Here is a 57,671-nt window from a genome sequence, read left to right as displayed (position 1 = left end):
CGTGAATGGCTGAAGCGTCGACACCGATGGCAGAGTTGAACACGAACCTGCGTTCTATGCTCTTACGCCAATCGAGCATCCTCTTTGTCATGGCCTCACCGAAGCCTGGAACCTGCCTGACGGCACTGCTGGAAACATCGTAGGCGTTCTCAATGCCGAAGGATCTCAAAGTCGCCTTCCGCCCATCTCCAATGCCGGGAATTTTCGCCCTCACGATGAGATGGCCTTCAAGGAAGCGGCGAAGCTGAACCTGCTGGCGGTTCCGGTTCAATTCGTCCAACCTGACCTGTTCCTGGGCCGGGAGCGTTTCGTATTCTGCTGCTAATTGAAGCAGTCGAGCATGCATCTGCTCAAACCTATGGGGGCCGACTTCCCACTGCCACTCCTTGACAGCTTGGTCCCACTCCCTACGGGCGTTTGCCTTCGCACCCTTCAATGCCTCAACCGAAGCTGGCGTGTTGCGTAATAAGAAGGCAGCTATGAAGACACCAAGGAATGCCAAGACGAACCCGACAAGACCGAACCCGACAGCCAAGCAGCCTACCAAAGCACCGATGATCCGGCGCATATCGTGCTCCACCGATGCGGCCATGGCCGCTTGGGACTTTTGAAGACCAGTGGGAATGGTAAACCTGTGCTCTGGATCTGGAGCGGGTCCAGGACCGGCAACGGCCTTGATCGCATTTATGGCCGCTGTCAGGTCGAATGATTTTCCGGTAGTCGCGGCGTTGGAAACGGAACTGCTCGGCACGAACAGGATCGCGCCCGTACCGTTCTCCATCCGACACCATGGGCAGGAGGTGGCGCTGCTAGAATGGTGGTGGGAGCGGCTATGCCTGCATGTGACTAGGCTCGCCTCGAACTTTCCAAGAACATCGATCCATTCCGCCGCCGTTGGACGGCTGCGGTATTGCGACGGGTTGGCGGCAAACGCGCGCTCGAAGGCGGAGGCGAGTTCCGGCGTCACGTCGCCGAGGCCCGAAGCGAACGGCGGCGGCACCATGCTCGTCTCAGATTTCCGCGCGATGCTGTAGGCGAACCTGCCTTCTTTGATCGCCTTCTCGATCGGCATTTCCTCCTGGCCGGAATACCGCCCGGCGTAGGGGTGGCGTCCCATGAACAGCAGTTGGAAAAGGATGACCCCAAGCCCGAACGCATCATGCGACGGGTCGCGGTCAACGGTCTCGAGCAGTTTCCCGGCAAGCTCAGGAGGGGTGTACTCCGCGACCCCGACACGGCATCTGTAAACAATGCTACCGGATTGCACCTGGAATGAATCGGCGTCGATCAGCGTGATGGTTGCCTGGTCGCTGACAAGTATCCCTGAATGGTTGATGTCGCCAACGACACAGCCAGCTTGGTGTACGCTGGCGATGGCCTTCGAAACATTGGTAGCAGCCCGCGCCAGGAACCGGAAATCGGCCTTGGGAAACTCGATCCTGCGGCTACCGGGAGAATACAGCTCATGGATCGGCCTCACCCCGCCAACCTTCTTCATCGTGAACCCGACGAAGTCCCCTGTGTCGTTGGCATGCAGGGTGTCGATGGGGAACGCGGCCAAGCTGGATCGGGAATGCAATGCATTCGCCACCATGGTGGAAACCTTGTCCCGACGGTCCAGGTGCTTGCCGTCGGTATATATCTTCGCGGCGATGCTGGCGTCGCCATCCACATGGAAGACGGTCCCCTCCCCGCCTTTGCCGAGCACGGCGGCCGTCCGTACCATTCCTCCCCTTCCGGTCCGATACGCTTTCAAGACCGGACGCCCAAGACCAGGGACTTGTCATCGTCCGTGCGCTCACAGACAGTTTTGCCATCGAGATATTTGCGCAGGGAATGGGACAAAGTCCTGGCATGACCAAGTGAGGAATCGGAAGCGACGGCGCCAGTCATTCTGTCGAAGAACGGGCCATGGGCCGCACGCTTCGCATGGTCCAGCACCATGCGCTCAATACCGTCGGAAAAGACGGCGAACCTGTCCAGTCGGGCCGGGATATGGACAACGGACAGGTGGGGTTGTGGATCGTCAGTCACGAAGGTGGTGGTCGAAGCGTATTCCCCATGGAAAGGCCAGGATGGAACGGTCCAGTCAGCGCCCCCCTCCTCCCGCACGACAGCCGCCCCGTCGCCCACGTGGATGGCCACCGCATCATCCGCACCTATGAGGAGGCCCACCATGGTCGCGGCACAGTCGCGCGGCCTAATCCCGTTCCGCTCTGAGAATGAGTTCACCCGATCCCGAATAGAGTCGATCCATGACCACGCGACCTCGCCCGGTACATCCTCCAAACGACCGCCCGCACGAATATAAGCGGCGCTTTCCCTAAGGAAGCCCCCGCAGACCATCCTCGCTCCCGCTTCCGCCTTGGATGCACTGCCGGCTCCGTCGGAGACAATGACGGCGAGCACATTTTCTGAGGGGGACTCGATCTCGATGCAGGCGACGAAGTCCTGACAAGGCAAACCTGACTTGATGTGCGAGGTGCCGATGGAACTCGCGCCTGCCCACCGCCACTGCCGCGGCATTATACGGACGCCCATCCGTCAGGTGTAACCGGGTTCGCAAGGGGAACTGTATCGCCCGGGTTCGACTGGGAGACGGAACTAAGAGAACTAGATAGCCAGGCGAAAAGATCCCTGAAGCGCAGCTCCTTCAGGGACAGCGGAGTGCGCGTGGCAATCTGCGCCAGGATATCCATGTTTGCTCCCTGCACCCCGATGGCAAAGAAGCTGAATGCCTTCTCCGCTTCGCCCTGGTGGACCTGGCTGGCCGCATTTTTCCAATGATCGGTCGGGCCCCCGTCCGTGATTAGGAATACCCAAGGCCTGTAGTAGGAGATGCCATTCGCTCGATAGAGGTTCTTACGGTCGCGCAGGAGAGCAAGCCCCTGTTCGATCGCGGCCCCCATTGGCGTGTCGCCCTGGCTGGTGAGGGTTGGCGTCGTCCAGCTCTGGACCCCGGTGAAGTCGTTCACTACCTGGACGGGGCCGAAGGTCACAATACCGACCTCCACACGTTTCGCTGCAAGGGAGTCCGCGTAGAGTTCATCCCGGAAGAGTGCCAAGCCTTCGTTCAACTCGCGGACAGGGTGGCCGCGCATGGAACCGGACACGTCGAGCAACAGGAGGCAGGGACAGCGGGGTTCAGGATTATCCACGAACTCTGCACCGGCAAAGGGCTCTTGTTCGAATGGATTGGACATCATCAGCTCCCAACGGTGGTTCAGTGAACGTGCTCATCAAAAGATCAAAAGCAAAATCTATAACTTTAACATGCCTTGGGTTCTGCAGGCTGCACAAGAGCCAGAATCTGAACTGATGGTGTGGAACGTTCCACACATGTCACCACAGGACGGCTGAGAGACACAATCCCCCCTCACCCCACCCGGTCCAACTTGGCCAGATGCACCATCACCGGCCCCAGCGGGCTGTCCATTTCCAGCCGCACCGGCACCGCTGGGCCGCCGGGCGTGGCGGGGGCGATCCACAGTGTCACCTCCCGCCCCGCACGTCGCGCCCCTTCCCCGTCGCGGTCACGCCGGTCGGGGCGGTTTTCCTTCCACTTGCCGGCCAGCGGCTTGTAGGTCGCGGCGCAGCGCAGCGCCGGACCGCTGAACACCGACAGGTCGCTGGCCGCCACCTGATCCTGCCCCCGGTCGCTGAAAGCCAGGTCATAGCGCTGGCGCCCGTCATAGACCGGCACGGTCAGGTCACACGTACCACCCCGCCCCACCCGGTCCAGCACCGCCACAATGGCCGATACCGGGTCCAGTGTGCCCTGGCGCAGTTCGTCGGGCACCGGCTCCCGGTCCTTTTCCGGTGCCGGGTCGGCCAGGGACAGCAGGGGCGCCCCGCCCACCGGATAATCCAGCGTCGTCAGGCGCGGTTCATCCCGCCAGGCCCCATGGGCGGTGAAACGCGCCGGCTGCGGCATCCCCGTCCCATCCAACCGGCCATGGGCCCGCACATCAGTCTTCCAATTGGCAATCCGGCCTAAAAACCCATCGGTCTGCAATGCCAGACCCACACGGTAACTGTCTGCCAGCGGGCCGATATGGGCGCCGGCATCAATCACATGCACCCCGCCGACATAGATGGCATAGGTCAGCCCCAGATCGCCCGGCTGGGCGCTGGTGGCCGGTGCCGTCGGCGGCGGCAGGGCCGGAACCGCGGGGTTGCCGGCACTGCCCCCGGCAAAGGCCAGCAGGCCGACGCCAAGGCAAAGCGGGGCGAGCAGGCGGGAACGTGTCGCACGCATCGGGCAGGTTTCCTGTTCGTCCATGGCGGCCATTGCTGACAAGGATGGCAACGTTGCCCACCGGGTCAACCGCCCCGGTGCCAAAAAAAATCGCAACACCCTGTTTTTTCCCTTTGACACCCCCGCCAACCCTCTTTATAAGCCCGCTCCACCGACGGCGACGAACGAACGAAACAGTTCGAACGAAGCGTCAGACGGACGGATGGGCGCGTAGCTCAGCGGGAGAGCATCGCCTTCACACGGCGGGGGTCGCAGGTTCAATCCCTGCCGCGCCCACCATCCGATCCAAGATTTGCACGATATGTGCCGAACCCCACCTGGGAAACCGGGTGGGGTTTTTGCTTTGTCCCCCAACATCATTTCTCCAACATACTGATCTTCCTTGCGCGTGACCGAACAAGGAAGATTTCGTGTTCCCTCAGCGCCGGGCGCTGCCATCCGGCAGCTTGGCTCACGGCGCACGAGCGCCGGGCTGGCGGTCGCCAGCCTCCACTCTGCCGAGGGTAAACCCTCCGCAGAGTGGCCGCAGAACTATCGAGTCGACCTGACGGCCCGCCTGCGGCAGCCTGTCGCACGACCTAGGTCGCATTTCCTCTGCCGCCGCACCCTGCCATGCCTGATCCGATTATATCCGTGAAAACAGGCGTTTGGCGTCGGGGCTGCTGTGGGGTGGCTGTCCGGTGCCGCTTCTGCCGCTGGTAATGACCGGTGTGTTTCTGGCCTTTCCCCGCCGTTCAGCGTTTCATGGTGAACGGGAGGAAAGGGGGAGAAACACCCCCGGCACCTGGGAGAGACTGAATGCCCAAATCCATCCAAAACCTGATCTGGATCGCCATCGGGGTTTTTGGGGCCGCCTGTCTGGGCGGCATCGCCATCCATCGGGGTGAAACCATCAATGCCTTCTGGTTCATCGCGGCCGCCTTCGGCATCTATGCGGTGGCCTATCGTCTTTATGCCGGCTGGATCTGCACCAAGGTGCTGATCACCGATCCCAGCCGCGCCACCCCGGCGCTGCGCATCAATGATGGGCGCGATTATGTGCCCACCCATCGCTGGATCACCTTTGGCCACCATTTCGCCGCCATCGCCGGTGCCGGCCCGCTGGTGGGGCCAACGCTGGCGGCCCAGTTCGGCTATCTGCCGGGCACGCTCTGGCTGCTGACCGGTGCCGTCATCGGCGGCTGCGTGCAGGATATGGTGGTGCTGTGGGCCTCCACCCGCCGCGATGGCCGCACGCTGGGCCAGATGGCGCGGGATGAACTGGGGCCGGTGGCCGGCGGTGCCGCCCTGGTTGGCACGCTGATGATCATGGTGCTGATCGTGGCGGTGCTGGGGCTGGTGGTGGTGAACGCCATGAAGCACAGCCCCTGGGGCACCTTCACCGTGGCCATGACCATTCCCATCGCCATCCTGGTTGGCATCTATATGCGCAATATCCGGCCGGGCCGGGTGCTGGAAGGCTCCCTGATCGGTCTGTTCCTGCTGCTGGCCGCCACGGCGGGCGGCGGCTGGGTGGCGCATCACCCGGTGCTGGGGCCGATGTTCAATTACGAGGGCACGACGCTGGCCCTGCTGGTCATCGGCTATGGCTTCTTCGCCGCCATCATGCCGGTCTGGCTGCTGCTGGCCCCGCGTGACTATATTTCCACCTTCATCAAGATCGGCGCCATCCTGCTGCTGGCCTTCGCGGTCATCATCCTGCGGCCGGAACTGCATATGCCGGCGCTGACCCAGTTCACCGATGGCACCGGGCCGGTGGTGGCGGGCGGGCTGTACCCGTTCCTGTTCATCACCATCGCCTGCGGTGCCGTGTCCGGCTTCCACGCGCTGATCAGCGCCGGCACCACGCCCAAGCTGATCATGTCGGAACGGGATCTGCGGCTGGTCGGCTATGGCTCCATGGCGATGGAAAGCTTTGTCGGCGTCATGGCCCTGATCGCCGCCTGCGTGCTGGACCCCGGCGTCTATTTCGCCATCAACAGCTCGGCCGGCATTGTCGGTTCCACCCTGGAACAGGCCACGGCGACCATCTCTTCCTGGGGCTTCCCGGTGGAAGCCCAGCATATGATGGATCTGGCCAAGGAGATGGGGGAAACCACGCTGCTGGCCCGTACCGGCGGTGCGCCCTCGCTGGCGGTCGGCATGGCGCAGATTTTCGCCGGCGCCTTCGGGCAGAGCCTGCTGGCGCTCTGGTACCATTTCGCCATCATGTTCGAGGCTTTGTTCATCCTGACGGCGGTGGATGCCGGTACCCGCGTGGGCCGCTTCATGTTGCAGGATCTGCTGGGCAATATCTGGAAGCCGCTGGGCAATACGGCAGCGCGCGGGCCTGCCATCATCTGTTCGGCCGTCTTTGTCGCCAGTTGGGGTTATTTCCTCTATATCGGCGTCATTGATCCTTATGGCGGCATCAATATCCTGTGGCCGCTGTTCGGCATTTCCAACCAGATGCTGGCGGCCATCGCGCTGGCCATCGTCACCACCATCCTGGTGAAGAAGGGCCAGGCGCGTTATGCCTGGGTGACCGGCCTGCCCATGGTCTTCCTGGCCGTCACCACCAGCTATGCCGCCTGGCTGAAGCTGTTCGATCCCGATCCGCGCGTCGGCTTCCTGGCCGGGGCCAACACGCTGGAGGCCAAGCTGCAGGCCGGCACACTGACCGGCAAGGCGTTGGAATCCGCCCCACACCTGATCTTCAATCAGCGGCTGGATGCCGGGCTGACGGTGTTCTTCATCATCGTGCTGTGGGTGGTGATCATCGAAATGGCGCGGATTTCCATCCGTCACCTGCAGGGCAAGCCAGTGCCGGCCCTGTCGGAAGTGCCCTATGTGAACGAGGCGACCCTGCCGCACCCGACCGGCGTGGGGGGCCACTGATCATGATGGCGGGGCCTGCCAGCTTCCTGAAAACGGCCTGGACCGTGCTGCGGGAAGTGTCCGGCGATGCGGCTTACGAGAATTATCTCACCCGCCACCAGGAACGCCACCCGGACCAGCCGGCGCTGGACCGGGAAGCGTTCTACCTGTCGGAACTGGACCGACGCTGGAGCGGGGTCAACCGCTGCTGTTAAACGTCGGCATTGAAAGCAAAAAAAAGGCGCCGGGGGAGCGATCCCCCGGCGTCCATTGAGTTGGAAGCCCTGACAAAACCATGATATAGCTCAACACCAAGAAAATTTATGTACGAAGATAGAATTCGTGAGACAATTTAAAGCTCGTTAGATATACTAAAAATTGATTTTCAACTTCGCAAATCAATGAAAATGACCAAACATCGCCGTCTATTTTGCTTCTCTGCATTAGTATTGCTGATGGCCATCGCCCTGTGGAGCCAATTTTTCAGCAACCCCACAAGGGAGGCGATAGAAAAAACAAATAACAAAAAAATAACATATCAGAATAAATCTGTTAGTGAAATTCAAAAAGTCGAAGATTTCCATAATCCACTGATGGAAAAACCATGTGATGAAAATCAAGAAAATCGTTGGTCAGATCTTTGCGCTCAATGGAAGGCAGCTGATGCGGCCAAAGTCTCTGCATCCTGGACAGCCTTTGGGTTTGTTTTTTCTTTCATTGGATTAATATTGACAATTATCAATATTCGCTACACAAAAAATGCGGCTATCTCCGCTGAAAAGTCTGCTGACACCGCTAAAGATAGCATAGAATTAATGAGAAAATCTGCCATCGAGATGGATAGAGCTTGGATTAAAATATTCATAAAGAGCGAAGAAATTCTCACCACCGAAGAGAATATAAAAATAAAAGTGGAGTTTTGTCTAGAAAATGTTGGTAAAAATGTGGTCATTAGTCATTCTTTCTCAGCAAAAATATATCCAATGTCAGAATTATTAATCAACGAATTTGAGAATCTTCCGAAAGACATATCATATATCCTTAAAGGAACCTATCTAAGGCCAATTTTTCCCAACGAAATTGTTACCCGATCTGAAGAATTCATCTTATCTCGGAGGCAAGTTATGGATGCCATTCATCGTTATAATTCTTCAGTAGATCCAATTGATCAAATAGGGCCTGTCAACCCATGTATTGTGGCTTGGGCTCCATATCTCCTGCCTGGTGATCATACGACAAGGCACACAATAATATCATTTTGCTTATATGATCAGAACGATCACCTCATTAATTACTATCCAGAAAATTTCCCTCAAAATAGTACAGGAAAAGCAAATTTAAAGAATTTTTCAATGTTCAATAAACTGACATGATAAAATAACCAGCCATCATAGAGATTTTTAATCAAAATATAATGATTGATATTTTGGCATGATAATTTGAATCCGAGCAATTTCCTCTTCCTACCGGCTGTCCAGCTTCAGCTCAATCCGCTGGTTGCTGCCCAGCGCGTCGGCGCTGTTGCCCGGCTCCAGCGGCTGATATTCACCAAAGCCGGTGGCCGCCAGCCGTTCCGGCGGCACGCCCCGGCTGATCAGGAAATTCACCACCGAAATGGCACGCTCGGTGGACAGCTCCCTATTGCGGGCAAACTGCGGGAAGTCTCCGGCGATGCGGCTTGAAAGTAAAAAAGGCGCCGGGTGGTCGCTCCCCGGCGCCTTTTCTGTACCCCAACGCTGGCTTACCAGCTCTTGCGCAAGCCTGCCTGCACCACGCGGGTGGCGCCATACCAGCACCAGGAGGCGGAGTAGCAGGACGAGACATGCTCCTTGTCGAACAGGTTGTTGATGCTGGCATCAAACCGCCAGCCCTCGAACCGGTCCGACAGGTTGGCCAGATCATAGCGCAGCGCCACATCCACCAGCGTATAGGAGGGCACGCGGAAGCTGTTCTCTGGGTCGCCCCAGCTTTTGCCGACATAGCGCACACCACCGCCCAGGCCCAGCCCGCGTAAAGCACCTTCCTCAAACCGGTTATAAAGCCAGAGGCTGGCCGTATCATCGGCCACACCCACGGGGGTCTTGCCCTTCAGGCCACTATTATCCCGTGTATATTCCATATCCAGATGGGTGTAGGCGGCATTCACCTCCAGCGTTTCCGTCAGGCCCAGCCTGCCTTCCAGCTCCACCCCGCGCGACCGCGCCTCGCCGGTCTGGATGGAAAAGCCGGGATGGGCCGGATCGTTGGTCTTGATCTTGTCGCGGGTCAGTTCGAACGCCGACAGCGTCACCAGGGTGCGCTGGTCGCGGCTTTCATATTTCACGCCCCCTTCCAACTGGTCCCCATTGGTGGGGCTGAAGGCTTTGCCGCTGAAATCGACGCCGCTTTCCGGCTCGAACGACTGGCTGTAGCTGATATAGGGCGCAAAACCGCTGTCGAAACGGTGCAGCAGGCCGACACGGTAGGTGGTCTTGCCCTGATCCACCTTCTCTTTCGCCGGGGCCGGCAAGGTATAGTTGGTGGTCAGCTTGTACCAGTCATGGCGCAGACCGGCCAGCAACACCCAATTATCCAGCTTTACCTGATCTTGCAGGTAAAGCCCGGTCTGCTTCTGGTCCATCTTCATGACGGTGCTGGTGTCCGGCCGGGTGAAGCTGGTGCGATAGACCGGTTTGAACACGTCAATGCTGCCGGCCGTGCCATAGCCGATTTCCATGTCGGCATCGGTCTTCTGGTAATCCAGTCCGGCCAGGGCGCTGTGGCTGATGGGGCCGGTATTGAACTTGGCCTTCAGCACCGTATCGACCGCCACCCCCGACGTATCCTCGATGGAATAGATCGACCCGCGGGAGAGGGTGCGGTTATCGGTCCCCAAATCACCGGAATAGACCTGCTGATAATTGGCATCGACCTGTTGCCAGCGCAGATTCTGCTCAACGCTGAAAATGTCGCTGAACCGGTGTTCCACCTGATAACCGGCCATCACCTGGGTGCGGTTATAGCGATCAAATACCGGTTCGCCGTCATAGAAGCGGACGGAGATCTTGCCCAGCGGGTTCTTCAACACCGACCCCACGGCCGGCACGCCGCCATAGCCGTCGGATTTCGGGTCGCGCTGATAAAGCCCCAGCAGCGTGACGCTGGTATCATCATCCAGCTTCACGCTCAGCGAGGGGGCGGCCGCGAACCGTTCATTTTCCGTATGCAGGGCCTGCCCATTGCCTTCCCGCCCGGTGGCGACAAGGCGATAGAGCACCTGGCCCTGCTGATCCAGCGCACCGCCCAGATCGGCGGAAAGCTGGTGATAGGCACGGGTGCCGATGGACAGTTCCACCGAATTGACCGGATCGGCCACCGGCTTTTTGCCCACCAGATTGATCAGGCCGCCCGGCCCGCTGGTGCCGTACAGCACCGAGGCCGGGCCCTTCAGCACCTCGATCCGCTCCAGGGTGGAGACATCGGGCTGCATCATGGCGTACCAGCCGGCATACATGCCGGACAGGCCATTATAAAAGGCATTGTTCACCGCGAAACCGCGCAAGGTGAACTGGTCATAGCGGGTGACAACACCACCGCGCGTTTCCGGCGTGATGCCGGCCGTATAGCGCAGCGCCTGATTGACCGTGACCTGCCCCAGCAGGTTCATGCGTTCGCCATCAATGACACTGATGGAGACGGGTGTTTCCACCAGCGGCGCATCGCTCTTGGTGCCTGTGCTGGCCTGTTCCTTGTGGCCGATCACCACAACTTCGTCCGTTGCGGTCGCCATCTCCGCCCAGGCTGGCCCGGCGGCTGCGACCATGGTCGCCAGTGCGGCACCCGACATCAGCCTTCCATGCCGAACCCGCTTGCTCATCTGTATCATCTGTTCTCAGCCTTCCACGAAATCCCCACCGTTCGCACGGAAACAAGCAAATGCGAATCAGTATCATTATTTGTGCAAAGCTATAGAGGGCAGACCCGCACCTGTAAAGCCGCAGGCTTCTCCTTTTGAAAACAGATCAGCAATACGCAAACAGGGCGGCAGGCCCCGGGCTTCCGGCACCCGCGCGGGTGCCCTTTCCCGCCTAACGGCTGTCCAGTTTCAGCTCAATCCGGCGATTACGGGCCAGCGCGTCGGCGCTGTTGCCCGGCTCCAACGGCTGATATTCACCAAAGCCGGTGGCCGCCAGCCGTTCCGGCGGCACGCCCTGGCTGATCAGGAAATTCACCACCGAAATGGCGCGCGCGGTGGACAGTTCCCAGTTGCTGGCAAAGCGGGGGGAGCGGATGGGCACCACGTCGGTATGCCCGTCCACCCGCAAGATCCAATTCAAATCCTTGGGCAATTTGCCGGCAATATCCAGCAGCGTGCGGGCCAGATTGCCAAGCTGCACCTGCCCCGCCTCCCCCAGATCGGCACTGCCGCTGTCGAACAGCACTTCGGACTGGAAGACAAACCGGTCGCCGACAATGCGCACATCATCGCGGTTGCCCAGCACCTCCCGCAGGCGGCCAAAGAACTCCGAGCGGAACTTGGCCAGTTCCGCCACCTTGCCGGCCAGCGCCGCGTTCAGCCGTTTACCCAGATCGGCGATCTGCACATCCTGCGCCTTGGCCTTGGTTTCAGAGGCCTCCAGGGCGGCCGCCAGATCGGCCAGTTGCTGGCGCAGGGCGGCAATCTGCTGGTTCAGCAGCGCCACCTGATCCTGTGCTGCCGCCAGCGCTGCCTTGTCGCTCTGCGTGCTGTTCATCTGGGCGGCCAACTGGTCGCGTTCCCCGCCCAGCGCGTTCAACTGGCCTTGCAGCTGTTCCTTTTCCGACAAGGTGGCGCGCAGCCGCTCGGTCAGGGCCGCCATGTCGCCCTGCATTTTGGCGGCATTATCCTTTTCCAGCGCCAGCGCCTCGGCCAGGGCGGCGATGCGGCTGTTCAGGTCGGCCAGTTGCCGGTCACGCCCGGCCAGCGCGTTGGACAGGTAGAACTGGCCCAGCACAAAGACCATCAGCAGGAAGACCACCACCATGATCAGGCTGGACAGCGCGTCCACCCAGCCGGGCCAGATATCCACCCCCACCCTGTCGCGCGAACGGCTGAACCGGGCCATGATCAGCGATCCGTCTCAGCCTGACGGGCGGCGATGGTGCGGGCCAATATCTTGATCTCGTTGCGCAATTCCTGGGTTGTCTGCTGGCGGCCCTGCACCGTCTCTTCCAGGATGCGGGCGGTATAGATTTCCAGGTTGCGGATATGGGTGCGGGTGGCATCGTCAATGCCCAGGCTGCCGCCGCCGGAAAGCCCGTCCGCCAGTTTCTCCAGGATGGGGCGCATTTGCAGGTTGCTTTCCGCCAGCCGCACCATCAGCGACTGTTCGGTGCGCATCTGGTCGGTCAGGGTGGCCAGCCGTTCGGTCAACTGCATCAGATGCTGGTTCTGCGTCTTGCGGCCATCCTCCGCCCCGGCCATGGTATATTGCAGCCGTTCGATATTCTCCGCCGTCTGTTCCAGCAGGGCCTGGAGATAGGCTGGCACCGGGGCGCCACCCTCCCCCGTTTCCGCCAGCGCGCCGCTGGACAGCCTTGTCAGCCCGGCCAGCCAATCCTCCAGCTCCGTATAAAACCGGTTCTGTGCCTGGCTCGCCTGCAATTCCAGGAAACCCAGCACCAGCGATCCCGCCAGCCCGAACAGGGAGGACGAAAACGCCATGCCCATGCCGCCCAGCGGCGCGGACAGGCCCTGCTGCAATTTGGCGAACATCTCCGCCGCGTCGCCGGCCCCATCCATGCTGAGCCCGCTGATCACCCCGCCGATGGAGGAGATCGTATGCAGCAGGCCCCAGAAGGTGCCGAGCAAGCCCAAGAAGATCAGCAGCCCGATCAGATATTTGGAGGTCTCCCGCCCTTCATCCAGGCGGCTGCCCACCCCATCCAGCAGCGACCGGCTGGCCACCGCTGACAAGGTGAAGCGGCCGGCGTGCCGTTCGCCCAACATGCGGGCCATCGGGGCCAGCAGGCGCGGCGTGGGGGCGGGCCGGCCGGCCTGGAAGGCATCCAGCCAGGCCACTTCCGGGCGCAGCACCAGCACCTGGCGGAAAATGAACCAGATGCCCAGCAGCAAGGTGAACAGGATCAGCGCATTCAGCGCCGGATTGGCCAGAAAGGCACTCAGCAGGGCCGGCGACAGTACCGCCGCCACCACCGCCACCATCAAGGTGAAGCCCCCCATCCGGGTCAGGAAGCGCTGCGGCGGGGTGGCCGGCGGCAGGGCCGGGGCCGGCTGCGGTGGGGGACGGCGGTGGTCGGCGGACAGGTTCGTCATGGGCGAAACACCAGATCGACTCGGTCAGGGGGCGGGGCCTTGGGGTCGGGCACCGGCAGCGGCTGGCCGGGGGCCGGTGTGGATACCAACGTCCCGTCGGCGAAGATGTTCAGGCGCAGCGGATCGATCCCGCCGGAAACCAGCCGGTCCCGCACCGCCCGCGCCCGCAGCAGGGCGGTACGGCGGGCATCGCTGGCCCGGTCGGCCGGGCCCGTGGCATGGGCGTGCACATCCAGCCGCTCACCGGGCCGGGCCTTCAACCTTGCAGCCACATCGCCCAAGACGGGGATCATGCCATCATCCAGGGTCTCCGCCCCGGCGCGGAACAGCAGGGTCAGGCTCCCCTGCGCCACCCGTGCGGGCAGCCCCCCCGCCTCCGCCACGGCGGCACTGACGGGCAGGCGCGGCGGCGGCAGCGTATAGGGGGCGGCGGCCGGTATCTCCCCCTGATCAGCCGGTGCCGGCAGGGGGGCGACATTCAGGTCCGGGGGCTTTGGTACCGGCAGCGGCGCGCGCTGGGCCGCCGGTTTGGTGGCAGCGGGAACCGCCTGTGCCAGGGCCGGTGCGGTAACCCCCAGGGCCACGGCCATCGCCAGCAACGCCACCAGGGGGCGCGCAGCGGCAACAGAACGGGTGGCTTGGGGCGGGGTGGTGGGGTGCGGGCGTGTCATCACGGCCGACATGGAACCTCACAATTATGGCCCGGAAATGTCATGGCGTGCCAAAGGTACGCCGAGACCGACCTTAAAGCAGGGGCAGCGGCGGCTCAACCCTGCTGCCTTCCCTTCCCCTCAATGGCATTGGCCGATGGAGCCCGGGCCGCAAACCTTGATCCCGTCGGCCCAGGTGGCACCGCTCAGGTCGGCATTGCGCAGGTCGGCCCCACCGATCAGCGCCCCGTTCAGGTTGGCGCCCACCAGCTTCACCCCCACCAGCTTGGCATTACGCAGGTCGGCCCCGGCCAGTGTCGCCCCCGTCAGGTCGGCATTGGTGAAATCCGCCTCGATCAGCCGGGCCCGGTCCAGGTGCGTCTGCGTCAGTTTGGCGCTGAAGAATTTGGCGCGATAGGCATCGCTGCCGGTCAGGTCGGCGCCGGACAGATCGCTGCGCATAAAGGTGGCCTCTCGCAGCATGGCATCCGTCAGTACCGCCCCTTTCAGGTCGCGCCCATCCAGATAGCAGCGGCGCCAGTTCACCGCCGCTGCTGCCGGGTCGATGCAGGCGGCCAGGGCCGGACCGGCCAGAGAGGACAGCAGCAGAAGGGCCAGGACGATGAAAGGGAACCTATTTTTGAATTTGTGCATGAAACTGAAGATAAGCAGCCGCCCCCGTTCTGCCAATAGCAGGCGCGTCCCTTTCCGCTGCGTCGTCCCTGCCCGCCGCCCCAAGCAAAGATGGAAAGAATAGCGGGTCATTGAACGCATCATTTGCGTCTGCCGCGCCGCTGACGCACATTCCAGTATTAATGGGGCGGGATGGGGCGTGCAGGATCATGCGGGCATGGGGCCAAACGGGCCGTGCGGGTTTGATGCGATGGGCGGGGCTGCCCCTTATCGGCTTGCTGCTATTCTCGCTGCTCTGGTCGGGCATCAGCGCTGCCCTGGAAAGCCGGCCGCTGGCACGGGACGGTGTGCTGGATCTGCGCGGCTGGGATTTTGGCCGGCAGGGGCAATTATCCCTGCAAGGTGACTGGGATTTCTGGCCCGACCGGCTGGTTGGGCCGCAGGAGATTGAAGATGGCAGCGCCCCGCCGCCGGCCCGGCTGGCCGTGCCGGGCCGCTGGACCAGCCAGACCGTCAATGGCCATCCGCTGGCTGCGGAAGGCATCGGCACCTACCGGTTGCGTGTGCTGCTGCCGGCGGGGGCGCCGGCCCTGGCCATGCGGCATAATCAACGTTTCGTTGCCTGGAACATCCTGATCAACGGCGCGCCCGTGCTGCGCGCCGGCCATGTCGGCCCCGATGCCGACAGCACCGACAGCGTCGGCCAGCGGGCCATCGCCGCCATCACCCCCGGTAAGGGGGAACTGGATATCATTGTGCAGGTGGCGGCCTTTGGCGGCTATGGCGGCATCCCCCGCGCCCTGCTGCTGGGCGATGCTGACAGCGTCTATGGTGACTGGCAGGTGGAACTGGCGCTGCGGGCCGCCTTTCTCAGCCTCTGCCTGTCCATCGGTATTCTGTATCTGATTTTGTTCCTGCTGCGCCCGCGGGACCGGATTTGTCTGGTCTTTGCCGTGATGTCCGGGGCCATCGCCCTGGTACAGGTGACCTCCAACACCCCGCTCAGCAGTGAATTGCTGGGCGACCAGTCGGGCAAACTGTTGGGGCTGCTGAACAACATCATGTTCCCCGCCGTCTGGCTGTCCTGTCTGGCGGGGGCGGCCCTGCTGTTTCCCGGCTGCCTGCGCCGGGCCATGGTCTGGCCCACGGTGGCTGCCATCTGTGCCGTGCCTGTGGTCAGCCTGTTCACCCTGCAGGTGCCCTGGCTGCTGACGGCGGCGGCGACACTGGGCCTGCTGCTGTCCATGGCCACATTGCTGACGGCCGCCTTTATCGCGCTCCGGCGGCAGATCGCCCTGGCCATGCCGATGGCCCTGGCCTGGACCGTGCTGGGGCTGGCCAATCTGGCGCTGACCCATCGGGTCGGCTTCAATGGCGTGATGGAGGCTGGCTATTGCTTCATGCTGCTGATGCAAGCCTCCATGCTGATCGACCATCTGCGCCATCTGCTGGATCAGGCGCAGCAATCGAACGCCCGGCTGGCGGCGATGAATGGCGATCTGGAAGATCAGGTGCAGGACCGCACCCGCCACCTGACCGATACGGTGGACCGGCTGCGGCTGGCCCAGGAACGGCTGGTCCAGTCGGAAAAGCTGGCCAGCCTGGGCCGGCTGGTGGCCGGCGTGGCGCATGAGGTGAATACGCCGGTCGGCACGGCCCTGACCACCGCCACCCACCTGTCCACCCAGGTGCGCGATGCCGAGCAGTCCATGCGCGCGGGCACCCTGACCCGCCGCCAACTGGCGGATTTCCTGGCCGAAACCCGCGAGGCTGCCAGCCTGTTGACCGCGACGGTCGAACGCACCGCCGCCATCGTGCAAAGCTTCAAGCAGGCCATGGCCGACCGTACCGATGACCGGCCCCGCCGCTTCGATCTGGCCGATCTGGCCCGCGACCTGCAGCCCACCCTGGACACGCGACTAACCAACCGGCCGATCACGGCAAAGGTGGAGGTGCCGCCGGGCCTGTTGCTGGAAACCTATCCCGGCGCCCTGGCCCAGGTACTGGGCCAGTTGGTTTCCAATGCGCTGGACCATGCCTTTCCCGGCAACCGTTCGGGCCATATCCATATAACGGCCCGCGCCACCGCCGATGATTGGGTGGAAATCATGCTGGAGGATGATGGGGTGGGCATTGCCGACGCCATCAAGCCACGCCTGTTCGAACCCTTTGCCACCACCGGCCGGGCCGCCGGCCGCACCGGCCTGGGCCTGCACATGGCCTATACGCTGGTCACCGGCCTGCTGGGGGGCAGCATCACGATTGGCGACCGGCCCGGCGGCGGCACCAGCGTTCTGATCCGCCTGCCCGCCGCCGACCAGGAAGCCCCCCTGCAGGGCGCAACGGCCATGCCCACCTGAGGATATTTCTCCGCACTACTCTGGACGGGGAGCGAAATCATAGCCATTTCAGCATGTATTGGCTGCCGGGTCCTATCGGGATCCAGCGGGATCAGGCTACGAAAACAACGCCTGCGCTGGTCGAATGACATTATCTGCGCCTGCCGCTATGGTGCGGACGCCCCTTTTCCCAGCAACCGTCTTGTCACAAGTAGATAAGGAGATAACTATGATCACTGCATTTTTTTTGGCCACATCTATTAATGCTTCATCCGTATGCGTAACGAAGATTTTTGACAATAACCATGTTTGGCTATCAGGGATTCATGAAATCTTCCCTGTTTCCAAGCCTTTTCAAGACAGCGCAATAAGTGAACTAGGAAATAATTCATTTATTGCTTTGGATTATCCAAAAGCAAGATCGTTTTTAATGAAAGAGGATTTTCCAGATGGCTTTTATTATTATCTTGCCAAGGTTGGATATCGCGGCGACGGACTTGGCCCAGGTAATTATCCATCGTCAATCAAATTAGGAATTGAGGTTGATGAAAATAACATTGCATATTTACATAGTTTTGTTTTAACAAAGCAAAATGGAGATGGATATTTTTCTGCAGTAATAAAGAGCGAAATACCAATAAAAGATGTTTTTTCTCTTTGTGGATCGGCGGAATAAATAGGCCACATTAATGGTATTGCTTCGCGGCGACTGCTCCTGCCCCACCTGCAAATCCACGACCACCCCACCCGCGCAGCGTTGGCCCGTGGCTAGGCGGCGCGGGTGGGGCGGTTAGATCGGGCGTTGCAGGCTAGGCCTTTGCCTTGGCAATCGGTCTGTTGGGTGACAGCATCCAGATTGATGACCGGCCCGGCGGCGGCACAAGCGCCCTGATCCGCCTGCCCGCCGCCGACCAGGAAGCCCCCCTGCCCCTCGCCCAAGGCGCAACCGCCATGCCTACATAAAGATATCTTTATGTTTACATGCGTTATCTGTTGGGCGTAAAAACGAAAAGCATGGCCGCCTGTGCTGGCGGCCGGTTCCGGCAGGGTGGGAGGCTTTTGGATCATGACACGGGAAGAACGGCTGCGGCGGTTGGATGATATTGCCCGCACGCGCATCCTGGTGATTGACGGGGCCATGGGCACCATGATCCAGCGCCACAAGCTGGAAGAGGAAGATTATCGCGGTGAACGGTTCAAGGACTGGTCGCGCGATGTGAAGGGCAATAACGACCTGCTCTCCATCACCCAGCCGGCGATCATCCAGGGCATCCACCAGCAATATCTGGATGCCGGGGCCGATATCATTGAAACCAACACCTTTAACTCCACCAGCATTTCCATGGCCGATTATGGCATGGAAGATCTGGCCTATGAGCTGAATTTCGCAGGGGCCAAGTTGGCCCGCCAGGCCGCCGACGCAGCGGAGGCGGCCGACCCGTCCCGCCCGCGCTATGTTGCCGGCGCGCTCGGCCCCACCAACCGCACGGCCAGCATCAGCCCGGTGGTCACCGACCCCGGCTTCCGCAATGTCGATTTTGATGAGCTGCGGCTGGCCTATAAGGAACAGACCGCCGGCCTGATCGATGGCGGGGCCGACCTGCTGATGGTGGAAACCATCTTCGACACGCTGAACGCCAAGGCGGCCCTGTTCGCGATTGAGGAAGTGCTGGAGGAAAAGGGGCTGGTGCTGCCGGTGCTGATTTCCGGCACCATCACCGACCGTTCCGGCCGCACCCTGTCCGGCCAGACGACGGAGGCTTTCTGGAACAGCCTGCGCCATGTCCGGCCCTTCTCCATCGGGCTGAACTGTGCCTTGGGTGCCGACCTGATGCGCCCCTATATCCAGGAACTGGCCCGCATCGCGGATGTCTATGTCTCCGCCTATCCCAATGCCGGCCTGCCGAATGAGTTCGGCCAGTATGATGAGAAGCCCGAGCACATGGCCAGCGACCTGCAAGGCTGGGCCAAGGATGGGCTGGTGAATATTGTCGGCGGCTGCTGCGGCTCCACGCCCGACCATATCCGCGCGATTGCCGAAAGCGTGAAGGGTGTCCCCCCCCGCGCCCCTGCCCAGCCGGAAAAGCTGATGCGCCTGTCGGGGCTGGAGCCGTTCACCATGCCGGCTTTCTGACGCGCTCATATCGCCGCCCCGTTTCCTGACGCCACCGCCCCCAACCCCCGAGCCGCCGCCATGACCAACGCCCCCCGCACCGCCAGTTTCGTCAATATTGGCGAGCGCACCAACGTCACCGGCTCGGCCAAGTTCAAGAAACTGGTGCTGGAGGGACAGTATGAGGCCGCGCTGGATGTCGCGCGGGAGCAGGTGGCCAACGGCGCCCAGGTGATCGACATCAACATGGACGAGGCGATGCTGGACAGCGAAGCGGCGATGGTCCGCTTCCTGCGCCTGATCGCCTCGGAACCGGACATTGCCCGCGTGCCGGTGATGATCGACAGCTCCAAATGGAGCGTCATCGAGGCCGGGTTGAAGAATGTCCAGGGCAAGGCCATCGTCAATTCCATCAGCCTGAAGGAAGGCGAAGATCTGTTCGTCGCCCAGGCCAAGAAAATCCGCCGCTACGGTGCCGCCGTCGTCGTCATGGCGTTTGACGAGAAGGGCCAGGCCGACACCCGCACCCGCAAGCTGGAAATCTGCAAGCGTTCCTATGATGTGCTGGTGAACAAGGTTGGCTTCCCGCCGGAAGATATCATCTTCGATCCCAACATCTTCGCCGTCGCCACCGGCATTGAGGAACATAATAACTACGCCGTCGACTTTATCGAGGCGACGCGCGATATCCGCCGCGACTGCCCCGGTGCTCATATTTCCGGCGGTCTCTCCAACGTCTCCTTCAGCTTCCGCGGCAACAACACCGTGCGCGCGGCGATGCATTCGGTCTTCCTCTATCACGCCATCCCGGCGGGGATGGATATGGGCATCGTCAATGCCGGCGAACTGCCGGTGTACGACGACATCCCCGAAGAACTGCGCGAGCGGGTGGAGGATGTCATCCTCAACCGCCGCGACGACGCCACCGACCGGCTGCTGGAGGTGGCGGACAAGTACAAGGGTGGGGAGAAGAAGAAGGCCGCCGACCTGTCCTGGCGCAGCCTGCCGGTGAATGAACGGCTGGCCCACGCCCTGGTGCATGGCATTGACGAATTCATCAACGAGGATGTGGAGCAGGCGCGGCTGGCCGCCACCCGGCCCCTGCATGTCATCGAAGGCCCGTTGATGGATGGCATGAATGTGGTGGGCGACCTGTTCGGGGCGGGCAAGATGTTCCTGCCCCAGGTGGTGAAATCCGCCCGCGTGATGAAGAAGGCCGTCGCCTGGCTGCTGCCCTATATTGAGGCGGAGAAGGAAGGCGGCAAGTCCGAACCGGCCGGCCGCGTGCTGATGGCCACGGTGAAGGGCGACGTGCATGATATCGGCAAGAACATTGTCGGCGTCGTGCTGCAATGCAATAATTTTGAGGTGGTGGACCTGGGCGTCATGGTCCCCGCCGCGAAAATCCTGGATGAGGCCAAGGCGCATCGCTGCAACATTATCGGCCTGTCCGGCCTGATCACCCCGTCGCTGGATGAAATGGTGTTCGTGGCCCGCGAAATGCAGCGCCTGGGCCTGAAAATGCCGCTGCTGATCGGCGGGGCCACCACCTCCAAGGTGCATACCGCCGTCAAGATCGACCCCAACTATGACGGCCCGGTGGTGCATGTGCTGGATGCCAGCCGCGCCGTGGGCGTGGCGCAGAACCTGCTGCACGCCGATAACGGCCCCGGCTATATCGCCGGCATCAAGGCCGATTACGCGGCGATGCGGGAGGCGCACGCCCGCAACCAGTTGACCCGCGCCCGCCTGCCCCTGGCCCAGGCCCGCGCCAACGCGCTGAAGCTGGATTGGGCGGGCTACCAGCCGCCCCAGCCGCTGAAGCCCGGCCTGACGGTGCTGGAGGATTACGATCTGGCCGAGCTGGTGGCCCGGATTGACTGGAAGCCCTTCTTCCAGGCCTGGGAACTGCACGGCAATTTCCCCGCCATCCTGGACGATGCGAAGGTGGGCGAAAGTGCGCGCGCGCTCTGGGCCGATGCCCAGGCCATGTTGCAGCGGATTGTGGGGGAGAAATGGTTGACGGCGCGCGGCGTTGTCGGCTTCTGGCCCGCCAATGCCGTGGGCGATGATATTGAGCTGTATACGGATGAAGGCCGGGGCACGGTGCTGGAACGGCTGCATATGCTGCGCCAGCAGATGGCCCGCGATCCCGGCCGCGACCGCGCCCATCTCTGCCTGTCCGATTATGTGGCCCCGAAATCCAGCGGTCTGGCCGATTGGGTGGGTGGCTTTGCCGTCACGGCGGGCCATGGGCTGGAAGAACGCGCCAAGGCGTTTGAGGCCGCCCATGATGATTACAGCGCCATCCTGCTGAAGGCCCTGGGCGACCGTTTGGCCGAAGCCTTCGCCGAGCGCCTGCATGAACGGGTGCGGACGGAGCTGTGGGGTTACGCGGCGGGCGAGAGCCTGACCAACGAGCAGTTGATTGCCGAGTCCTATCGCGGCATCCGCCCGGCACCCGGATATCCCGCCTGCCCCGACCATACGGAAAAATCCACCCTGTTCCGCCTGCTGGGGGCGACGGAGCAGGCCGGCATCACCCTGACGGAAAGCTTCGCCATGGTGCCCACCGCTGCCGTCTCCGGCTGGTACTTCGCCCACCCGGACGCCAAATATTTCGGTGTGGCCAAGGTGGAACGCGATCAGGTGGCCGACTATGCCCAGCGCAAGGGCATGAGCTTGCCCGACATGGAACGCTGGCTGGCCCCCAACCTGAATTACGAACCGGGGACGGAGGATCGGGCGGGGGTTGCGGCGGCGTAAGGGGGGGGGCTTAGCGCCTCCCCACCTGCTATCACGCCGCCCGCCTGCGCTTCAGCTCAATCCCGTCTTTTCCCGTCATCCCGGCGAAAGCCGGGCCCCAGGGTCACAAGCCCGATGCCGCGTCCCTTGCGTCCTTCGCCCCCCCGGCCCGACTATCATCCCCACCGCCCCACCCTCTCTACGTGCCTCCCCCGCGAACGCGGGGGTCCAGGGGCCACATGCACCCGGCCCTCATCTCTCCCAATCCCACCGCGACCGCTCCGCCTATCGCGCCCCCTTCCGGTCATCCCGGCACTGGCCGTGATCCCGCGCGCGCGTCTGCGTGCTGCAAGGTTCACCCCACGCCCACGCCCGCCCCACCTTCGATTCTAGCCAGAAGTAATTGCCCGGCTGGGCCGGGTGGGACGGGCACGGATGCGTTGCACCCGGCCCCGCAACAGCCTGAAACATCACCACTAGCGGCATGAACCCTTGACGCAGGAAGAAGGCGAACGCGACTGCCGCCCGCCAACTGGCTCTAACCCGCATACCACCCGGTGACAGAAGACCGGGCGGTGTGACAGCCCCGTAATTCATCAGACAAGATGCAATCATTACACCGCTTGATAGCATTGCCTCGCAGCATACATATGAATGCAACCTAAAAACTCTTTACATGAAAAAAATACCCCTATAAAATGCAGCGGACTTATCAATTCAAAGAAAATATCATGAAACCAGAGGAAATTGTCGAGTTCATTAAAAATAAAAAACTTCAACATAGGTGTTTTTATCATTTCACTGACCACAGAAATGTAGAATCCATCAAAAATCATGGGCTATATGCAAAAAAATTTCATGAAAAAATCGGATTGTCTAATGTTATAACTGGCGGAAATGAATGGAGCCTGGGAGCTGATGCAAGATCAGGCATGGATAGCTTTGTTCATCTTTGTTTTTTAAATCAACACCCAATGTGTTATCAGGCAGTAAAAGATAAAAGGATTGAAAATCCGGTATTTCTTAGAATAGACCCAGAGGTAATTCTGATATCCGGTTCTCAATTTACAAATGCCGTAGCGAATAAATCTGGCGTCACGGGAGTTCCTATTTCTGAAGCCCCAGATGGATATATCGATTTTGAGGTTATTTACACAAAAACTGACTGGAAAAATCCAGAAATACAGGAGCGTTTGAAAGCAGCTAAGAAATGTGAGATACTGATACCAAGCCATATCCCAGCAAAATATATCAGCGTGCCCAATGGCTAAAAGACCAGTTTTTATCCCCGAGGCAAAGGTTAACTGCCTTTTCTCGGAAAAACAAATCGAATTTAAGTGGCACAGTGGGATGTCCATTGTCCAGAAGAAGAAGAATATCCACGAACTACATGACGCTGCCGCAAAATCTGGTTACTCACCTCTACTCGAAATCTCTACGAAATCGGAAGCGACTGTTGGCGTTAGGCTCAGCGCATTTAGCTTGAAATATAAATTCCGAGGCAGCGAAGTACCGCTAGAGGCCATCTTCCAAGGAAGCAAGGTTTTTGAGAATGGAGGCCCCTTTCACGACATTTATGAAAAGACAGCAATTGAAGCAAAAAAGGACATACGCATTCGAAATCATGGGAAAATTGTTTATTTTAATTTATATGGAGATATTTTTCCAAATACCCCCTTAACTTCTTTTTACGATTGGGTCTATGCAAAATGCTTATATCCTCATGCTGACTGGCTTAGGAAGCTGCATGATTTTGCTGGATTTACAGACATTGAATTCAATCCAGAAAAGTCACTGAACTGCCAAGCAAGATCATTTGCTATTTTTATAGCTCTACAGAAACTCAATCTTCTTGAAGAGGCAATGGGCTCGTTTGAGAGATTTGTTTCGATAGTCTACCAAGGAGATCCGACTACGATACATAGAAATAAAGAATTGCACTTAATCTCAAAAAGCGTATAAATACTCTGCAAGCACCAAAAAATCTAACAGTTTAAAAAGGTCTCCAACAAAATAACTGCAACTCTAAGCACTCCAATCTATCCCCGAAAGTCAAAGAAAACGTCAAAATTATTTCCCAACGCCCTCCCCCACCTCCACATCCGCCGCTTTGATCCCCCGCGCCGGGTTGGCCTTCATCGCATCAAATGTCGGGGCCACCTCGTCGCGCAGCCATTGTTCAACCGTGTCTTCGCGGTCGCGCAGGGCCTGAAGGCCGGCGCGGATAACATCCGCCGCGTCGGCATAATCCCCGCGCGCCACCAGATCGTCCACGAAGCTGCCCATATCCTCGGGCACCGGCACGGACCGCGTTGCTGACAGAGCCATCGCAATTTCCTCCGCAGAGTGACGGGCAATAAGATAGCATAGGGCCATCCCGCTTCCCAATCCCCGGCACGCTGCCCCCATCATGCCAGAACACCCTCCTGACAACGCCACCCCCAACCCACCCCAGCCCGCCGGACCAGCGGTGCAGGGTGGCAGGGCGGCCATCGTCAAGGACTGCACGCCCATCGCGCCATTGGCCTCCAAACCCCATAACGGGTTCAAGATCGGCATCCTGCAAGGGGAACTGGGCGACGCTCCCAACTTTCTGGAACCCCTGGAAGCAGAAGAGCTTGCCCTTTGGGAGGGGCGTCTCTGAACCCCCGCGTGCCCCCCCCCAACTGTGGCAGGCACGCCTTGCCAAACCAACCGCCCCAATATAGGATTTAATTCCCTAAAACCACCCGCCGGCCACCGCCATGCCGCTGCCCAGCCGCCCCCAGCACAGAGCCCGCAGCGGCATTCATTCGGAGCAGGTGCACACCCCTACTCCGGCCAAAAACCCGCAACCCCTTGAAAAAACACCCCTCCCCCACACCCGCCCTACGCAACACAAAGCGTTTTTCTGTTGCGTACTGTTGCGCAGGGCCAGCAAGCCCAGCCACCGCCAGCACAGAGCCCGCAGCGTCATTCATTCGGAGCAGGTGCGCACCCCCACTCCGGCCAAAAACCCGCAACCCCTTGAAAAAACACCCCTCCCCCACACGCTCCCCACGCAACACGAAGTGTTTTTCTGTTGCGTAGTGTTGCGTAGGGCCGGACATCCCGGCCCGCGCTGCCGCTCAGGGCTGCAAGCCGCGGGCGCCGTCCAGCATCATGCCGGTGGTGTCGGCGCCGTCCAGCACCACGCCGGTCAGGTCGGCGCCGCTGAAATTCACCCCCGCCAGCTTGGCCTGGCGGAAGATGGCGGCGGCCAGCCGGGCGCGGACCAGGGAGGTGCGCACCTCGTGCCCGCGCGCGGTTTTCAACATGGACAGGTCGGCCCGTTCCAGATTGGCGTCGATCAGGTTGGCGCGGTCCATCACGGCACCCCGCAGATCGGCAAAACGCAGATCGCTGGAGCGCAAATCCACGCCCGACATCTGCACCGCCTGCATCTGGGCGCCCCGCAGGTCCGCCCCGCGCAGGCGGGTATTATTGGCCTTCATCAGGGTCAGCACCCGGCCGGACAGGTCCATGCCAGAAAGATCCTGGCCGCTGATATCCAATTGCTGTCCGGTGCGGCCGGCGCTGCCCACCCATTGCGCATGGGCGGCCAGCATCGCCTCCAGCTGTTCCGGGCCGGGGCGGGTGATGGCGGGGGCCGGGGGTTCCGGCTCATAGGCCGCCTCTTCCACCGGTTCCGTCGGGGCCTCCCGGCGGCGCGCATCGGCGTCGGTGCGGATGGAGGCGGCCAGCGCCTCCGCCCGCACCTTGGCCCCGGCCAGATTGGCGCCGCGCAGATCGGCATCGGCCAGATCGGCCCCATCCAGATTGGCCCGCACCAGCTTGGCATCGCGCAGGTCCAGCCGGGTCAGTTGCGCGCCGGTCATCACGGCACCGGAAAAATCGGTCGCCCGCGCGGTGGAGCCGGTCAGGCGCGCCCGGGTCAGATCGGCATCCACCATCACGGCGGCGCTGATATCGGCCGGCCCGATCTCCATCCCCAGAATGCGAAAATCGGTGCGGGTGGCGCTGGCCATGGCGCCATCCCGCAGATCGCATTCCACCATGCGCGCGCCGGTCAACACGGCCCCGCGCAGCGTCGCCGCCCGCAAATCCGTCCGGTGCAGCTGGGCACGGCTGAGGTCCGCCTCGCTGAGGTCACAGCCGAACAGGTCGGCATAATCCAGCTTGGCCCCGATAAAGCTGGTGCGGCGCAGGATGGCGCCCGACAGGTTGGCATTGGTCAGGTTGCGCCCATTGAAGGACATGCCCGACAGGTCAAAGAAAGGCAGGCTGAGCTTGGCGCCCCCCGCCATGCCGGATAGGTAGGCCAGATGCCGTTCGCACGCACGATCCAGTTGCGCCTGGGTCAGGCGCACGCGGGGGGCGACATGATTGGCATCTGTTCCCATGGGCTTTGCTTATCCGAACAAGGCGTCGATATCAGCTTGTGAAACCGTTCCCCCCGAAGAAGGCGGCGGGGGTGGCGGCGGAGGTGGAGGTGGAGGTGGTGGAGGCGGCGGCGGAGGGGGTGGCGGCGGTGGCGGTGGCGGAGGAGGCGGAGGTGGGGGCGGCGGCGGCGCCATCTCCTCTTCCGTCAGGCCCCAATCATCCATGGAGGTCATGTCCCCGCCACCGGCTGCCGGCGGGCCGGAATCCAGGCTGTCGAACAGGGCATCGATATTGGCCTGGCTCACCGCCTCCAGCGCCGGGCCGTGCAGCAGATGCTTGTCCGGCCGGTCATCATCGGGGCGCAGCGCGATCAACCCGTCGGCACCCAGCTTCTTGGTGCCGGCGTCGGTATCCTCCACGCCCCAGATCTCGATCATCGTGTTCACCCGCTGCTCGATATAGCGCAGGGTGTTGACGACCTTGGTGGTGCGCTGACCGGTAATGTCCTGGAAGGAGCAGGCGGTCATGATCTCGATGGTCTGGGCATCGATATCGTTGGTAATGTCGCTGGATGGCAGGCGGGCGACCAGCGCCTGTATCCGCTCCGTCGCGTTGAGAATGTCGGAGGTGGCGCGTTCGGTGGCGGTGACGATGGCATCCAGCTCGTTGGTGGCGGCCATGATGCGGTTGGCACCGGCATCCATGGGGCGAAGCTGGGCAATTTCCTGGCGCGTCTGTTCGATATAATTGGAAAGCTGCTTCAACTCCTCCCGCATGATGTGCAGATGCGGGCTCTGTGTATCGACCGCCACCGCCGGGGTGCCCGCCTGGGAAAGCCGGCCCACCTGCTCCGTCATCTGGCCCAGCAGGGCGCGCCAGTCATCCTGGGCAACAATGCGGGTCTGGCGGTCACGCATACGCAGGAAGGCGCGCCCCCGGGCGGAAGCCAGCAGCGCTTCCTCCAGCGCCGTGTATTCCTTCTCGGAAAGCTCCAACGGATCCATTACGCCTCCAAGCCCGATCATGGGCCCACCCCTTGCCGCCATTCCGGTGTAACGTTGATCATACATGACACTCCCTTGCAACGTCACCGGGGGCACACGCAAAGACCAGCGAAACCGGTATATCCTAAAGCATATGATCGATACCGGGATAAATCCTTTCACCCCGCCGCGCCACCAACAAGTGTTGGCGGACCTCACAGAGGTGATTTGATCCGTCGCAAGGCCGGTGTACGCTGCAAGCGTTAAAGAAATCGTCACCAGCCGCAGGCTGGGCAAAGGATTTACTGAGGAACGAGGCGATGGAAATATTGATCGGCTTTCCGGAAGGGGAAATGCTGGCGACCCGGCTGGCCGAGGCGCTGGCCCTGCCGCTGCATCAGGCGGCCCTGCATCGTTTCCCCGATGGCGAAAGCCTGGTGCGGCTGGAGGCAGCCCCGACGCGGGCCATCATCGTCCGTTCGCTCAATCAACCCAATGACAAGCTGGTGGAGCTGCAATTGCTGGCCGGCGCCCTGCGGGAGCGCGGCTGCACGGAGCTGACGCTGGTGGCCCCCTATCTGGCCTATATGCGCCAGGATATCGAATTCAACCCCGGTGAGGTGGTCAGCCAGCGCATCATGGGGCGCTGGCTGGGGGGGCTGTTCGACTGCATCGTCACCGTCGATCCGCATCTGCACCGCACCCATGATCTGGGGGAGGTTTTCCCCGGCAGCCGCTGCGCCGCCCTGACGGCCGGTCCCCTGCTGGGCGACTGGGCCCGCAGCCAGGGGGCCGACGCCAGCTGGGTGATTCTGGGCCCGGATGAGGAATCGGCGCATCTGGTGCAGGGGGCCGCCCAGGCTGCCGGCGCTCAGCCGCTGGTGGGGCTGAAGGTGCGGCGCGGCGATCATGATGTCTCCGTTGGTCTGCCTGATGGCACCGACCTGACCGGCCGCACCGTGCTGTTCGTCGATGATATTGTCAGTTCCGGCAGCACCCTGATCGATGCGGCCAAGGTGGCCTATGCCCATGGCGCCGCCCGCGTGCTGGCCGCCACCGTCCATGCCGTGTTCCCGATGGAACGGATGGCGGCCTTTCAGGCGGCAGGCATTGACACGGTGGTATCCGCCGACGGCATCCCCCACCCCACCAACGCCATCGGCCTGTCTGAGCTGATCGCAGAAAGCCTCGTAACGGTATAAGTTACCCCCACGGCCCCGGCCGGCGGCTGCCACCGCCGGCACTGGGCACGCTGCCACCGGACCGGCGGGGGCTGAAGGGGCTGCTGCCCGTCACCATGGCCCGCAAACGGCCCACCCGCTCGGCCGTGCTGGGATGGGTGGAAAACAGGCTGTCCACCCCGCGCCCGTGCAACGGGTTGATGATGAACATATGGGCGGTGGCGGGGTTATTTTCCGCCGCCACGTTGGGCACCAGCCGCGCCCCGTCATGGATGCCCTCCAGCGCGTCGGCCAGCCAGTCGGGCCGACCGCAGATTTCGGCGCCGATGCGGTCGGCCTCATATTCGCGCGACCGGCTGATGGCCATCTGCACCAGCATGGCGCCCAACGGCGCCAGAATGGCCACCAGGATGGACCCGACAATGCCCAACGGGTTGTTGCGGTTATCATGCCCGCCAAAGAACAGGCCGAAATTGGCCAGCATGGACAGGGCACCCGCCAGCGTGGCGGTGATGGTCATGATCAGCGTGTCACGGTTCTTGATATGCGCCAGCTCATGCGCCATCACGCCGGCCACCTCCTCCGGGCTCAACCGCTCCAGCAGGCCGGTGGTGGCAGCCACGGCGGCATTTTCCGGATTGCGGCCGGTGGCAAAGGCGTTGGGCTGGTCATTGTCGATAACGAAGACGCGCGGCATGGGCAGCCCGGCGCGCTGCGCCAGCCGCTGCACCATGCCGAAAAATTGCGGGGCGCTGGCGGCATCCACCTCGCGCGCACCATACATGCCCAGCACCATCCTATCGGCGTTCCAATAGGCGAACAGGTTGGTGGCCAGCGCCAGACCCAGGGCGATTATCATGCCGCCCTGGCCGCCCAGCATAAATCCGACCGCCAGGAACAGGCCGGTCAGACCCGCCAACAACATTGCGGTACGGAAATAGCCGCTCATTTCTCTCCTCCGGCTCTGCGCCGTCATTCAAGGGGCGGATCACCGCCCCGTCGCTTGAGATATGGGAATGCCGCCCCCGTTCCATCAAGGCTTGGCAGAATTGCGGGGCCGCGCCATATCAACAGCAGACCAGACTGAAAGGCCCGGACCATGACGGAAAAGAATCAGGAAAAGACCACCGGTGCGGCCACGCCAACGGCAGAAAACACGCCGCCGCCCGCCCGGCCCGCCGCCATCCAGCAGCCACCCGGCGAAATTGGCGGGCGCGAGGGACCGGAGCCGACCCGCTATGGCGATTGGGAAGTGAACGGCCGGTGCAGCGACTTCTAACCTTCCCGGTTGTATCTGTACCTACTTGTATGCACGAAGGGGATGATCGTCCCCTCTTGTATGCACTTTAGGATAATGATCTCAAAATCGCTTCTGTGGCGGCGCATAATGCGGTAGGCTCGGACTATTCGATCCCTCCGCAACCAAGGCCGCATCCCCCGTGTTCCCCCGCTGGTTTTCCACCACCCTGTTTGCCCTGGCGCTGGCTTTGCCCGGCGCCAGTTTGGCTGCGCCGCGCCTGAACGGGCCGGTGGAAGCGCGGGTGGTAGAGGTGGTGGATGGCGATACGCTGGCCGTGCGCGCCACCGTCTGGCTGGACCAGGAGGTGGTGACGCGGGTGCGGCTGGAAGGGATCGACACGCCGGAAAGCCGCTCCACCTGCGCCACCGAAAAGGCGATGGCCCGCGCCGCCAAGGACAAGCTGGCCGGGCTGGTGCGTGACGCCATGGTGGATCAGGGCAAGGGCACCATCACGCTGTATAATGTCGTCTATGACAAATATGGCGGTCGGGTGCGGGCGCAGGTGCGGCTGGCCGATGGCACCGACGTGTCAGAGGCGCTGATCCGCGCCGGGGCTGCCCGCGCCTATAATGGCGGCAAGCGCCAACCCTGGTGCGGGGTGGCCGATGCTGGCGGCCGCGCTGCACAGGATGAGGAAGGCTGATACCAAGTTGCGATGAGCAGAACGCATCGCAACTTGGTACGGCGGCGACCGCCGCCGCGCGGCGCGTGCCGCGTGAAGCCAAGCCAACGGATGTTGGCGCCGGCGATTGAGGGCCTTGATCAGAACCTATAGGTTCTGATCAAGGCAACGGAGCATGAATCCACAGGGAACGATTCCGGGCGATGGCGCGTTCTTGACGCGGATAACCATCCCTGGTGCGAACCCGTGGAGGCCTTTCGCCTTGTCCAGAATTCTGCTGACCGCCCTCATCGCCGTGTCTTTGACAGGCCCCGCCCTGGCGCAAACCGCCAACCAGCCGCCTGATCCCGGCTTCTCGCTGGAGGTGCGGGGCGGCCCGACGGACATCCCGCCTGAACAGTTCCGCCGCAACGTGCTGGCCGCGCTGCCGCCCGATCTGCTGGACCCGGCGCGCAATTTCACCCGCGCCGATGGCTACCAGCGCGATGGGCGCTATCGGATGGTGCTGCTGTTCCATCGTGGCGCGGAAGAGGCGGCGACGGGCAATCTCTGCGCCGCCGCCCAGGCCCAGACATTGCCGGCCCCGCCGGCCAACCTGAAGGATCTGCGCAGCACCACCCATCTGGTGGCGGCCCTCTGCGAAAATGACAAGCCCCGCGCCACCGCACGGGACCAGACGGTGGGGGAAACCGGCCCGCAACAGGCCAGTTTCCGCTTTCTGGTGGCCGATGTGGCCAAACAGCTGTTCCCCAGCGGTTTTAACGTGCTGCCGGGCGTGGGGGCGGCCGCACCGGTGGCAGCCCCCTGATCGGGGTCAGCCCGGATGCACCATCTGGGCCGGCACGACCCATTGCTGGAACTGTTCCTCTGTCAGCAGGCCCAGCGCCAGCCCGGCCTCCAGCAGCGTTGTGCCCTCATGATGCGCCTTCTTGGCGATCTTGGCGGCATTGTCGTAGCCAATATGCGGGTTCAAGGCCGTCACCAGCATCAGGCTCTCGCTCATCAGCTTGGCGATGCGGTCGGTATTGGCGGTGATGCCCACCACACAATTCTCGGCGAAGCTGCGGCTGGCATCGGCGATCAGCCGGACTGACTGCAACAGGTTGTAGATCAGCACCGGCTTAAAGACATTCAGCTCAAGATGGCCGGTGGCGCCGGCATGGGTGATGGTGACATGGTTGCCCATCACCTGGGCGCAGACCATGGTCATGGCTTCCGACTGGGTGGGGTTCACCTTGCCCGGCATGATGGAACTGCCGGGCTCATTCTCCGGCAGGCTGATCTCCCCGATGCCGCTACGCGGGCCGCTGCCCAGCAGGCGGATATCATTGGCGATCTTCATCAGGGAGACGGCCAGCGTGTTCAGCACGCCCGACGCTTCCACGATACTGTCATGGGCGGCCAGCGCCTCAAACTTGTTGGGGGCGGTGACGAAGGGCAGGCCGGTGATATCGGCCACTTCCGTCGCAAAGGCCACATCAAAGCCCACGGCGGCATTCAGGCCGGTACCCACCGCCGTGCCGCCCTGGGCCAGCCGCAGCAGGGCCGGCAGGGCCGCCCTGGCCCGTTCCACCCCATAGGCCAGCTGCTGGGCATAGCCGGAAAATTCCTGGCCCAGCGTCATCGGCGTGGCATCCTGAAGATGCGTGCGGCCGATCTTAACGATGGCGCTGAATTCCGCCGCCTTGGCCGCCAAGGCGGCCTGTAACTGCTCCAGCGCCGGGATCAGGGCATGGTGGAACTGCTCCGCCGCCGCGATATGCATGGCGCTGGGGAAAGTGTCATTGGAGCTTTGGCCGCGATTGACATGATCATTGGGATGGATCGGCTTCTTCGACCCCATCTCACCGCCCAGCATCTCAATGGCGCGGTTGGAGATCACCTCATTGGCATTCATGTTGGTCTGGGTGCCAGACCCGGTCTGCCAGACGACCAGGGGGAAATGATCATCCAGGCTGCCATCGATCACCTCTTCCGCCGCAGCGGCGATGGCCTGGCCTAGCTTCGGCTCCAGCGTGCCGAGCGCGACATTGGCGCGGGCGGCCGCCTTCTTGGCAATGCCCAGCGCGCGGATCAGCGGCTTGGGCATCCGCTCCCCGCCGATCTTGAAATTCTGCAGCGACCGCTGGGTCTGCGCCCCCCAGTACCGGTCTGCCGGCACCTCAATCGGGCCAAAACTGTCGGTTTCGATGCGGATAGTGGCGGCCATGGGGCCTGCTCCTCGAAAATTATGCAGCGATGGGCGTCGGGCGGGAACCGGGGGCATTGCCGCCGCGTCATTCATATGGGAATCTGATGGTGCGATGGGAGGGGCAATTCCGATGCGCGGCCAGGTGGGAAACAAACATTACCGGTGGGTGGTCATGTGCTGTGCCGGCTGGCTGGGCGCCGCTCCGGTCACCGCCCTGGCCGACACGCAGCCACAAAGCGGGCTGACCCAGTTCCACCTGAAGAAGGGCCAGAGCAAAACCAGCATCCTGGCCGGGCAGGTGAAGGAAAAGCCGGCAAAGGCCGTGACACCCCGTCGCAAGCATCAGCCCCCGGCTGTCACCCCGCCCCCTGCCCCCGCCGTAACCCTGCCAGAGCCGGAATTGCGCCCCCAACAGGCAGCGGACAACCCATTCGGTCCGCCACAGCCGCCGAAGGTGCCCGGCGAACTCTCCAGCCGCATCCGCGTCGCCGGCAAGGGCCTGAAGCTGGGCGTACGGATGCCGCTGTGAGGCAGGCTGGCACCTCACCAATATTGCCGGTGCCATTCCTTATACAGCCGTGCCGCCTCTTCTGATCCGGCAACGATTTCCACCAGACGCAGGCTGTTGAACATATGGCGGGCGCCTTCTGGTGACAGGGTGCCATCCCGGTTGCGGGGCATCTTGCGCAAGGCGGCGTTGGTCTGCTGTTCCAGCCGCCGCCTGATATCGGTGATGCGGTTGGAGACTTCCTTCTGAATGCCCAGCGCCCCCGCCATCCGCGCGGCGCGGCGCAGGGCCAACATCTGCTGTTCAGCCTTCTTGATGGTGTCGATGTCGGCGGCCTTGCCATCTGTGGGGAAAACGGCGTCAATCGCCGCTGTACTGACCTTGTCACAGACATTCTTCAGCACGAATTGCGCCACTTCCCCCCGTGCTGTCTGCATCTTGGCGGACAATTCCTTGTCCCGCATCCCCTGCACCATATCGTGGATGGAGCCCAGCCCATCGGCCAGCCGTTCGGCCACAATGGCCAGCCCATCCAATTCCACCTGCCGCGGGATCAGGCTGTCAGAAGCCAGACCGCTGGTCTGGCGCAGCAGATTGCTGACGATATAGCCAGACATCTCCCGCGTCATCACCTCCTTCTCCTGCGGGGGCCCACCCAGCCGCAGGTCACCCAGCAGGCGCAGTAGATCGCCCGGCCGCTGCATCCGTGATGACAGCACACGCACCAGCGGCATGGTCTGGCGCACATCCTCCCGGCCCATGTCCAGCAGCACCTTGCGCAGGATTTCCAGATGGCTTTCCGATAGGGTGGCAATGGGACGGGGCGGCAGGGTGGATTTCAGCTTTTCCACCGGGGCCGCGATGCTGACGATTTCCTTGATCACCTCCAGCTGGCGGATCACATCATCGTCACGGCCGAACAGGGCCACTTTTTGTTTCAGGTTGGCGTCGCATTCCGCCAGCACCCAGCCCAGGATTTCGGCACCGGTCTGCCATAACGGATCGCAGAGATTGGCCAACAGCTCCCCATCATTGGGGTCAATCCGGCTTACCGCCTGCTGCACCTGTTGTTGCAGGGCCGCCGGTATCCTGTCCTTCAGCGCCCGCCAGCAGGGGGTCAGCGTGCTGCGGCTGATCCGGCCCAGGCGACGGCTGTAATTTTCCTGATCATCCAGCAGGTCTTCCACCGGGCGGAAAAACAGCCGGCAGGCCGTCTGGCGGCGCGGCGGCCGCAGATTGGCCAGACGCGGCCGGATGGCGGCGAACACGCTGCTGATCTCCGGCTTGTCGCCGACCTGATCCAGCAGGCGGTAAATTTGCAGCAATTTGGCATCCGACAAGCGACTGGCATCGCCCATCAGCGCCATCCAATCGCCGCCGCCAGCATTTCCCGTCGCCTGCTCCTGGCCCGACTGCGGGGGCCGGTTCATCGCTGCCATCCCCACCCTCACGCCATCGCCGCTTTGAACGCTTCAATCCGCATGACCGCCTCAAGATCCAGCACGCCGGTGCCCATATCCTGGCTGCCCCGCACCCAGCGGCGCTGCAGCCGGCTGATTGTCTCAATATCGGCGGTTGCCGTCAGGACGGGGCCAATCTCCTCCCGCGGGATGACGGGGATCATGTAGGAAAGCTCACCCAACAGTTCGCGTTTGGCCGAAGGGGTGCCATGGCGAACATTATCCCAGAGAATCAGCAGGTAATCCCAGCCATCCAGCAGCCAGGCGATCCGCCCGACCTGATCGGCCACTTCTTGCCGCAGGCGGGAAGCATCATGCACGATCTGCATCGGGTCGCGGCAGAGGACATCCAGGCGGCCGATCCGCTGTTGCACCTGGGCCAATGTCTGCCGCACCAGGGCGGCACAATGAACACCCAGGGGGGCCGCCTCTGACCCGTCCCCTTCCGCCCATTCCGTCAATTCCGCCGCAAATGCCTCCAGCCGAAGGGCCAGAATGCGCAGCCGGCCCGGCCGGGGGCATTGGGACAGGCCCACGGGGGCCACCACCGCCCCCAGATCATCCACCCGGTTGGCCAGCTCATCCGGGGCGATGCCGACCATGCCGGCCACCTTGGCCAGGGCCACCCGGGCCATGCGCTTGCTGTCTTCCGTGCTCATGCCCGGACGCAGCAGGTCGGCAGCCCCGATGCCCACCAGCTTCAGCAGTTCGGTGACCAGGATGAACTGGGTCAACACCAGATACTGGCTGTCCAGTTCCAGCAGTTCTGCCGCGCGGGCCGCCGCATCCGGCCCGCAGATGCCGGTGGCCTGTACGGCCAGCACAGCTTGGCGCACCTGCTCCGGCGAATGGCTTTCCAGCGCCTCAATCTGTTCAAACAGGATACGGTCATGCACCGTCAGCGTCATCACCGAGGAAAGGCCCTTCATCGGCATGACATAATTGCCCCTGCTTGCCGTGAAATTGGGCAGCAGAAATTCAAAACGATTGTCGCCATCCCGGCGTAACCGGGCCTGGCTGAGCAAAGGTGTAGTGAAGGGGACGGAAATCCCCCTTTCCTGAAAGGTTGCCGGCTGCTGATCGCCCGACACCAGCCGCGCATTCCGCGCGATACCACTCTCATCTGTCATCGCGCCCGCCACCCAACATCACTGTCCGGGATTTTAGCACTGCATTCAGTCGATTAATATTTCATATTCAGGGTAATATGTCAGTCTTATCCTATGGTGCTCTTCGCTTTCCCTCCAGCCGCCCTCCGCTGGCCGCAGTGCAGCCGTGCGCGCCCGTTCAGCTTGACCAGGGGTCAGGGCACTGCCTACATTTCATGTCGAGAGGCGGCCGACCGGCCGCAGAGAACCCGAATCCGCCGAGGATATGATGACGACCCCGATCAAAATCACCGATGCCAGCTTCGAAGCCGATGTCCTGAAGGCGTCCGGGCCGGTCCTGGTTGATTTCTGGGCTGAATGGTGCGGCCCCTGCAAGCAGATCGCCCCCGCCCTGGATGACATTGCCGCCGCCCTGGGCGACAAGGTGACCATCGCCAAGCTGAACATTGATGATAACCCGATGACCCCGGGCCGCTATGGCGTGCGCGGCATCCCCACCTTGATGCTGTTCAAGGATGGTCAGGTTGCCGCCACCAAGGTCGGCGCCCTGCCGAAGACCCAGCTGCAGAACTGGATTGCCGATAATATCTGATATCAACGGTCATCATTCATGACCGTTGATACGGCGGCGAGGGCTGGTTTCCACAAAGGGAAACCAGCCCTTTTCTTTGGCTGTTTGCGACAGGTCATCGCCGCGTAACAAGCTGTGTCTATGCTGCCCCCATCTTCGCCCAAGGGGAGCAGCGGACATGGATGACGGTCAGCCGACCAGCCGGGACAGCCTGGAACTGGCAGGATTGTTGGCAGAAATGGCGGCCCTGCGCGCCACCCTTCTGGAAGGGGCGGCCCCTTTCCTGGCCCGCCTGGGCCAGCCGGCAGCGGACAGCCCGCTGGCCAATTTGGCCCATTACCTGGCCCTGCGCCATCACGACCTGCGGCCATTGCAGCGCCGGCTGATGCGATTCGGCCTGTCGTCGCTGGGGCGGCTGGAAAGCCGGGTGCTGCCGACGCTGGATGCCGTGCTGGTGGCACTGGCCGGGATGCAGGGGACGCCCTCCCCCCTTCTGCTGCCGACAGAGGGGCAGTTTTTTGCCGGGGAGCAGGCGCTGGCAGTGGCAACGGAAGGGCTGTTTGGCCCGGCCCACACGCATCGCCGCTGCCGCATCATGGTCACGCTGCCCAGCGAGGCAGCCGCAGACGCCGACATGGTGCTGGAACTGGCCCGGCTGGGCATGGATTGCGCCCGCATCAACTGCGCCCATGATGATGCCGCCGCCTGGCACAGCATGGCCGCCCATGTAAGGGCGGCCAGCCTGGATGTCGGCCGGCCCATCCGCATCCTGATGGATATTGCCGGGCCGAAGATCCGCACCGGCGATCTGGTGGCCGCCCCGGAAAAGGGCAAGCTGCGGGCCGGTGACAGCCTATGGCTGACCGTGGAAGGGGCGTCGCTGCCGCCCGGTGACGGCTATGCCATCGCCGTCTCCCTGCCGGAAATCGTCAACCGCGTCGCCGTCGGCGACCGGGTGCTGTATGATGATGGCAAGCTGGAAGGTCTGGTGGAGGCGGTCCGGGAAGGGGCGGCCCTGGTGCGGGTGGGCCGGGTGAAGGAAGGCGGGCTGAAGCCCAAGCCGGAAAAGGGCCTGAACCTGCCCGACACCGCCCTGGGCCTGTCACCGCTCACGGCCAAGGATGAGCGCGATCTGGCCGCCGTGATCGAATGTGCCGATATGATCGGCTATTCCTTCGTCTCCCGGCCAGAGGATATCGACCTGCTGGAGGCGGCCCTGGCCCGGCTGCCGGCGCGGGCGACACCCTTGGGGCTGGTGGCCAAAATCGAGCGGCCGGACGCCGTGCGCAACCTGCCCGACCTGATCGCCCGCGCCGGCCGCGACCGTCCCTTCGGCGTGATGATTGCGCGCGGCGATCTGGCGGCGGAAATCGGCTTTGAACGGCTGGCGGAAATGCAGGAGGAAATCCTGTGGATCTGCGAGGCAGCCGCCGTACCGGTGATCTGGGCCACCCAGGTGCTGGAGGATCTGGTGAAATCCGGTGTGCCGTCGCGTGGGGAGATGACGGATGCCGCCATGGCCGCGCGGGCGGAATGCGTGATGCTGAACAAGGGTCCGGCCGTGGGCACCGCCGTATCCCTGCTGGACCGGCTGCTGGGCAGCATGGACGGGCATTTGCTGAAAAAGACGCCGGTGCTGCGGCCGTTGAAATCCTGGTGAGGTTCTGTGCAGGGGTGGCCATGGACAATGGCCGCCCTTGAACCAACCGGGGGTCAATCCACCATCCGCACCATGGGCAGGCCCACGCCCGCCGCCACCCGTTCGCGCAGCACATCGCGGCGGAACCGGTGCAGTTCGGCGGGGCGGCCGCCGGTATTGGCCTCATGCGTGCCGGTGGCTTCCACCAGCCCACCGGCCAACACCAGCCGGCGAAAATTCTGCTTGTGCAACTGCACGCCGGACAAGGCCTCCACCGTGCGCTGCAGGCGGAACAGGGTGAACTGGGCCGGCAGCAGATCGAATACCACTGGCCGGTATTTCAGCTTGCCGCGCAGCCGCCCCAGCCCGACGGCCAGGATGCGGCGGTTATCATGCGCCATCGGCGTGCCCAGTTGGGCCGCCAGATCGGGTTCGTCCAGATGCGCCTGATCCAGCGCCAGCCCTAAGCGCTGGCGGATGGCCCGGTCACGCCGGGCCTCGGCCACCAGCCCTGCGCTGTAGAGCAGTTCATAGCGTTCCAGCACCCGCTCGGTATCCCACAGTTCTTCTTCGGCGAAGGTGGTGGAGACACGTTCGATCCGAGCGGCAGCGGTGGCAGCATCGGGGGCGGCGGCGATCCAGCGTTCCAACGCCGGCAGGATAACCCTGGTCAGGATATCCGGCCGGCCGTCGCGCCAATCCTCCCACGGGAAATAATCGTACCAGTCGTGCCATTCCGCCGCCCCGCTGCCCGACAGCGGCGCCTCGCGCACCAGGGCCATATAGCCGACGGACACTACCCGCGCCCCGCCCTCCAGCTCTCGCGGGTCGCGGTAGCGGTCACCAAAGGTGTAAAGCTGCTCCACATAGCGCAGCGGCAGGCCCGTCTGTTCCTGCACCCAGCGGCGCAAGCCCTGTTCCAGCGTGCGGTCGCGCTCCGGTGCAAAGGGGCCGAAGGGCAGCAGGTCCAGCCCTTCCGTCGCGTCGCGCTGTTCGGGGGTGGCGAGGTCATGGGTCATGCGCCGCACCACCAGCACGCGCGGCACCTCATCCGTCACCGCAACGATGACAGCGGTCAGACCCAGCACACTCGAGTCGGCCACGGGCAAGGGGTGCTTCCTCCCAGCTTCGAAGATCGGGCGATAACGGCGCATTCGAAAAGAAAGCCGTTGCCGCTTGTAAAGCAATGGAATGCCGTATGCCAGCCCGCCAACAGCACAAGCCTTTCGGATCATGGGATTGTAACCGTCTGCACCTTCCTGCCTGTCACGAAAATGGGGCAAGGTATGGTCCGCAAACCGTGCCGGGCCGGACAGAATCCGGCCAGAGAGCCGGTGACATCGGGAGAGAAGTCATGGCGTACAAGCTCGAACAGCGGAAGTCCGAGCTGGTGGAACAGGTGGTTGCCAAGCTGCGCGCCCGCCTGCCCAAGGAGAAGGTCGTTCTGGCCGAAACCTTCGTGCGGCAGTTCTACCGCAATGTCTCAGCCGAGGATATGCTGCGGTCCAGTGCCGATGAGCTCTATGGCGCGGCGCTCGCCATCTGGCAGTTCGGCTGCACCCGCCATCCGGGTGAAACGCTGGTGCGGGTGATGAATCCGCGCGTGGATGCCGATGGCTGGCACGCCCACCATACGGTGGTGGAAATCGTCAATGACGATATGCCCTTCCTGGTGGACAGCGTTTCCGCTGAACTGAACCGCCATGGGCTGACCGTGCATCTGGTGGTGCATCCGGTGTTGCGCCTGACGCGCGGGACGGACGGCAAAATCGCCACCCTGTTTGAACCCGATGCCGCCCCCAGCGACGCCATTGCCGAATCGGTGATGCATATCGAGGTGGATCAGATTGCCGGTGCGGCAGAGCTGGAAGCGCTGCGCAGCGGCATCCTGAAGGTGCTGGGCGATGTACGCGCCGCTGTGGCCGACTTCACCGCCATGCGCGAACGGCTGGCCGAAACCCTGCTGGATAGCAGCACCGGCCGCCCCCCCCTGCCGGCAGAGGAAATCGACGAAGGCCTGTCCTTCCTGCGCTGGATGGATGAGGAACATTTCATCTTCCTCGGCGTGCGCGAATATCGCTTCGGCCAGGATAATGGCGAGGCGACGCTGGAGATCCAGGCCGGCCAAGGGCTGGGTGTACTGCGCGACGATGATGTCAGCGTCTTTGACGGGCTGCGCCATTTCTCCACCCTGCCACCGGAGGTGCGCAGTTTCGTGCGCCAACAGCGCTTCCTGATGGTCACCAAGGCCAACAAGGACAGCACCGTGCATCGCCGTTCGCCGCTGGATGCGGTGATGGTGAAGCTGTTCAACGACAAGGGGGAAGAGATCGGCGAACGGCTGTTCGCCGGCCTGTTCACCAGCACCGCTTATAACCGGTCATCCCGCGACATTCCCTATCTGCGGCAGAAGGTGAACCGGCTGATGGCGCGCACCGGGTTTGACCCGCGTGGCCATGATGGCAAGGCCCTGCTGCATATTCTGGAAACCTTCCCGCGTGACGAGCTGTTCCAGATCAGCGACGACGAACTGCATGACATCGCCCTGGGCGTGCTGCAATTGCAGGACCGCCAGCGCGTGGCCCTGTTCGTGCGCAAAGACCCGTTCAACCGTTTCGTTTCCGCACTGATCTATGTTCCGCGTGATCGTTACGATACCGATCTGCGCCGTCGCCTGCAGGGCCTGATTGAGAAGGCCTATGGCGGCAGCACCTCGCAGGCCCATGTCACCTTGTCGGAAAGCGTGCTGGCCCGCGTGCATCTGATCATCCAGACCAATGGTGCGGTGCCGGATGTGGATGTGGCGGAACTGGAAACCCAGTTGATTGAGGCCGCCCGTGGCTGGCGCGACCGGCTGTCCCAGGCGCTGGTGGAGGAAAAGGGCGAGGCTGCCGGGCTGGCGCTGGCCCGCAAATATCTCCAGGCCCTGCCCGCGTCATATCAGGAAGCCTATGGCCCGGATGAGGCGGTTGTGGATATCGCCCGCATCGAACAGGCGCTGGCCACCGGGCGCATCGCGCTGAACCTGCACCGCCCGGTGGAGGCGGAGGGTAACCAGCTTTATTTCAAGGTCTATCAATCCGGCTCGCCGGTGGAACTGTCCAAGGTTCTGCCAATGCTGGAAGATCTGGGCCTGCGCATCCTGGCCGAAGGCGGCCCCTATGAGGTGGAGGTGCCGGACCAGCCGGCCAATATCTTCATCCAGGATTTCGACATGCTGACCGCCGACGGGCGCGCGGTGGAACTGGAAAAGGTGAAGACCGCCTTTGAAGATGCGTTCCTGCGCGTCTGGACCGGGGAGGCACAGAGCGACGGGCTGAACCGGCTGGTGCTGGCCGGCGGCCTGTCCTGGCGGGAGGTGGTGGTCTTCCGCGCCTATGCCAAGTACCTGAAACAGGCCAAGTTCGACCTGACCCAGGAATATATCGAGAATACGCTGGCCGCCCATGCCGGCATTGCCCGCCGGCTGATCGACCTGTTCCGCGTCAGCCATGATCCGGCCTTCCTGGCGCAGTTTGGCCGCGATGCGGTGGATGTGAAGCGCAAGGGCCTGATCCTGGAGATTGACCATGCGCTGGATGGTGTCTCCAACCTGGATGAGGATCGCATCCTGCGCCGGATGCTGAACCTGATCCGGTCCACCCTTCGCACCAATTATTTCCAGAAAGGGGCGGATGGCGCGCCCAAGCCCTATGTCAGCTTCAAGCTGGACAGCACCGCGATTGACGAGTTGCCCTTGCCCCGCCCCTGGCGGGAAATCTGGGTCTATAGCCCGCGCGTGGAAGCCATCCACCTGCGCGGCGGCAAGGTGGCGCGCGGCGGCATCCGCTGGTCCGACCGCAAGGAGGATTTCCGCACCGAAATCCTGGGCCTGATCAAGGCGCAGATCGTCAAGAATGCGGTGATCGTGCCGGTGGGCAGCAAGGGCGGCTTTGTGGTGAAAAACCCGCCGCCGCCCACGGCGGGGCGTGAGGCGCTGATGGCCGAAGTGGTCGAATGCTACAAGACCATGATGCGCGGCCTGCTGGACATCACCGACAACCTGAAGAAGGGGGAGGTGATCCCGCCCATCGATGTGGTGCGGCTGGACAGTGACGATCCCTATCTGGTGGTGGCCGCCGACAAGGGCACGGCCACCTTCTCCGACATCGCCAATGGCGTATCGCGCGATTACGGTTTCTGGCTGGATGATGCCTTCGCGTCCGGCGGCTCCGCCGGGTACGACCATAAGGGCATGGGCATCACCGCCCGCGGCGCGTGGGAGGCGGTGAAGCGCCATTTCCGCGAACGGGGCAAGGATATCCAGCGGGAGGATTTCAGCGTTGTCGGTGTGGGCGACATGTCGGGCGACGTGTTCGGCAATGGCATGTTGCTGTCGCGCCATATCCGCCTGATCGCCGCCTTCGACCATCGCCATATCTTCATCGATCCCAACCCAGATGCGGCGATAAGCTGGGCGGAGCGCAAGCGCCTGTTCGATCTGGGCCGTTCCTCCTGGGCGGATTACGATGCCGCCCTGCTGTCGCCCGGCGGTGGCATTTTCGACCGCTCGGCCAAGTTCATCCAACTGACCCCGGAAATCCGCCAGGCGCTGGATATTCCCAATGAACGGCTGACGCCGGCGGCCCTGATGCAGGCCATCCTGAAGGCACGGGTGGAATTGCTGTGGCTGGGCGGCATCGGCACCTATGTGAAGTCGCACGCGGAAAGCAACGCCGATGCCGGCGACAAGGCCAATGATGCCATCCGCATCAATGGCCGTGACCTGCGGGTGAAGGTGGTGGGCGAAGGCGCCAATCTGGGCTTCACCCAGCGCGGCCGGGTGGAGGCGGCGCAAGCCGGCATCGCCATCAATACCGACGCCATCGACAATTCCGCCGGGGTGGACACCTCTGACCATGAGGTGAATATCAAGATCCTGCTGCGGGATGTGATGGACAAGGGCGGCATGACCCGCGAGCAGCGCGACAAGCTGTTGGCGGAAATGACCGATGAGGTGGCCGCCCTGGTGCTGACCGACAATTACAAGCAGACCCAGGCGCTGACCATTGCCCAGGCCAACGCGGCGGATACGCTGGAGGATCAGGCCCGCTTTGCCCGCACCATGGAAAAGGCCGGCAAGCTGTCCCGCGCCATCGAGTTTCTGCCCGATGATGAGGAGGTGGCCGCCCGCGTGGCCAACCGCCAGGGGCTGACGCGGCCGGAACTGGCCGTGCTGCTGGCCTATGCCAAGATCGACCTGTACGACCAGTTGCTGGCCAGCGGATTGCCCGACGATACGGCCGTGCTGGGCGATCTGGTGCGTTACTTCCCCAAGGCCCTGCAGGATCGTTTCCCAGACGCGGTGGCCGGGCACCAGTTGCGGCGGGAAATTATCTGCACCGCCGTCACCAACGGCATGGTCAACCGCGTCGGCCCCACCTTCACCTGGGAAATGGTGGAACAGACCGGGCGTGGGGCCGATGATGTGGCCCGCGCCTATCTGGTGGTGCGCGATGCCTTTGGCCTGCGCGCCCTGTGGGATGCGGTGGAGGCGTTGGACGCCAAGGCCCCAGCCTCGGCACAGACGGAAATGATGCTCTATACCGGGCATCTGATGCGGCGTGCCGTGCCCTGGGTGCTGGCCCATGGCGCCTATCCGCTGGATATCCAGGCGGAGATTGCCCGGCTGGCCCCGGTGGTGGCGGAACTGGCCGGCGATCTGGCTGGCCTGTTGTCTCCGGCGGCGCTGAAATGGGTGGCCGAACATGCGGGCCGCTGGTCGGAACAGCAGGTGCCGGGCGATCTGGCTTCCCATATCGCCCAGTTGCCCGCCCTGGCGGCGGCGACCGACATCGCCGCCGTGACGGTGGAAACCGGCAAGCCGGCGCCGGATGTGGCCGCCCTTTACTTCCAGCTGGGCGACCGGCTGGGGCTGGATACGCTGCGCGCCCGCACCCTGGATGTGAAGGCTGACAATCACTGGCAGCGTCAGGCCGTGGCGGCCATCCTGGATGATCTGTTCAGCCTGCAGGCACGGCTGACGGCCCGCGTGCTGGCCCAGCCGGGCGGGAGCCCGCTGGAGGGCTGGATCGCCCAGCGCCAGGGCCCGCTGGACCGGATCAACAGCCTGCTGACCGAGTTGCGCGCCGCCTCCAGCGTGGATATCGCCATGCTGGCCGTCGCCAGCCGGCAATTGCGGGGTTTGTTGGCGGGGTAATGAAGTGAGTACGGGGGCCGGCAGCAATGCTGGCCCCACCGTCACCCGCTTTCAGTCATTCCTGCAAATTCGCTCGCGCGCGCGCGGACGCCTTCGACAGTCTTCCAGCGTCACCACACGTTCCAAAGGCCCAGCACGTCACCGGTCGCCGCCAGAAGAATGACCGCAGCCCAACCGGCGCAAGCCCCTTTGAAAAAGGAAATACCAATCCGCAAAATACCGACGCGTGCTTTTGGTTCGCAAGCCTCACCCATTGCTCTGGACTCCCCTCTCCGGCAAAAGTCGAAGATCATCCTATAATGGTTGATTTTTCCCGTAAATCGAGAAACAAAGCCCAGCTTATCCCCCTACAGCCCTGCCACCTGCAGCGCGGCCGCCTGTCGTGCCGCCAGGGCCTCTGTGCTGAATCCCCCGACCAGTTCCTGGAAATGCTGGAACCAGTTCAGTTCCGCCCGCAGATGCAGGAAGACTGAGCCCAGGCCAATGGCCGCCCGGTCCATGAAGACGAACTCGCGGGGGATTTCCACGCCGCCCACCCGGCGCAATTCCTCATGCACCTTGGCGGCGGTGGCCTGGCCGTAGCGGCCATTATTGGTTTCCTCCAGCGCCCGCACCCGGTCTTCCAGCAGCGGGGCATAGATGAAGCCGGCCCAGATATTCAGCACCTCCACCAGTTCCCGCGTCAGGTTACGGAAGCCCCAGCTTTCATAGGCCGCCGCCGCGCGGTCGGTATCCTGTGCGCGCAGCGCCTCATAAAGCTCAATCACCGCCGCCACAAAGCCCGGCGGGAAGATGCGCACACAGCCGAAATCCAGCAGATTGATCGTATGATCGGCCCGCACCGTGTAATTGCCCAGATGCGGATCACCATGGATGATGCCATAGCGGTAAAAGGGCACGTACCAGGCCCGGAACATGTGCAAGGCCAACTGGTTGCGCAGTTCCAGCGGCGCCTCCTTGAACTGGGTGATCTTCACGCCCGCCACCCATTCCATGGTCAGCAGCCGTCCGCTGCTAAGCTCGGGGCGCAAAGCCGGCACATGCACGCCCGGCACATCGGCCAGCATGTGGCGGTAAAGCGTCAGGTGGCGCGCCTCACGGGCGTAATCCAGTTCCTCTTTCAGCCGTTCGGCCAATTCATCTTGAATCTGGTCAGTGCGCACCGCCTTGTCATAGCGGGCATAGACGGCGAACAGCAGTTTCAATTGCTGTAAATCCGCCGCCACAGCGGACTGCATGTCGGGATATTGCAGCTTGCAGGCCAGCGCCGCACCATCCAGGGCGGTGGCGCGATGCACCTGCCCCAGCGAGGCCGCCGACGCCGCCTCTTTCTCGAAACCGGCGAAGCGCTGTTGCCAGTCAGCGCCCAGTTCTGCCTGCATCCGCCGCTTCACGAAGGGCCAGCCCATGGAGGGGGCGTCGGACTGAAGCTGTGCCAGTTCCTGCACATATTCCGCTGGCAAGGCATCAGGAATGGTGGACAGGATTTGCGCCACCTTCATCAGCGGCCCTTTCAAGCCCCCCAGGGCTGCCCGCAATTCCGCCGCGTGCGCCTCCCGCTCCAGCTTGATACCCAGGAACCGCTCGCCGGCCAGCTTGGCGGCAAGGCCCCCCATGGTAGTGCCAACCCGGGCATATCGCGCCAGACGGCCCTGCAGAGAACTTTCTTCATCGCGCATGATGGGGATGAGATGGGATTGACAGCGCCCAAGGCAAGGCATCATCTTGAAACAAAAAATGATCTATAAATAGATCAATGGATGTGGAGTAGAGCCATGGTACCGGTCAGGCGCGCCTATGTGGATGGTCCCCATGGGCAGATGCATCTGCGGCTGGCCCGACCAGCGGATGGCGGCGAGGGCTCGAAGCCGCCGCTACTCTGCATCCATATGAGCCCGATGAGCGGACGGGTATTCGAGAACCTGCTGGCCCGCCTGGGGCAGGACCGGCTGACCATTGCCTTTGATACGCCCGGCTTCGGCCTGTCGGACGCGCCGGCGGCACCGCCTTCCATCGGGGATTATGCAACAGCCTTGCTGGCCGGGTTGAGCGCCCTGGGGGTGGAAGGGCCGGTTGATCTGTTGGGCTATCACACCGGATCGATGATCGCAGTGGAAATGGCCAATCAGGCCCCGGATCGGGTGCGCCGTCTGGCCACCGTCGCCGCCCCCATCATCACCGATGAAGAACGCGCCCCGTTCCGCGCCTTCTATCATGAACGGCCAGCCCAGGCGGATGGCAGCCATATTCTGGATCGCTGGCAGGGTTTCTATTACCACCATAACCGCCCCGGCGTGGATGTGGAGGAGATTTCAGAGCGCTTCCCCGATGCGCTGCTGGGCGGGCGCAAGGCCGCCTGGGGGCATCAGGCCGCCTTCGCCTATGACATGGCCAGTCGGCTGGCCGGGGTGACCCAGCCCCTGCTGGTGCTGGTCACGGGCGATGACCTGGATGTGCAGAGCCGGCGGGCCGAGGGCATCGCCCCCCACAGCCGCCTGCTGGAAGTGCCCGGCTGGGGGCACGGTTTTCTGGATCTGTATGGCGATGACGCCGCCGGCCTGCTGCGCGCCTATCTGGATGCCGGGGATGCCGCCCCGCTGGCAGCCCTTACCGCCCCACCATCGGCCCTGGGGCCGCGCTATCCGCAAAAGGTCGGGGCCTTCCGGCCGCGCGACTGATCGCTTTCCGTCTGGTGGTCAGTTGCCGGCTTACCGCCTGCTCGCGCCTGTCAAACCCCGCATTGTTAAGGCTGAAAGGCTGGCGTTCCAGCCTTTCCCACAATGACAGGCAGAACAGGGGTGCAGGATGTTCCATGAAGCGATCATGCGGTCACTGACGCGGCGGTCCATTTTCGGCGGCATGGCGGGCATGGGGGCGATGGCGGCCGCCCCCGGTTTCGCCGCCACACCGAAACCGGCCAAGGGGAATATCCGCCCGCTGGATATCACCGACCCGCGGGAGAACCTCTACGGCTTCGGCAAGATGTGGGGCACGCTGGGGCCGAAATCCGTGCTGTCGGGCTATCAGGGCGTGCAATATGCCATTGTTGGCGACAAGCGCGCCGTGCCCCTGTTCGGTTATTGCGGCTTCGGCAATAACCGCAACATCATGCAGCCCGATGGCTCGCTGAAGGTGCTGGGCAAGGAATGCGGTTTCTTCACCGATCTGGCGACGGGGGAGATCATCGACCATTGGGACAATCCCTGGACCGGGGAGCGGGTGGAGGTGTTCCCCTTCGTCAATGACCGCTGGCGCGGCACGCTGACCCTGGAACAGAAGGTCTTCAAGGTCGGCGACAGCGAAACGGTCAATAATGACCATAGCACCAAGGGGGGCACCCAGGGGGGCACCAAGTCCCAGAAGGGCAAACCCTTCCTGCTGCCCTGGCAGCGCATCGGTGACCAGTATCTGTTAAGCTGGGATTACGCGCATGAATATACCAACCCGGTGACGCCGGAGGGCTGGCCCAAGGCTTCGACCGGGCGGCGCGTCAACCCATCGGAACATTTCACCCTGTTCACGCCGACCAATGAGATCGACGACCGCTCCCTGGAAAGCGCCCGTTTCCATGCCGGTTTCATGCGCCAGGCCCCCTGGTGGCCCTGGATGCGCATGGGCCAGAGCGAGGTGCACGGCGTGCTGATGGGCCGGATGCACAGCTACAAGATCACCGGCACGGTGGAGGATATCCCGAAGGCCGTGCTGAAGCGCGTGGAACGCGCCCATTCCCACCTGCTGGAACAGCCAACCGACGGCCCCGACGAAGGCGTGCGCGGCACCCTGGAAGCCTATGCGGAGGATGTGCCGCCAGAGGTGCCGGGCTATGTCTCCCCCCTGGCGGAAAAGCGCAAGGCGATGTTGAAGGGGGAGGGAAAGTAGGGATCACGGCGCAGCGGCTGACACCGGCCGCTGTGCCTCCGCCCGGCTTCTTTCATTCAGGGCAAAATCTTTCCCGCAAATATACCCGAGATACATCGATCCGACAAATAAAAGACCGATTAATATGCTTACATATAATTTCCGATCATCCCGTGGAATTATAAATCCCTCCATTTTTTCCTCCGATTTATCCAGCAAAACAAAGGCGACGCATAATATCTCAAATTACAGCACGAAAATGGATAAATCGCAAAAAATGCAACAAGCCGGCAACCATTAAGGCCATTCTGCTGGCGTCACTCATCCTAGCGATGGCCTCCCCGCGCAAAAGCCCTCACCACCCTTTGCATTTCTTCTCACTCAACTCATATTCCATCTTCTCCGGTAGGCCATACTCCCGCCGAAGCTGTGCCAAGCGCTCTGGTGCCTCCACCGGCTTCAACTGCATCCGCCCATCCCGACACCAGAATTGTGTGCCAAACCGCTGGGGACGACCACCCCCAAGAGCAACGCGATCAAAGAGATAGGCATAGTCCCTTTTGTCTGCCTCTCCCCGCTGCACAGCCGCCCCCAGCAAGGCCAAGGCGCGAGCCTGAAACGCCGGGTCCATGTCGACATGCTGGACCAGCAGCCAGGCATCACTGGCCGCTTCGGCCCCATGGGCGTTGGCTGTCGGCCAGCCGACACGGTCCATGATCTCACTCATCAGTGCGCGATTGCGCCGCTCCACGTCGCATTTCTTCACCTCAACAACGCGCAGGTAAATCGCTGTTGCCAGTTCGTTGTCATCATGGGACCAGCGACTATAGGCCAACATTCCCATCCAGCCCTGGTCAATGGCGGCCTGCTCCGCCAAGCGGCGGGCAAGGTCAGTCGGCGCCGCCGCAACCCGCTGTTGAACCTCCACCTTTATTCCCGTCTCCACCTCCCGCAGGGTGGACAATACCAAGTCCCGCGCACTGGCAAATTCCGCAGGGCTGATTGTCGGGGACAGGGGTTCATTCCAGGCCAGGATAAACGCTGCCGGCGCGTCCAGCAGGCATTCCGCAAAATCCGAATGCTGGAAAGGGGCCCCCGGCTGGGACCGGGCAAGGGCGGCGGCCTGGGCCTTCTGGTCTTGCGCCCATCGGATCAAATCACCGCCAGCCTGTTGTTCAGCCGGCCGTGCAGAGAAACGCAGGCGGCCATAGTCAAACATCAGCGCCGTTGCCGCATCCGTTTTGATGCGTCCAACCTCGTCAAATCCTTGTTCAGGCGGCACGGTTGCATTTCCGGCCAATGCAGCAGTTACCAGCATCAACGCGCCGGCTAGGGCAGGAAAAACCCGTCGCTGCCTTGTGATCACCAACCACCAGCCCATGCCCGCTTCAACCCCGTTTCAGGCTGCCCTCAGGTTACAGATGAAAACGCGATTATCAATGCAATATATCGCTTACCGCGCCCATCTACAACTTCATGCACTCCACATCCCCCAACCCGCCGCACAGCACCCCTGCCCGGCATTGCGCACGGCAATCATTGCCAGATGGCCGCTTCCCCCCTATCTTCCCCGCCAACCCTGTATGCTGGCCTGTACGAGTCCATGACCGACCTGTCGAAAATCCGCAATTTCTCCATCATCGCCCATATCGACCATGGCAAGTCGACGCTGGCCGACCGGCTGATTGAATTCTGCGGCGCCATCGAAGCGCGCGACATGAAGGCCCAGCTGCTCGACAATATGGATATCGAGCGGGAACGCGGCATCACCATCAAGGCGCAGACCGTGCGCCTGGAATATAAGGCCAAGGATGGCGAGACCTATCAGTTGAACCTGATGGACACGCCGGGCCATGTCGACTTCGCCTATGAGGTCAGCCGGTCGCTGGCCGCCTGCGAAGGCTCCCTGCTGGTGGTGGACGCCTCCCAGGGTGTGGAGGCGCAGACCCTGGCCAATGTCTATCAGGCATTGGACGCCAACCACGAAATCGTGCCCGTCCTCAACAAGGTCGATCTGCCCGCCGCCGATGTGCCGCGCGTGAAGACGCAGATTGAGGATGTGATCGGCCTGGATGCATCCGACGCGGTGGAGATTTCGGCCAAGACCGGCCTGAATATCGAAGGCGTGCTGGAAGCCATCGTCACCCGCCTGCCCCCGCCCAAGGGCGACCGTGACGCGCCGTTGCAGGCGCTGATCGTGGATAGCTGGTACGATGCCTATCTGGGCGTCATCATCCTGGTCCGCGTGGTGAATGGTGAATTGAAGCTGGGCCAGAAGGTGCGCTTCATGGCCACCGGTGCCACCCGCGAACTGGACCGCGTGGGTATCTTCACGCCGAAAAAGATCGCCCTGGAAAAGCTGGGTCCAGGGGAGATGGGCTTTATCACCGCCGCCATCAAGGATATCCGCGACACCAAGGTGGGTGACACCATCACGGAGGAGCGCCGGCTGGCGCCCACCGCATTGGCCGGCTTCAAGCCCTCCATCCCCGTGGTGTTCTGCGGCCTGTTCCCCGCCGATGCGGCGGAGTTTGAGCATCTGCGCGACAGCCTGGGCAAGCTGGCCCTGAACGATGCCAGCTTCCAGTATGAAACCGAAAGCTCTGCCGCGCTGGGCTTCGGTTTCCGCTGCGGCTTCCTGGGCCTGCTGCACCTGGAAATTATCCAGGAACGGCTGGAACGGGAATTCGACCTGGACCTGATCACCACCGCGCCCTCGGTGGTGTACAAGATGCACATGACCAATGGCGAAGTGATTGAAATGCACAATCCGGCCGACATGCCGGATGTGGTGCGGATCGATCATATCGAGGAGCCCTGGATCAAGGCCACCATCATGCTGCCCGATGAATATCTGGGCGGTGTGCTGCAGCTCTGCACCGAACGGCGCGGTGTGCAGAAGGATCTGACCTATGTCGGCGGCCGGGCGATGATCGTCTATGAATTGCCGCTGAACGAAGTGGTGTTCGATTTCTACGACCGGCTGAAGAGCATCAGCCGGGGCTATGCCAGCTTCGACTATCAACTGGAAGAATATCGCGAAGGTGATCTGGTCAAGATGTCCATCCTGGTCAATGCCGAACCGGTGGACGCCCTGTCGATGATCGTTCACCGCAGCCAGGCGGAATATCGTGGCCGTCAGCTCTGCGAGCGGTTGAAGGAACTGATCCCCCGCCACCTGTTCAAGATCCCCATCCAGGCCGCCATCGGCGGCAAGGTTGTGGCGCGTGAGACCATCGCCGCCATGCGCAAGGACGTGCTGGCCAAGTGCTATGGTGGCGATATCAGCCGCAAGCGCAAGCTGCTGGACAAGCAGAAGGAAGGCAAGAAGCGGATGCGCCAGTTCGGCGAGGTGGAAATTCCGCAGAGCGCCTTCATCGCCGCCTTGAAGATGGGCGACAATTGATGGTTTGACCGCCGGGTTCAGGGCGGGAAATGGAATGGGGGGCGGCACGGCACACGTACCGCCCCCTTTTTCATGCCCGGCAGCATGACAAAGAATCTGCTTTTCCAAATCAGAAATACCAACCAATTTAGAACCAATTATACATTGAACCCAGCGCCCATAACCGTGACCCTTGGGGCACAGGCGTTGCAGCAAAATCCCAATCCGGCATCCGCAACCGTTTGCGACGCGGGCCGGATGGCACTCAAGCGCGGCCTGTAACGCCGCCCCCCCCCACTACCGCGCCAAAGGGAAAGCTTTGGGGCGAAATCAGCTTGACCGATGAAAGAAAGCGAACGACCCTGTTCCTGCCATGGGGATGCCGCAATGCGCCGGCACCTTCCACCCCGCCCGGAAAGCCGGGAAAGGGGATGGATATGGCCAGCACCGGGCGATCCTTTCGCAGGTGCCGCATGATCGATGATGGAGGCAGGGCAGAGCGATGAAGATACCAATCAAAGCCATTGTCCTGCTGCCGCTTTTCCTGACCATGCCGGCCGCGATCGCAGAGGAAACCAAGCCCGAACCCAAACCGTCTGATGTTTTCCTGGTGCGCTTCAACCAGATCGAAGCGCCCAGCAGCGTTTACCAGAGCCCCGATGCCGCTGCCCTGGGTTATCCCGCTGCCCTGGCCGACGCCCCAACAACGGAAAAGCCGGAAGATGCCCGCAAGGCCATGGCCGCCACGCTCGGCCAATGGGCTGGCAAGGTCTATGAAGGCATCATGGCCAAGATCACCGGCGACCGGCCTTCGGTGAACAGCCCCAGCCCGATCCAGCTGGCCGCCGACCCGCGTGCCTATCAGGCAGCCGGGCTGAAGGCCGACGCCCAGCTTTCCGCCCTGGGGCTGAATTCCAAGCTGGGTATGCGGTTGGGCACGGAGGAAATCCGCCAGACGATCCGGTTCAGCCGCGATTGCGGCGTGGATGTGCTGCCCAACAGCGTGTCGGGCGATGTTGCCGGGGGCTTTGGTAACGTCAAGGGCACGGTCCAGGGCAGCTGGGGCAGCGCCTGCGCCACCGGGCAGACCGGCTGGCGCCTGACCGCCGGTGTGGCCGATCTGGGGCACCAGCCCTATTCCACGCTGGGCATGGAATACCGGCCGATGGCCGGCAGCCTGATCGCCAATATGACCGGCATTTCCGCCATGAAGGCGCAATTGGCCGGCACCGGCGGCAGTGTCGGGCTGGAGGCACCGGTCCCGGTAATCCGCGTGGCCAATATGCGGCTGAATGCCGAAGTAAAATGGCACGAGGAACAGGGGACCGCCCTGAAATTCTCCACCAAGCTGCGGTTCTGAGCCCTGGCGGTGCCGGGGAATATTTATCGCAGGCGCGGTAAAATCAGCATTTGAAATAAATGCTTCACATCAACTGCAACAGAAATATCATATCCAACTGATATGAGCCCCTGAACTTTAAACATAAAGTTGGGGGCCCATCATGAAGATTTCCATCCGCAGCGCGCTGCTGGCCAGCGCGCTGTCTTTTGTGACACTGCCTGCCTTCGCCCAGTCTGCCAGCACTGTCACGCTGAATGGCACCAGTTTCACAAACCAGGGGCTGCAAGGCGTGGGGCGCCTTTCCGCCGCCCTACGGGACAAGTACGGGGAAACGTTCGGGTCCATATCGGCCATGCAGATCGACCTGCATAGCTGGCAGCGCAATGCCGATGGCTCCTATTCCGGCACGCTCTATACCCTGCCCGACCGTGGCTATAACGTGGCCTCCACCACGAATTACATACCGCGCTATAATGTGCTGTCGCTCAGCTTCAACCCCTATAGCGGCACGGCCAGCCTGCCCGCCGCTACAGCACAGCAGAACCAGATCGGCCTGACCCTGAAGGATACGGTGCAGTTCACCGACGACAAGGGCACCCCCTTCAGCGGGCTGGACCCGGCCTCCACGGGCAGCGGCCTGACCTATCGCCCCGCCGCCAACGGAATGCCCAACCTGCCGTTGACCGGCACCGGTCGTCTGGCGCTGGACCCGGAAGGGTTCGTGCGCGTGTCGGATGGCAGCATCTGGGTCAGCGATGAATATGGCCCCTATATTTATCACTTCACCGGCGACGGGAAACTGATCTCCGCCATCGCGCCGCCCAACAGCCTGCTGCCGCTGCGCAATGGCGCGCCGAATTTCGGGGCGGCGGAATCTACTCCCGTCAACCCGTCGCGCGGCCGCCAGAACAATCAGGGTCTGGAAGGGCTGTCCATGTCACCGGATGGCAAGACACTGTGGGTGGCCCTGCAATCGGCCGCCGTGCAGGATCTGGATATCAACAGCACGAACAGCACCCGCCGCAACACCCGCCTGCTGGCCTATGATGTCTCCAACAGCACCAGCCCGGTGCTGAAGGGCGAATATGTTATCCAATTGCCAATGTATAATAATAACGGCAACCCCAACGGGGCCCTGAACCGCGTGGCGGCCCAGTCGGAACTGCTGGCGCTGAACAATACCCAGTTCCTGCTGCTGTCCCGCGATGGCAATGGCTATGGCAGCGGGGCCACGCCCAACAGCAGCCCGACCAGCTTCTATCGTCGCATCGACCTGCTGGACATCACTGGCGCCTCCAACATCGCCGGCACCGCCTATGACAATGGCACCTCCATCGCGCCCAAAGGCGTGCTGGTCGCCGATATCAAGCCGGTGCAGTTTGCCAGCTTTGTGGATATCAACGATGCCACCCAACTGGCCAAGTTCGGGCTGGTCAATGGCGCCACGAACAATGTCAATTGCCGCACCCAATGCCTGTCGGAAAAGTGGGAGGCGCTGGCCCTGGTGCCCGCATTGGACGCCGCCCGGCTGGATGATTTCTTCCTGTTCGTCGGCAACGATAATGACTTCGTTACCCAGAACGGCTCCCAGGTTGGCCAGTCCTACAAGGATGCCTCCGGCGTTGAAAATGACACCACACTGCTGGCCTATCGCTTGACCCTGCCCACCTATGTCGATCCGCTGGCCAGCGAAAGCCAGGCCCTGACCGGCCCGGCCATCGGGCAGGCGCTGGGGGAAACGGCGCTGGCCGCCAATGATGCCGCCACCAGCGATCTGACCGGCCGCACCCAGGCCATCCGCGCCGGTCTGGCCAAGCGCGCCGAGGGCAGTTTCGAACTGTCCGCCGGTGGCAACTGGTCGGTCTTTGCCCGTGATGATGGGGATGCCAAGCGCTTGTCCAAGCCGGAAAGCTGGTCCAGCGGCATTGCCGGTGATTATGCCGTTTCCGACACGCTGCGCGTCGGTCTGGCCGTCAATTATGCCCATAGCGACGGCAAGTTCGGCAATCTGGGCGGGGGCAAGGCCACCGTCTGGGCGGTCGGCCCCTATGCCAGCCTGGCGCTGCCCGGTGGGTTCTATGCCGATGCCAGCTATCATTACAGCGACCTGTCGCTGGATGATATCAGCCGCAACACCTTCGCCTATAACCTGCGCGCCACCGGCGAAACCGAGGGCAAGGGCCATCATGTGGGGGTGGAGTTCGGCTCCGTCGAGACGGCCGGCAGCCTGCGCTATGGCCCGATTGTCAGCTTCAACTATAACCGGGTGGAGCTGGATGCCTGGAAGGAAGCCGGCGCCCTGCATCTGAACCTGGATCATCCCAAGCTGGCCGAACAGCAATTGCTGTTCAATGTCGGCGGCCAGATTTCCACCAGCCTGGATATGGGCGGTGGCCGCATGGTGGTACCGGAACTGCGGGTCAGCTATCAGGAAGACCTGATCCGGGACGAGGGCCAGACCTACACCACCGTGCTGTCGAACCGGCGCAACAGCCCGCTGGGCCGCAATACCGCCATTCTGCCCGATCCGCAGAATAACGGGTTGCGGGTTGGTGTCGGCCTGTCCGTGGCGGTGGCGGACAAGGCCGCCCTCTATGTCTCCGGCAACACGCTGTTCAACGTGGATGACAAGCCGGATTATTCGCTGGGTGCCGGCCTGCGCGTCGGCTTCTGATGCGGGCGGCCCTTGGGAGGGGACTTTCACCCTCCCAAGGGCTGTCATCCGGCCGTTGGCGCGCGCGCCAACGGCAAGGGCCCCAACGGCAGGCCGCATTGCCCGGCACAGGCGTTGATTTCAGAGAATATCCAGTCACGGAAGGCCCGGATCTTCGGCTCATCCGCGCGGCGTTCCGAACAGGCCAGCCAATAGAACCGGTCCGTCCGGTACATGATGTCGGGGAAGGGCAGCACCAGACGGCCGGCCGCAATATCCGCCCCGAACAGGGCCGGACAGACCAGGGCTACGCCCTGCCCCATGGCGGCGGCCTGTGCCGTCACCCCATGCACATCGAATTGCGGGCCGCCCGGCAGCTTGTCCACCTTCACCCCGGCCAGGGCGAACCATTGCCGCCACCAGAGGATATCCTCCGGATGCTGGCAATCCAGCAAAGGCAGGCGCAGCAGATCGGCCGGTTCCCGCACACCGCCCGCCCGCTCAAGCATTTGCGGGCTGACGGCGGGGGTCAGGGTGAAATCCATCAGCCATTCTGCCCGCACGCCCGGCCAGCGGCCGGAGCCGGCGCGGATGGCAATATCGAATTCCATTTCCAGATCGCCCACCCGCACCGAACTATCCAGCCGCACGGCCAAATCCGGCCGCAGTAACTGGAAATGCCCCAGACGCGGCACCAGCCATTGGGTGGCAAAGGTGAACATGCAGGTCACCGCCAGCACCTTGTTTTCCGTCGCCTCCGTCAGGCGGGCCACGGTGCTGCGGATACGGTCGAACGCATCATCCACCGCCGCCTGCAGCTCCAGCCCCGCCGGTGTCAGTTCCAGCCGGCGGGTCAGGCGGCGGAACAGCTCCCGCCCGATATGCTCCTCCAACTGGCGGACCTGATAGCTGACCGCCGCCTGCGTCACCGCCAGCTCATCCGCCGCTTTGGTGAAGGAGAGATAGCGCGCGGCGGACGCAAAGGCGCGCAGGGCATTCAAGGGCGGCAGGCGGTGGTCGGACATCAAGCCCCCATGGATCAAATCAGCTTTTGTATGATCGCCAGATTACTCGTTTGTCAGCCGGGCTGACCAGCCCCAAACTGGCATCAACAAGCCAAACTATCCTTACCTGTCTTCCAAGGAGATATCATGATGACCAAGAGCATCTTGGGCATAGCGCCCCCCTGCGCCCTGCCCGACCATCCCTTGTCGGGCTGCCGCGCCGCTGGCGCGCCCCTTCCACCGCTGATGGTGGCCCTGGCCCGTACCCTGGGGGAATTGCTGGGGGGTGAGACCTATCGCCATGGCCTCTCCCCCCATCTGCGGCGGGATGTCGGCCTGCCGGATTGACGGGCCGTCAGGCCTCCGTCATCTCCAGCAAGGCACCATCCGGGGCGAAGCAGCCACAGACCAGCCGGCCACCGAAACCCGCACCGCCATCCAGGCTGGCGGTGAAATCCGTCAGGTGCGGCCCTTGCCCATGGGTGGGGTCATAGCCGCGCACGATTCGGCGCACGCTGCCATAGGGCTGGTCGATGCGGGGGAAACTGTTGCCCCCCCACCAGAAAATATCTGCCTGCATATGCAAAGGCTTGGCCGTATCCAGCCCGGCATTGACGAACAGCATGTCCGTGGGCTGGCCCTGCGCATCGGAGGTGTAGGCCGCCCGGCGCAGGGCACTGAACAGGGCGCCGTGGCCCGGCGCATTGCGCATGGCGGCGCGCAGATCATTGCTCCAGCGGGCCAGGCTGACGGCCCCATCCCTGGCAGCGGCAATGCCATAGGCCGCCGTACCGCCATAGGCCGCCAGCGTCGCCTCCACCCCCTGCCCGATCATCCAATGCAGCACATCCAGCGGGTTGGGCGCGAACTGAAGCTGCAGCAGTTTCTGCCACATTTCCTCCTGCCCACCGCGCAGATAGACGATGTCGCTGGCCAGCACGCTGGGCTTGGCCATCAGATGGCGGCGGAAATAGAGCAGCTCATCCAGGGTTTCCCGCACCAGCGTCCCCCGGCCCACCATATTGCCCAGATAGACCAGCCGGTCGCCCGCCTGAAAACGGGCGCCAATATCCTCATGCAACGCCGCCAGCCGGCCGGCATCGCCATGGATGGCGCCGACCGCCCAGATGCGGCGCGGTCGGCCAAGCAGGGCGAATTTCTGGTCAGACATCCGGGAAGGATCACTCTCCATCGGGAAGGGTGGCCAGAGTGTAAAGCCCCGACCGTCACAAAAAAAGAGTCTCCCACACCAGCGGGGCCCTTTCCCACTAAATATCCCGTCCAGGGTCGCTTAGAGCATCGCGCGTGAAAGCGGAATCGAAGGATTCCCTTTAAGGTCTGGATGTGATTCATCTTTGTCGGAGGTGGATCATGGGCAAGGCGTATTCAGAAGATCTTCGGGAACGCGTTGAAGC

Annotated in this window: 45 protein-coding genes, 1 tRNA gene and 1 pseudogene (1 of these 47 running past the window's edge); 25 read left to right on the top strand and 22 right to left on the bottom strand. The window is 62.5% G+C overall.

All coding sequences use genetic code 11. The annotated features are described in order from the left end of the window. The 4 genes from PCJ49_RS08445 to PCJ49_RS08430 all read right to left on the bottom strand — a co-directional run. Window positions 1-1,708: the 5' portion of a hypothetical protein gene (locus PCJ49_RS08445; protein ID WP_269910555.1), read on the bottom strand. It extends 173 nt beyond the left edge of the window; 1,708 of the gene's 1,881 nt are visible here — the first part of the coding sequence; it begins with the start codon at window positions 1,706-1,708; its stop codon lies beyond the left edge, outside the window. 44 nt (window positions 1,709-1,752) lie between these two features. Continuing rightward, a complete protein-coding gene (locus PCJ49_RS08440) occupies window positions 1,753-2,526 on the bottom strand; it encodes a PP2C family serine/threonine-protein phosphatase (protein WP_269910554.1) in 774 nt (257 codons plus the stop codon). Further along, entirely contained in the window at window positions 2,526-3,206 is a 681-nt protein-coding gene (locus PCJ49_RS08435) for a VWA domain-containing protein (protein WP_269910553.1), read from the bottom strand. Before PCJ49_RS08435 ends, PCJ49_RS08440 begins: the two co-directional genes overlap by 1 nt. Window positions 3,207-3,376: 170 nt before the next feature. Further along, window positions 3,377-4,258, bottom strand: coding sequence for a DUF3108 domain-containing protein (locus PCJ49_RS08430; protein WP_269910552.1), 882 nt, complete (start codon window positions 4,256-4,258; stop codon window positions 3,377-3,379). Window positions 4,259-4,462: 204 nt separating this feature from the next. On the opposite strand from PCJ49_RS08430, the gene PCJ49_RS08425 reads away from it, so the two are divergent. From PCJ49_RS08425 to PCJ49_RS08410, 4 genes are all read left to right on the top strand, one after another. Next, window positions 4,463-4,537 (top strand) — tRNA-Val (locus tag PCJ49_RS08425). A gap of 519 nt (window positions 4,538-5,056) precedes the next feature. Next, on the top strand, window positions 5,057-7,135 hold the full coding sequence (locus PCJ49_RS08420; RefSeq protein WP_269910551.1) for a carbon starvation CstA family protein: 2,079 nt from the start codon (window positions 5,057-5,059) through the stop codon (window positions 7,133-7,135). 2 nt (window positions 7,136-7,137) lie between these two features. Further along, a complete protein-coding gene (locus PCJ49_RS08415) occupies window positions 7,138-7,329 on the top strand; it encodes a YbdD/YjiX family protein (protein ID WP_089287468.1) in 192 nt (63 codons plus the stop codon). 240 nt (window positions 7,330-7,569) lie between these two features. Next, complete coding sequence (locus PCJ49_RS08410) at window positions 7,570-8,487, top strand: hypothetical protein (RefSeq protein ID WP_269910550.1); 918 nt, start codon at window positions 7,570-7,572, stop codon at window positions 8,485-8,487. A 90-nt stretch (window positions 8,488-8,577) separates the two neighbouring features. On the opposite strand, the pseudogene PCJ49_RS08405 reads toward PCJ49_RS08410, so the two are convergent. The 6 genes and pseudogenes from PCJ49_RS08405 to PCJ49_RS08380 all read right to left on the bottom strand — a co-directional run. Then, window positions 8,578-8,769, bottom strand: a pseudogene (locus PCJ49_RS08405) (OmpA family protein); the annotation flags it as partial. 86 nt (window positions 8,770-8,855) lie between these two features. Beyond that, entirely contained in the window at window positions 8,856-10,970 is a 2,115-nt protein-coding gene (locus PCJ49_RS08400; RefSeq protein ID WP_269910549.1) for a TonB-dependent siderophore receptor, read from the bottom strand. Window positions 10,971-11,181: 211 nt separating this feature from the next. After that, a complete protein-coding gene (locus PCJ49_RS08395) occupies window positions 11,182-12,198 on the bottom strand; it encodes a peptidoglycan -binding protein (RefSeq protein WP_269910548.1) in 1,017 nt (338 codons plus the stop codon). Between the two features lie 2 nt (window positions 12,199-12,200). Then, window positions 12,201-13,409, bottom strand: a complete 1,209-nt coding sequence (locus PCJ49_RS08390; protein ID WP_269910547.1) for a flagellar motor protein MotA — start codon at window positions 13,407-13,409, stop codon at window positions 12,201-12,203. After that, window positions 13,406-14,083: a hypothetical protein gene (locus PCJ49_RS08385; protein ID WP_269910546.1), complete on the bottom strand. Its 678-nt coding sequence runs from the start codon at window positions 14,081-14,083 to the stop codon at window positions 13,406-13,408. Before PCJ49_RS08385 ends, PCJ49_RS08390 begins: the two co-directional genes overlap by 4 nt. 117 nt (window positions 14,084-14,200) lie before the next feature. After that, window positions 14,201-14,713 (bottom strand): pentapeptide repeat-containing protein, encoded by a 513-nt coding sequence (locus PCJ49_RS08380; RefSeq protein WP_269910545.1) that lies wholly within the window; start codon window positions 14,711-14,713, stop codon window positions 14,201-14,203. Between the two features lie 224 nt (window positions 14,714-14,937). Here PCJ49_RS08380 and PCJ49_RS08375 point away from each other — a divergent pair, with 224 nt between their 5' ends. The 6 genes from PCJ49_RS08375 to PCJ49_RS08350 all read left to right on the top strand — a co-directional run bounded on the left by PCJ49_RS08375 (window position 14,938) and on the right by PCJ49_RS08350 (window position 23,851). Continuing rightward, entirely contained in the window at window positions 14,938-17,052 is a 2,115-nt protein-coding gene (locus PCJ49_RS08375) for a sensor histidine kinase (protein WP_269910875.1), read from the top strand. A gap of 58 nt (window positions 17,053-17,110) precedes the next feature. Continuing rightward, window positions 17,111-17,707 carry a hypothetical protein gene (locus PCJ49_RS08370; RefSeq protein ID WP_269910544.1) on the top strand — a complete coding sequence of 199 codons (597 nt, stop codon included), beginning with the start codon at window positions 17,111-17,113 and terminating at the stop codon, window positions 17,705-17,707. Window positions 17,708-18,097: 390 nt separating this feature from the next. Then, window positions 18,098-19,165 (top strand): homocysteine S-methyltransferase family protein, encoded by a 1,068-nt coding sequence (locus PCJ49_RS08365; RefSeq protein WP_269910543.1) that lies wholly within the window; start codon window positions 18,098-18,100, stop codon window positions 19,163-19,165. 60 nt (window positions 19,166-19,225) lie between these two features. Beyond that, window positions 19,226-21,910: a methionine synthase gene (gene metH / locus PCJ49_RS08360; RefSeq protein ID WP_269910542.1), complete on the top strand. Its 2,685-nt coding sequence runs from the start codon at window positions 19,226-19,228 to the stop codon at window positions 21,908-21,910. Between the two features lie 710 nt (window positions 21,911-22,620). After that, complete coding sequence (locus PCJ49_RS08355; RefSeq protein WP_269910541.1) at window positions 22,621-23,160, top strand: DarT ssDNA thymidine ADP-ribosyltransferase family protein; 540 nt, start codon at window positions 22,621-22,623, stop codon at window positions 23,158-23,160. Window positions 23,161-23,239: 79 nt separating this feature from the next. Beyond that, window positions 23,240-23,851, top strand: coding sequence for a hypothetical protein (locus tag PCJ49_RS08350; RefSeq protein ID WP_269910540.1), 612 nt, complete (start codon window positions 23,240-23,242; stop codon window positions 23,849-23,851). A 108-nt stretch (window positions 23,852-23,959) separates the two neighbouring features. Here the strand turns inward: PCJ49_RS08350 and PCJ49_RS08345 are convergent, their stop codons facing one another. Beyond that, window positions 23,960-24,217: a type II toxin-antitoxin system ParD family antitoxin gene (locus tag PCJ49_RS08345; protein WP_269910539.1), complete on the bottom strand. Its 258-nt coding sequence runs from the start codon at window positions 24,215-24,217 to the stop codon at window positions 23,960-23,962. Window positions 24,218-24,299: 82 nt separating this feature from the next. On the opposite strand from PCJ49_RS08345, the gene PCJ49_RS08340 reads away from it, so the two are divergent. Beyond that, entirely contained in the window at window positions 24,300-24,533 is a 234-nt protein-coding gene (locus PCJ49_RS08340; RefSeq protein WP_269910538.1) for a hypothetical protein, read from the top strand. 463 nt (window positions 24,534-24,996) lie between these two features. On the opposite strand, the gene PCJ49_RS08335 is transcribed toward PCJ49_RS08340, so the two are convergent. Together PCJ49_RS08335 and PCJ49_RS08330 are read right to left on the bottom strand one after the other, a co-directional pair. Further along, the gene (locus tag PCJ49_RS08335) at window positions 24,997-26,271 is read right to left on the bottom strand and encodes a pentapeptide repeat-containing protein (protein WP_269910537.1); all 1,275 of its coding nucleotides are present in this window, start codon (window positions 26,269-26,271) and stop codon (window positions 24,997-24,999) included. Between the two features lie 9 nt (window positions 26,272-26,280). Beyond that, on the bottom strand, window positions 26,281-27,276 hold the full coding sequence (locus tag PCJ49_RS08330) for a protein phosphatase CheZ (RefSeq protein ID WP_269910536.1): 996 nt from the start codon (window positions 27,274-27,276) through the stop codon (window positions 26,281-26,283). 278 nt (window positions 27,277-27,554) lie between these two features. Here PCJ49_RS08330 and PCJ49_RS08325 point away from each other — a divergent pair, with 278 nt between their 5' ends. Next, the gene (locus tag PCJ49_RS08325) at window positions 27,555-28,436 is read left to right on the top strand and encodes a ribose-phosphate diphosphokinase (protein ID WP_089287484.1); all 882 of its coding nucleotides are present in this window, start codon (window positions 27,555-27,557) and stop codon (window positions 28,434-28,436) included. A gap of 1 nt (window position 28,437) precedes the next feature. On the opposite strand, the gene htpX is transcribed toward PCJ49_RS08325, so the two are convergent. Then, window positions 28,438-29,364: a zinc metalloprotease HtpX gene (gene htpX / locus PCJ49_RS08320; protein WP_269910535.1), complete on the bottom strand. Its 927-nt coding sequence runs from the start codon at window positions 29,362-29,364 to the stop codon at window positions 28,438-28,440. Window positions 29,365-29,514: 150 nt separating this feature from the next. On the opposite strand from htpX, the gene PCJ49_RS08315 reads away from it, so the two are divergent. From PCJ49_RS08315 to PCJ49_RS08305, 3 genes are all read left to right on the top strand, one after another. After that, window positions 29,515-29,694, top strand: coding sequence for a succinate dehydrogenase assembly factor 4 (locus PCJ49_RS08315; RefSeq protein WP_089287486.1), 180 nt, complete (start codon window positions 29,515-29,517; stop codon window positions 29,692-29,694). A gap of 160 nt (window positions 29,695-29,854) precedes the next feature. Then, window positions 29,855-30,358 (top strand): thermonuclease family protein, encoded by a 504-nt coding sequence (locus PCJ49_RS08310; RefSeq protein ID WP_269910534.1) that lies wholly within the window; start codon window positions 29,855-29,857, stop codon window positions 30,356-30,358. A 241-nt stretch (window positions 30,359-30,599) separates the two neighbouring features. After that, window positions 30,600-31,145 (top strand): hypothetical protein, encoded by a 546-nt coding sequence (locus PCJ49_RS08305; RefSeq protein ID WP_269910533.1) that lies wholly within the window; start codon window positions 30,600-30,602, stop codon window positions 31,143-31,145. Window positions 31,146-31,151: 6 nt separating this feature from the next. On the opposite strand, the gene fumC is transcribed toward PCJ49_RS08305, so the two are convergent. Then, window positions 31,152-32,546: a class II fumarate hydratase gene (gene fumC / locus PCJ49_RS08300; RefSeq protein ID WP_269910532.1), complete on the bottom strand. Its 1,395-nt coding sequence runs from the start codon at window positions 32,544-32,546 to the stop codon at window positions 31,152-31,154. 112 nt (window positions 32,547-32,658) lie between these two features. Here fumC and PCJ49_RS08295 point away from each other — a divergent pair, with 112 nt between their 5' ends. Then, window positions 32,659-33,057 carry a hypothetical protein gene (locus tag PCJ49_RS08295; RefSeq protein ID WP_269910531.1) on the top strand — a complete coding sequence of 133 codons (399 nt, stop codon included), beginning with the start codon at window positions 32,659-32,661 and terminating at the stop codon, window positions 33,055-33,057. Between the two features lie 14 nt (window positions 33,058-33,071). Here the strand turns inward: PCJ49_RS08295 and PCJ49_RS08290 are convergent, their stop codons facing one another. Beyond that, complete coding sequence (locus PCJ49_RS08290; RefSeq protein ID WP_269910530.1) at window positions 33,072-34,466, bottom strand: hypothetical protein; 1,395 nt, start codon at window positions 34,464-34,466, stop codon at window positions 33,072-33,074. A 17-nt stretch (window positions 34,467-34,483) separates the two neighbouring features. Further along, the gene (locus tag PCJ49_RS08285) at window positions 34,484-35,626 is read right to left on the bottom strand and encodes a hypothetical protein (protein ID WP_269910529.1); all 1,143 of its coding nucleotides are present in this window, start codon (window positions 35,624-35,626) and stop codon (window positions 34,484-34,486) included. Between the two features lie 247 nt (window positions 35,627-35,873). Between PCJ49_RS08285 and trxA the strand changes: the two genes are divergently transcribed. Both trxA and PCJ49_RS08275 read left to right on the top strand, forming a co-directional pair. Further along, window positions 35,874-36,197 (top strand): thioredoxin TrxA, encoded by a 324-nt coding sequence (gene trxA / locus PCJ49_RS08280; protein WP_269910874.1) that lies wholly within the window; start codon window positions 35,874-35,876, stop codon window positions 36,195-36,197. Window positions 36,198-36,354: 157 nt separating this feature from the next. Continuing rightward, a complete protein-coding gene (locus PCJ49_RS08275; protein WP_269910528.1) occupies window positions 36,355-37,836 on the top strand; it encodes a pyruvate kinase in 1,482 nt (493 codons plus the stop codon). A gap of 53 nt (window positions 37,837-37,889) precedes the next feature. Here the strand turns inward: PCJ49_RS08275 and PCJ49_RS08270 are convergent, their stop codons facing one another. Next, complete coding sequence (locus PCJ49_RS08270; RefSeq protein ID WP_269910527.1) at window positions 37,890-38,918, bottom strand: hypothetical protein; 1,029 nt, start codon at window positions 38,916-38,918, stop codon at window positions 37,890-37,892. 251 nt (window positions 38,919-39,169) lie between these two features. Between PCJ49_RS08270 and PCJ49_RS08265 the strand changes: the two genes are divergently transcribed. Further along, on the top strand, window positions 39,170-44,014 hold the full coding sequence (locus PCJ49_RS08265) for an NAD-glutamate dehydrogenase (RefSeq protein ID WP_269910526.1): 4,845 nt from the start codon (window positions 39,170-39,172) through the stop codon (window positions 44,012-44,014). 347 nt (window positions 44,015-44,361) lie between these two features. Here the strand turns inward: PCJ49_RS08265 and PCJ49_RS08260 are convergent, their stop codons facing one another. Further along, complete coding sequence (locus PCJ49_RS08260) at window positions 44,362-45,693, bottom strand: AarF/ABC1/UbiB kinase family protein (RefSeq protein ID WP_269910525.1); 1,332 nt, start codon at window positions 45,691-45,693, stop codon at window positions 44,362-44,364. Between the two features lie 96 nt (window positions 45,694-45,789). Between PCJ49_RS08260 and PCJ49_RS08255 the strand changes: the two genes are divergently transcribed. Further along, on the top strand, window positions 45,790-46,692 hold the full coding sequence (locus PCJ49_RS08255) for an alpha/beta fold hydrolase (RefSeq protein WP_269910524.1): 903 nt from the start codon (window positions 45,790-45,792) through the stop codon (window positions 46,690-46,692). Between the two features lie 127 nt (window positions 46,693-46,819). Further along, entirely contained in the window at window positions 46,820-47,893 is a 1,074-nt protein-coding gene (locus PCJ49_RS08250; protein WP_269910523.1) for a DUF1838 family protein, read from the top strand. Window positions 47,894-48,227: 334 nt separating this feature from the next. On the opposite strand, the gene PCJ49_RS08245 is transcribed toward PCJ49_RS08250, so the two are convergent. Beyond that, window positions 48,228-49,154 carry a DUF6624 domain-containing protein gene (locus tag PCJ49_RS08245; protein WP_269910522.1) on the bottom strand — a complete coding sequence of 309 codons (927 nt, stop codon included), beginning with the start codon at window positions 49,152-49,154 and terminating at the stop codon, window positions 48,228-48,230. 321 nt (window positions 49,155-49,475) lie between these two features. Here PCJ49_RS08245 and lepA point away from each other — a divergent pair, with 321 nt between their 5' ends. The 3 genes from lepA (at window position 49,476) to PCJ49_RS08230 (ending at window position 55,273) form a co-directional block, all read left to right on the top strand. Further along, window positions 49,476-51,278 carry a translation elongation factor 4 gene (gene lepA / locus PCJ49_RS08240; RefSeq protein WP_089286265.1) on the top strand — a complete coding sequence of 601 codons (1,803 nt, stop codon included), beginning with the start codon at window positions 49,476-49,478 and terminating at the stop codon, window positions 51,276-51,278. Between the two features lie 481 nt (window positions 51,279-51,759). After that, window positions 51,760-52,617 carry a hypothetical protein gene (locus tag PCJ49_RS08235; protein WP_269910521.1) on the top strand — a complete coding sequence of 286 codons (858 nt, stop codon included), beginning with the start codon at window positions 51,760-51,762 and terminating at the stop codon, window positions 52,615-52,617. A 142-nt stretch (window positions 52,618-52,759) separates the two neighbouring features. Beyond that, window positions 52,760-55,273 (top strand): esterase-like activity of phytase family protein, encoded by a 2,514-nt coding sequence (locus tag PCJ49_RS08230; RefSeq protein WP_269910520.1) that lies wholly within the window; start codon window positions 52,760-52,762, stop codon window positions 55,271-55,273. 44 nt (window positions 55,274-55,317) lie between these two features. On the opposite strand, the gene gcvA is transcribed toward PCJ49_RS08230, so the two are convergent. Beyond that, the gene (gcvA, locus tag PCJ49_RS08225; protein ID WP_269910519.1) at window positions 55,318-56,277 is read right to left on the bottom strand and encodes a transcriptional regulator GcvA; all 960 of its coding nucleotides are present in this window, start codon (window positions 56,275-56,277) and stop codon (window positions 55,318-55,320) included. 126 nt (window positions 56,278-56,403) lie between these two features. On the opposite strand from gcvA, the gene PCJ49_RS08220 reads away from it, so the two are divergent. Then, window positions 56,404-56,604 (top strand): hypothetical protein, encoded by a 201-nt coding sequence (locus PCJ49_RS08220; RefSeq protein WP_269910518.1) that lies wholly within the window; start codon window positions 56,404-56,406, stop codon window positions 56,602-56,604. Between the two features lie 7 nt (window positions 56,605-56,611). Here the strand turns inward: PCJ49_RS08220 and PCJ49_RS08215 are convergent, their stop codons facing one another. Further along, window positions 56,612-57,427, bottom strand: a complete 816-nt coding sequence (locus PCJ49_RS08215; RefSeq protein ID WP_269910517.1) for a hypothetical protein — start codon at window positions 57,425-57,427, stop codon at window positions 56,612-56,614. Window positions 57,428-57,671 lie beyond the last annotated feature (244 nt).

It is taken from the genome of Niveispirillum sp. BGYR6 (assembly GCF_027568365.1).
Lineage (GTDB): Bacteria > Pseudomonadota > Alphaproteobacteria > Azospirillales > Azospirillaceae > Niveispirillum.
Note: the sequence above shows the minus strand (reverse complement) of the source record. Positions and strands in the feature narration are given on the sequence as shown.

Bases quoted from the DNA above. Each gene is read 5' to 3' on its own strand.
- PCJ49_RS08440 (WP_269910554.1), bottom strand. From the start codon at position 2,526: ATGCCGCGGCAGTGGCGGTGGGCAGGCGCGAGTTCCATCGGCACCTCG.
- PCJ49_RS08435 (WP_269910553.1), bottom strand. From the start codon at position 3,206: ATGATGTCCAATCCATTCGAACAAGAGCCCTTTGCCGGTGCAGAGTTC.
- PCJ49_RS08430 (WP_269910552.1), bottom strand. From the start codon at position 4,258: ATGCGTGCGACACGTTCCCGCCTGCTCGCCCCGCTTTGCCTTGGCGTC.
- PCJ49_RS08420 (WP_269910551.1), top strand. From the start codon at position 5,057: ATGCCCAAATCCATCCAAAACCTGATCTGGATCGCCATCGGGGTTTTT.
- PCJ49_RS08415 (WP_089287468.1), top strand. From the start codon at position 7,138: ATGATGGCGGGGCCTGCCAGCTTCCTGAAAACGGCCTGGACCGTGCTG.
- PCJ49_RS08410 (WP_269910550.1), top strand. From the start codon at position 7,570: ATGGCCATCGCCCTGTGGAGCCAATTTTTCAGCAACCCCACAAGGGAG.
- PCJ49_RS08400 (WP_269910549.1), bottom strand. From the start codon at position 10,970: ATGAGCAAGCGGGTTCGGCATGGAAGGCTGATGTCGGGTGCCGCACTG.
- PCJ49_RS08395 (WP_269910548.1), bottom strand. From the start codon at position 12,198: ATGGCCCGGTTCAGCCGTTCGCGCGACAGGGTGGGGGTGGATATCTGG.
- PCJ49_RS08390 (WP_269910547.1), bottom strand. From the start codon at position 13,409: ATGACGAACCTGTCCGCCGACCACCGCCGTCCCCCACCGCAGCCGGCC.
- PCJ49_RS08380 (WP_269910545.1), bottom strand. From the start codon at position 14,713: ATGCACAAATTCAAAAATAGGTTCCCTTTCATCGTCCTGGCCCTTCTG.
- PCJ49_RS08375 (WP_269910875.1), top strand. From the start codon at position 14,938: ATGCGATGGGCGGGGCTGCCCCTTATCGGCTTGCTGCTATTCTCGCTG.
- PCJ49_RS08365 (WP_269910543.1), top strand. From the start codon at position 18,098: ATGACACGGGAAGAACGGCTGCGGCGGTTGGATGATATTGCCCGCACG.
- metH (WP_269910542.1), top strand. From the start codon at position 19,226: ATGACCAACGCCCCCCGCACCGCCAGTTTCGTCAATATTGGCGAGCGC.
- PCJ49_RS08355 (WP_269910541.1), top strand. From the start codon at position 22,621: ATGAAACCAGAGGAAATTGTCGAGTTCATTAAAAATAAAAAACTTCAA.
- PCJ49_RS08350 (WP_269910540.1), top strand. From the start codon at position 23,240: ATGTCCATTGTCCAGAAGAAGAAGAATATCCACGAACTACATGACGCT.
- PCJ49_RS08345 (WP_269910539.1), bottom strand. From the start codon at position 24,217: ATGGCTCTGTCAGCAACGCGGTCCGTGCCGGTGCCCGAGGATATGGGC.
- PCJ49_RS08340 (WP_269910538.1), top strand. From the start codon at position 24,300: ATGCCAGAACACCCTCCTGACAACGCCACCCCCAACCCACCCCAGCCC.
- PCJ49_RS08335 (WP_269910537.1), bottom strand. From the start codon at position 26,271: ATGGGAACAGATGCCAATCATGTCGCCCCCCGCGTGCGCCTGACCCAG.
- PCJ49_RS08330 (WP_269910536.1), bottom strand. From the start codon at position 27,276: ATGATCGGGCTTGGAGGCGTAATGGATCCGTTGGAGCTTTCCGAGAAG.
- PCJ49_RS08325 (WP_089287484.1), top strand. From the start codon at position 27,555: ATGGAAATATTGATCGGCTTTCCGGAAGGGGAAATGCTGGCGACCCGG.
- htpX (WP_269910535.1), bottom strand. From the start codon at position 29,364: ATGAGCGGCTATTTCCGTACCGCAATGTTGTTGGCGGGTCTGACCGGC.
- PCJ49_RS08315 (WP_089287486.1), top strand. From the start codon at position 29,515: ATGACGGAAAAGAATCAGGAAAAGACCACCGGTGCGGCCACGCCAACG.
- fumC (WP_269910532.1), bottom strand. From the start codon at position 32,546: ATGGCCGCCACTATCCGCATCGAAACCGACAGTTTTGGCCCGATTGAG.
- PCJ49_RS08295 (WP_269910531.1), top strand. From the start codon at position 32,659: ATGCGCGGCCAGGTGGGAAACAAACATTACCGGTGGGTGGTCATGTGC.
- PCJ49_RS08290 (WP_269910530.1), bottom strand. From the start codon at position 34,466: ATGAACCGGCCCCCGCAGTCGGGCCAGGAGCAGGCGACGGGAAATGCT.
- PCJ49_RS08285 (WP_269910529.1), bottom strand. From the start codon at position 35,626: ATGACAGATGAGAGTGGTATCGCGCGGAATGCGCGGCTGGTGTCGGGC.
- trxA (WP_269910874.1), top strand. From the start codon at position 35,874: ATGACGACCCCGATCAAAATCACCGATGCCAGCTTCGAAGCCGATGTC.
- PCJ49_RS08275 (WP_269910528.1), top strand. From the start codon at position 36,355: ATGGATGACGGTCAGCCGACCAGCCGGGACAGCCTGGAACTGGCAGGA.
- PCJ49_RS08265 (WP_269910526.1), top strand. From the start codon at position 39,170: ATGGCGTACAAGCTCGAACAGCGGAAGTCCGAGCTGGTGGAACAGGTG.
- PCJ49_RS08260 (WP_269910525.1), bottom strand. From the start codon at position 45,693: ATGCGCGATGAAGAAAGTTCTCTGCAGGGCCGTCTGGCGCGATATGCC.
- PCJ49_RS08255 (WP_269910524.1), top strand. From the start codon at position 45,790: ATGGTACCGGTCAGGCGCGCCTATGTGGATGGTCCCCATGGGCAGATG.
- PCJ49_RS08250 (WP_269910523.1), top strand. From the start codon at position 46,820: ATGTTCCATGAAGCGATCATGCGGTCACTGACGCGGCGGTCCATTTTC.
- lepA (WP_089286265.1), top strand. From the start codon at position 49,476: ATGACCGACCTGTCGAAAATCCGCAATTTCTCCATCATCGCCCATATC.
- PCJ49_RS08235 (WP_269910521.1), top strand. From the start codon at position 51,760: ATGAAGATACCAATCAAAGCCATTGTCCTGCTGCCGCTTTTCCTGACC.
- PCJ49_RS08230 (WP_269910520.1), top strand. From the start codon at position 52,760: ATGAAGATTTCCATCCGCAGCGCGCTGCTGGCCAGCGCGCTGTCTTTT.
- gcvA (WP_269910519.1), bottom strand. From the start codon at position 56,277: ATGTCCGACCACCGCCTGCCGCCCTTGAATGCCCTGCGCGCCTTTGCG.
- PCJ49_RS08220 (WP_269910518.1), top strand. From the start codon at position 56,404: ATGATGACCAAGAGCATCTTGGGCATAGCGCCCCCCTGCGCCCTGCCC.
- PCJ49_RS08215 (WP_269910517.1), bottom strand. From the start codon at position 57,427: ATGTCTGACCAGAAATTCGCCCTGCTTGGCCGACCGCGCCGCATCTGG.